General features: G+C 32.3%; 40 protein-coding genes, 1 tRNA gene and 1 pseudogene. 19 read left to right on the forward strand and 23 right to left on the reverse strand.

Translation table 11 applies throughout. From position 1 onward, the window contains the following. Positions 1-346: 346 nt before the first annotated feature. A complete protein-coding gene (locus CQA57_RS05865) occupies positions 347-694 on the reverse strand; it encodes a c-type cytochrome (RefSeq protein ID WP_115579303.1) in 348 nt (115 codons plus the stop codon). A 67-nt stretch (positions 695-761) separates the two neighbouring features. Here CQA57_RS05865 and folD point away from each other — a divergent pair, with 67 nt between their 5' ends. From folD to ychF, 9 genes are read left to right on the forward strand one after another with little or no spacing between them, the layout of a single operon-like run. Continuing rightward, entirely contained in the window at positions 762-1,604 is an 843-nt protein-coding gene (folD, locus tag CQA57_RS05870) for a bifunctional methylenetetrahydrofolate dehydrogenase/methenyltetrahydrofolate cyclohydrolase FolD (RefSeq protein ID WP_115579304.1), read from the forward strand. A 6-nt stretch (positions 1,605-1,610) separates the two neighbouring features. Then, on the forward strand, positions 1,611-2,489 hold the full coding sequence (gene lepB / locus CQA57_RS05875; protein ID WP_115579305.1) for a signal peptidase I: 879 nt from the start codon (positions 1,611-1,613) through the stop codon (positions 2,487-2,489). Then, positions 2,489-3,148 (forward strand): site-2 protease family protein, encoded by a 660-nt coding sequence (locus CQA57_RS05880; RefSeq protein ID WP_115579306.1) that lies wholly within the window; start codon positions 2,489-2,491, stop codon positions 3,146-3,148. Before lepB ends, CQA57_RS05880 begins: the two co-directional genes overlap by 1 nt. Positions 3,149-3,156: 8 nt before the next feature. Next, positions 3,157-3,591, forward strand: a complete 435-nt coding sequence (rpiB, locus tag CQA57_RS05885; RefSeq protein WP_115579307.1) for a ribose 5-phosphate isomerase B — start codon at positions 3,157-3,159, stop codon at positions 3,589-3,591. Beyond that, a complete protein-coding gene (locus tag CQA57_RS05890) occupies positions 3,591-3,935 on the forward strand; it encodes a hypothetical protein (RefSeq protein ID WP_407918737.1) in 345 nt (114 codons plus the stop codon). Before rpiB ends, CQA57_RS05890 begins: the two co-directional genes overlap by 1 nt. Further along, positions 3,932-4,483, forward strand: coding sequence for an adenine phosphoribosyltransferase (gene apt, locus CQA57_RS05895; protein ID WP_115579308.1), 552 nt, complete (start codon positions 3,932-3,934; stop codon positions 4,481-4,483). The genes CQA57_RS05890 and apt overlap by 4 nt, the downstream gene beginning before the upstream one ends. Beyond that, entirely contained in the window at positions 4,484-5,200 is a 717-nt protein-coding gene (locus tag CQA57_RS05900) for a DedA family protein (RefSeq protein WP_115579309.1), read from the forward strand. It begins immediately after the preceding gene. Positions 5,201-5,205: 5 nt separating this feature from the next. Beyond that, complete coding sequence (locus tag CQA57_RS05905; RefSeq protein ID WP_407918738.1) at positions 5,206-6,639, forward strand: leucyl aminopeptidase; 1,434 nt, start codon at positions 5,206-5,208, stop codon at positions 6,637-6,639. Position 6,640: 1 nt separating this feature from the next. Continuing rightward, entirely contained in the window at positions 6,641-7,741 is a 1,101-nt protein-coding gene (gene ychF, locus CQA57_RS05910) for a redox-regulated ATPase YchF (protein ID WP_115579311.1), read from the forward strand. A gap of 32 nt (positions 7,742-7,773) precedes the next feature. On the opposite strand, the gene hisS is transcribed toward ychF, so the two are convergent. Beyond that, on the reverse strand, positions 7,774-9,096 hold the full coding sequence (gene hisS / locus CQA57_RS05915; protein ID WP_115579312.1) for a histidine--tRNA ligase: 1,323 nt from the start codon (positions 9,094-9,096) through the stop codon (positions 7,774-7,776). An 81-nt stretch (positions 9,097-9,177) separates the two neighbouring features. Between hisS and waaF the strand changes: the two genes are divergently transcribed. Beyond that, the gene (gene waaF / locus CQA57_RS05920) at positions 9,178-10,179 is read left to right on the forward strand and encodes a lipopolysaccharide heptosyltransferase II (protein WP_115579313.1); all 1,002 of its coding nucleotides are present in this window, start codon (positions 9,178-9,180) and stop codon (positions 10,177-10,179) included. Next, a complete protein-coding gene (locus CQA57_RS05925; protein ID WP_115579314.1) occupies positions 10,169-10,756 on the forward strand; it encodes a flavin reductase in 588 nt (195 codons plus the stop codon). The genes waaF and CQA57_RS05925 overlap by 11 nt, the downstream gene beginning before the upstream one ends. Here the strand turns inward: CQA57_RS05925 and CQA57_RS05930 are convergent. Further along, the gene (locus CQA57_RS05930) at positions 10,753-11,196 is read right to left on the reverse strand and encodes a hypothetical protein (RefSeq protein WP_115579315.1); all 444 of its coding nucleotides are present in this window, start codon (positions 11,194-11,196) and stop codon (positions 10,753-10,755) included. The two genes, CQA57_RS05925 and CQA57_RS05930, sit on opposite strands and share 4 nt — an antisense overlap. Positions 11,197-11,381: 185 nt before the next feature. After that, positions 11,382-12,068 (reverse strand): F0F1 ATP synthase subunit A, encoded by a 687-nt coding sequence (locus tag CQA57_RS05935; RefSeq protein WP_115579341.1) that lies wholly within the window; start codon positions 12,066-12,068, stop codon positions 11,382-11,384. 171 nt (positions 12,069-12,239) lie between these two features. Here CQA57_RS05935 and CQA57_RS05940 point away from each other — a divergent pair, with 171 nt between their 5' ends. Together CQA57_RS05940 and CQA57_RS05945 are read left to right on the forward strand one after the other, a co-directional pair. Then, positions 12,240-12,740 carry a DUF3015 family protein gene (locus CQA57_RS05940; protein ID WP_115579316.1) on the forward strand — a complete coding sequence of 167 codons (501 nt, stop codon included), beginning with the start codon at positions 12,240-12,242 and terminating at the stop codon, positions 12,738-12,740. Between the two features lie 39 nt (positions 12,741-12,779). Then, positions 12,780-14,657: an Lnb N-terminal periplasmic domain-containing protein gene (locus tag CQA57_RS05945; RefSeq protein WP_115579317.1), complete on the forward strand. Its 1,878-nt coding sequence runs from the start codon at positions 12,780-12,782 to the stop codon at positions 14,655-14,657. On the opposite strand, the gene CQA57_RS05950 is transcribed toward CQA57_RS05945, so the two are convergent. From CQA57_RS05950 to secG, 4 genes and pseudogenes are all read right to left on the reverse strand, one after another. Next, positions 14,648-15,061 carry an RDD family protein gene (locus CQA57_RS05950; RefSeq protein ID WP_245941865.1) on the reverse strand — a complete coding sequence of 138 codons (414 nt, stop codon included), beginning with the start codon at positions 15,059-15,061 and terminating at the stop codon, positions 14,648-14,650. The genes CQA57_RS05945 and CQA57_RS05950 overlap by 10 nt on opposite strands. Positions 15,062-15,063: 2 nt before the next feature. Further along, a complete protein-coding gene (gene pyrE, locus CQA57_RS05955; protein WP_115579318.1) occupies positions 15,064-15,681 on the reverse strand; it encodes an orotate phosphoribosyltransferase in 618 nt (205 codons plus the stop codon). Between the two features lie 3 nt (positions 15,682-15,684). Further along, positions 15,685-16,242, reverse strand: a complete 558-nt coding sequence (gene frr, locus CQA57_RS05960; protein ID WP_115579319.1) for a ribosome recycling factor — start codon at positions 16,240-16,242, stop codon at positions 15,685-15,687. 101 nt (positions 16,243-16,343) lie between these two features. Beyond that, positions 16,344-16,589 (reverse strand): annotated as a pseudogene (gene secG / locus CQA57_RS05965) (preprotein translocase subunit SecG); the annotation flags it as partial. A 122-nt stretch (positions 16,590-16,711) separates the two neighbouring features. Between secG and trpS the strand changes: the two are divergent. Beyond that, complete coding sequence (gene trpS / locus CQA57_RS05970; RefSeq protein WP_115579321.1) at positions 16,712-17,692, forward strand: tryptophan--tRNA ligase; 981 nt, start codon at positions 16,712-16,714, stop codon at positions 17,690-17,692. Between the two features lie 10 nt (positions 17,693-17,702). Here the strand turns inward: trpS and CQA57_RS05975 are convergent. The 7 genes from CQA57_RS05975 to CQA57_RS06005 all read right to left on the reverse strand — a co-directional run bounded on the left by CQA57_RS05975 (position 17,703) and on the right by CQA57_RS06005 (position 22,583). Next, positions 17,703-17,778: transfer RNA gene (locus CQA57_RS05975), tRNA-Ala, on the reverse strand. 26 nt (positions 17,779-17,804) lie between these two features. Continuing rightward, positions 17,805-18,497, reverse strand: coding sequence for a 1-acylglycerol-3-phosphate O-acyltransferase (locus CQA57_RS05980; RefSeq protein ID WP_115579322.1), 693 nt, complete (start codon positions 18,495-18,497; stop codon positions 17,805-17,807). Beyond that, positions 18,494-19,597 carry a hypothetical protein gene (locus tag CQA57_RS05985; RefSeq protein WP_115579323.1) on the reverse strand — a complete coding sequence of 368 codons (1,104 nt, stop codon included), beginning with the start codon at positions 19,595-19,597 and terminating at the stop codon, positions 18,494-18,496. Before CQA57_RS05985 ends, CQA57_RS05980 begins: the two co-directional genes overlap by 4 nt. 8 nt (positions 19,598-19,605) lie before the next feature. After that, a complete protein-coding gene (gene purQ / locus CQA57_RS05990; protein WP_115579324.1) occupies positions 19,606-20,259 on the reverse strand; it encodes a phosphoribosylformylglycinamidine synthase subunit PurQ in 654 nt (217 codons plus the stop codon). A gap of 4 nt (positions 20,260-20,263) precedes the next feature. Further along, positions 20,264-20,506: a phosphoribosylformylglycinamidine synthase subunit PurS gene (gene purS / locus CQA57_RS05995; protein ID WP_115579325.1), complete on the reverse strand. Its 243-nt coding sequence runs from the start codon at positions 20,504-20,506 to the stop codon at positions 20,264-20,266. A gap of 2 nt (positions 20,507-20,508) precedes the next feature. Then, on the reverse strand, positions 20,509-21,228 hold the full coding sequence (gene purC / locus CQA57_RS06000; RefSeq protein WP_115579326.1) for a phosphoribosylaminoimidazolesuccinocarboxamide synthase: 720 nt from the start codon (positions 21,226-21,228) through the stop codon (positions 20,509-20,511). Next, positions 21,228-22,583 (reverse strand): S41 family peptidase, encoded by a 1,356-nt coding sequence (locus tag CQA57_RS06005; RefSeq protein WP_115579327.1) that lies wholly within the window; start codon positions 22,581-22,583, stop codon positions 21,228-21,230. Before CQA57_RS06005 ends, purC begins: the two co-directional genes overlap by 1 nt. Before the next feature lie 221 nt (positions 22,584-22,804). Between CQA57_RS06005 and CQA57_RS06010 the strand changes: the two genes are divergently transcribed. Continuing rightward, on the forward strand, positions 22,805-25,372 hold the full coding sequence (locus tag CQA57_RS06010) for an ATP-dependent Clp protease ATP-binding subunit (protein WP_115579328.1): 2,568 nt from the start codon (positions 22,805-22,807) through the stop codon (positions 25,370-25,372). A 31-nt stretch (positions 25,373-25,403) separates the two neighbouring features. Here the strand turns inward: CQA57_RS06010 and CQA57_RS06015 are convergent, their stop codons facing one another. The 8 genes from CQA57_RS06015 to CQA57_RS06050 are packed head-to-tail and all read right to left on the reverse strand — an operon-like array spanning position 25,404 to position 33,706. Then, entirely contained in the window at positions 25,404-26,606 is a 1,203-nt protein-coding gene (locus CQA57_RS06015; protein ID WP_115579329.1) for a DNA recombination protein RmuC, read from the reverse strand. A 3-nt stretch (positions 26,607-26,609) separates the two neighbouring features. Then, complete coding sequence (gene traF / locus CQA57_RS06020; RefSeq protein WP_245941866.1) at positions 26,610-27,914, reverse strand: conjugal transfer protein TraF; 1,305 nt, start codon at positions 27,912-27,914, stop codon at positions 26,610-26,612. 19 nt (positions 27,915-27,933) lie between these two features. Further along, a complete protein-coding gene (locus CQA57_RS06025) occupies positions 27,934-28,350 on the reverse strand; it encodes a universal stress protein (protein WP_115579330.1) in 417 nt (138 codons plus the stop codon). Positions 28,351-28,409: 59 nt separating this feature from the next. Then, a complete protein-coding gene (locus tag CQA57_RS06030; RefSeq protein ID WP_115579331.1) occupies positions 28,410-29,606 on the reverse strand; it encodes a molybdopterin molybdotransferase MoeA in 1,197 nt (398 codons plus the stop codon). A 9-nt stretch (positions 29,607-29,615) separates the two neighbouring features. Continuing rightward, a complete protein-coding gene (gene fliR / locus CQA57_RS06035; protein ID WP_115579332.1) occupies positions 29,616-30,380 on the reverse strand; it encodes a flagellar biosynthetic protein FliR in 765 nt (254 codons plus the stop codon). After that, entirely contained in the window at positions 30,380-31,594 is a 1,215-nt protein-coding gene (locus CQA57_RS06040) for an HD domain-containing protein (protein WP_115579333.1), read from the reverse strand. Before CQA57_RS06040 ends, fliR begins: the two co-directional genes overlap by 1 nt. After that, a complete protein-coding gene (rny, locus tag CQA57_RS06045) occupies positions 31,591-33,159 on the reverse strand; it encodes a ribonuclease Y (RefSeq protein WP_115579334.1) in 1,569 nt (522 codons plus the stop codon). The genes CQA57_RS06040 and rny overlap by 4 nt, the downstream gene beginning before the upstream one ends. Next, a complete protein-coding gene (locus CQA57_RS06050; protein ID WP_115579335.1) occupies positions 33,041-33,706 on the reverse strand; it encodes a 5-formyltetrahydrofolate cyclo-ligase in 666 nt (221 codons plus the stop codon). Before CQA57_RS06050 ends, rny begins: the two co-directional genes overlap by 119 nt. Before the next feature lie 59 nt (positions 33,707-33,765). Between CQA57_RS06050 and CQA57_RS06055 the strand changes: the two genes are divergently transcribed. The 4 genes from CQA57_RS06055 to CQA57_RS06070 form a co-directional block, all read left to right on the forward strand. Next, positions 33,766-34,296, forward strand: coding sequence for a TlpA family protein disulfide reductase (locus tag CQA57_RS06055; protein WP_115579336.1), 531 nt, complete (start codon positions 33,766-33,768; stop codon positions 34,294-34,296). Between the two features lie 9 nt (positions 34,297-34,305). Continuing rightward, complete coding sequence (gene ftsY, locus CQA57_RS06060) at positions 34,306-35,175, forward strand: signal recognition particle-docking protein FtsY (RefSeq protein WP_115579337.1); 870 nt, start codon at positions 34,306-34,308, stop codon at positions 35,173-35,175. Continuing rightward, complete coding sequence (gene radA, locus CQA57_RS06065; RefSeq protein WP_115579338.1) at positions 35,175-36,515, forward strand: DNA repair protein RadA; 1,341 nt, start codon at positions 35,175-35,177, stop codon at positions 36,513-36,515. The genes ftsY and radA overlap by 1 nt, the downstream gene beginning before the upstream one ends. Before the next feature lie 262 nt (positions 36,516-36,777). Continuing rightward, positions 36,778-41,247, forward strand: a 4,470-nt coding sequence (locus CQA57_RS06070) for a beta strand repeat-containing protein (protein WP_115579339.1), incomplete at its 3' end; no start/stop codon positions are given.

The following is a 41,247-nucleotide window of genomic DNA, read 5'->3' on the forward strand; positions in this document are numbered from 1 at the left end:
AGAAGTATGAAGAATAATAATTAAAAAAGAAATTAAAAGTATTAATTAAAAGTATTAAAAAGTATTTTTAATTAAAACTAAGCAGAAGAAGAAAACAAACAAAGATTTTTCCTTCTCCTGCCACCACTTAAACATTTTTATATTTTTTATTTTATTTTTTACTTTTCACTTTATAATTTTTTTGTTTTAAACAAACTAAAACAAAAAGAAATAAAACAATACTTTAAGCTTAAAAGATAAAAGAGAAATAACAAAACTCTTTAATCTTAAAATCAAATCTTAAAGTTTTATAACAAAACTCCTTAGTTTAAGTGGTGGTTGGAGAGGGAAAGAGAATGAAATGTATTTATGGGGTTTTATTGAGGGATTGTTTTTTTAAAAAAAGATAAATAGCTTGTATTTCCTCATCAGTGAGATAGTATTTTGGCATTACGCCTTTATCTTGCAGGGTTTTTGTTTTAAATGTTTTAAAATCAAGCTTTGTAATATCTGGTCCGCGCAGAATTTTTTGTTTATCTTTTTCTTTATAAGTAGCAATAACTTTTCCTTTTCCATTGATTCCATGACATTGTATGCAACCTATACCTCTTGGATTTTTATAAAGTTCTTGCCCATATTCTTCTGTGGTAATGAAACTATCTTCTTTTGCATAAGATAAAATTATCAAGAAGAACAATATACAGCCTCTTTTCATTATCTCCCTTTATATGCTTTTAATTTTGTTTGTATTATAATAGAAAAAACATTTTTTGGGGTTATTGATGGTGCTTTTAGATGGTAAGGCTTTAGCAAGAGCGCAAGAAGAGATAATGAAACAAGAAGTAGAGGTATTGCATCAAGAGGAGATTGTGCCTACTCTTGCGGTAATATTAGTGGGAGATGATGCTGCAAGTGCATCTTATGTGAGTATGAAAACAAAAGCTTCGCACCGTGTTGGTATTGATTCTATAACTTATGCTTATCATAAAAATATTTCTCAAGAGCAATTGCTAGATGTCATAAAAACACTAAATGAGGATCAAAGAATAGATGGCATTTTGGTGCAACTTCCCCTGCCTTCTCATATCAATACGCAAGAGATTTTAGAGGCTATTGATTTCAAAAAAGATGTTGATGGTTTTCATCCTTATAATATGGGTCGAATGCATGCAGGTATAGAAACTTTTTTGCCTGCTACGCCTATGGGAGTGATGCAGTTATTAAAGCATTATAAGATTGATGTACTTGGAAAAAATGTCGCTATTGTTGGAGCTAGTAATATTGTAGGAAAACCTCTTGCTGCCTTGATGTTGCAAGCTGGTGCTACGGTTAGTATATGCCATATTCACACAAAAGATGTAAGTTTATTTACAAAACAAGCTGATATTGTTTGTGTAGGCGTTGGAAAACCAAATTTGATTACTAGCGATATGGTCAAAGATGGGGTGATTATTGTAGATATTGGAATCAATCGCCTAGAAGATGGGAGATTGGTAGGTGATGTAAGCTCAGATGTATCTTTAAGAAGTAGTTTTTTTACTCCTGTTCCTGGTGGTGTAGGCCCTATGACAATATCTGCACTTTTGCAAAATACAATTCAAGCATCAAAAAATAGAAAGAGGTAGAGAAAAATGAATTTTTTAAAATTTTTGTATCGTTTTTCATCAACTTGGACAGGAACGATTATTATAGTTTTGTTGTTTATTTTTTTTGTTGCTCAAGCTTTTGTGATTCCATCAAGATCTATGGTAGGGACATTATATGAAGGTGATATGCTTTTAGTAAAGAAATTTTCCTATGGAATATCTTTGCCAAGAATTCCTTGGATTGATATTCCCATTATGCCAGATATTCATAATAATGGACATTTGATTGCAGGAAAACAACCTAGTCGCGGAGATATAGTTGTTTTTATTCCACCACATCAACAAAAAGTGTATTTTGTAAAAAGGAATTTCGCAGTAGGGGGAGATGAAGTTTTATTTACCCAAAAAGGCTTGTATTTGCATTGTTATGAGGGCAATGAATTTATGAAGCAGAAGTTTCCTGATCTAGAGATGATAGAATTTGCAGGAAAAATATTTGTGCTAAATCCTTATATGAAAGAACATAAAGGTATTGTATATGCAAAAAATAACGCAACCTTTAATATTATGAAAAGTTTAGTGAGTGGTTATAACTATAATTTTGGGTTTGATGGTGAGAATCCAAGTGTAAATAAAATTGCAATGCAACCCATCAATCTTAATGGTTATGAGGCTTTTTATAAGCAGATTCCTCAAGGTGAATTTTTTATGATTGGTGATAATCGTGATAATAGTGATGATTCTAGATTTTGGGGAAGTGTGCCTTATGCAAATGTTATAGGGACTCCTTGGTTTATTTATTTGAGTTTAAATCTAGAAAATAGTCAAGAAGTAAATGCCTCAGAAAATCCAAAAATGAGATATACAATCCGATGGGATAGAATGTTTAAAAGTATCAAAACATTAGAAGCACAAATACAATAATGAGTTTTTCTAGCATAGATGTTATTAAGCTTTCTTGTAGTGTTTTAGCTTTTTTGATTGCAATTATTGGACATGAAATAATGCATGGATATGTTGCAAAGTATTATGGAGATGATACGGCAAGTTTAGAGGGGAGATTGAGTTTAAATCCTATAAAGCATATTGATATCATTGGCTCTATTATTTTGCCTTTGATGCTTTTTGTCGCACAAGCTCCATTCTTATTTGGTTGGGCAAAGCCTGTGCCTGTTGCTATGGATAGAATCTTGAGAAATCATGGCTATATGCCTGCTGTTTATGTGAGTTTAGCAGGTATTTTTTATAATCTTGCTTTAGCGCTAGTGGCAAGTGTGATTTTAAGAGAGTGTGGAAGTCTGGATATTGATGATTTTTTTAGCTCCTTGTGTATATTTTTTCTTTATCAATTGGTGATTTATAATGTTGTATTAGGTATTTTTAATTTGTGGCCGATTCCACCTTTAGATGGTTCGCAAGCTCTATTATTTTTATCACTCAAGTTTGGTTTTGAGAATATTGTAAATTTTTTAGCAAAGATACAAAATATTGGAATCTTGCTCATCTTTTTAATCTTGGCAACCCCATTGTCTAAAATATTTTTTTATCCTATAAATTTTTTGCTAAAATTTTTGCTATTTTAGGAGAGAGAATGAAAGTTTATTTAGCAACAGATCACGCAGGGATAAGGCTCGCTGATATGGTAAAAGATTTTTTACTCAAAAGAGGGATTGAGGTTGAGAGTTTTTTACCACAAGAAGCAAAAGTGGATTATCCAGATTATGCACAAAAAATATGTAAATGTGTTTTAAATGACGAGGGAAGTAGAGGGATATTGATTTGTGGCACGGGCATTGGTATGAGTATCAGTGCAAATCGTTTTAAGGGAATCCGTGCTGCTTTATGCACAGATGCATATATGGCAAAGATGACAAGAATGCATAATGATGCAAATGTGCTTTGTTTGGGTGAGAGATTGAGTGGATTTGGAGTTGTAGAATCTATATTAGAGGCTTTTTTGGATACAGAATTTGAGGGAGAAAGACATTTGTCAAGAATCCAAAAAATTGAATTAGGTGGTTGTTGATGTTTGATAGTAATTTAATGAAATGGTTTTTAATTACTGTATTTATTTTATTTGTGCTATACATGGCGATTAAGACATTGTATTTTAAATCTGTGGCTGAAAAAGAAGAAAGAACATCAGCTTCTATGAAATTAACATTACAAGAAGCAGAGATATTGATACAAAAGCATCAATTGCAATTGCAAAGGGCATTGGGGAATATTGACTTGCTTACTCAAGAATTAAATAATCTTAAAAATGAGCTTAAAACGCTAAAACAAAGAAATACGCAATATCGCGTAGAAACAGATAAATATAAAAGTCGTATTAGAGATTTGGAGCAAAAGATAGAGGCCTTACTATGAGTAAAAATTTATTATATTGTGAGGATTTTAAACAAAAGCTTTTAGATTCCATAAGGCAAATACAAGATTATCCTAAAAAAGGGATTTTATTTCGTGATATAACTACCTTATTAAATGATAAGGAATTATTTTCTCTTTTGATAGACAATTTGGCTTTAAGATATAAGGAATATCATCTTGATTTTATTGCTGGCATAGAATCAAGAGGATTTATTTTTGGTAGTGCATTGGCTTTTGCTTTGGGAGTGGGCTTTGTGCCAATTAGAAAAAAAGGTAAGCTCCCTGCTAAAGTATTGCAAAAAAGCTATGCTTTAGAGTATGGAGAAGATGTAATAGAAATACATCAAGATGCCTTTAGGGATAAACCTAATGCAAAAGTTTTGCTTATTGATGATTTAATTGCTACTGGAGGGACGGCTCAAGCAAGCGTTGAGCTTATAACAGAGGCTGGTGGAAATTGCGTGGAATCTTGCTTTTTAATTCATTTGACTGCACTTGATGGTTTAAAAAAGATGCAAACAAAAGTATTTAGCGTATTAGAGGTGTAGATGAAAAAAAAAATTAAATGGGTTGTATTTTTTTGTATTTTTTTGGCATTTGTAATCTCAGCATTTTTATATGTAAAGCATATTGATTTTTCATTAGAAGAGTTTATTATTGAAGCTTGGAATAAATATGTAGCAAGTTGGGGATATGCTATTTTATTTTTTTGGAGCGTTTTAGAAGGGGAATTGGGCTTAATTTTTGCAGGGATTGCCGCTCATACTGGACATTTAAATGTTTGGATTGCAATTTTTATTGCCGGTTTGGGTGGTTTTGTGGGAGATCAGATTTATTTTTATATTGGACGCTTAAATAAGGGATATATTCAAAGGCATTTTGCCTCACAAAGAAGAAAATTAGCTCTTGCACATTTATTGCTTCAGAAATATGGCTGGCCTATTATTTTTATTCAGCGTTATATGTATGGTATGAGAACTATTATCCCAATTAGTATAGGCTTGACAAGATATAGTGCTTTGAAATTTGCTATTATAAATCTTATCAGTGCGTGGATTTGGGCGGCTATTACTATACTTCTTGCTTGGATTTTGGGAGATCAAATACTAGAAATTTTAAAATTCTTTAAAAAATATCCTTATATTCTTGCAGCACTAATTATTATTTTTATCAGTGGGATATTGTGGTATTTTAATACGAATACAAAAAAGATTGATAAAAAGATTCAAAAAATACAAACACAACTTATGAAGGATAAAAAATGAAAAATATTTTAAGCATTGTGGCAAAGCAAACAAAAAATAACCAAACAAATGCACAAGCAAGTGTAGTTTTTGTGGTGGATAAGAATCTAAAGCACCATTTTGTCAATGAGAAACAATTAAAAGAGTTTGATTATAAGGGAGAGGGTGTTTTTTTTGTTCAAGAAACAAAAACGCTTTATATTGGGATTGAAAGAATAGATTCTGATTGCTTGCGTGAAGCGGGATGTGCTGCTGTGCGTTATTTTAAGAATCTACATTATGAAAATTTTAAAATAGGGGTTTATGGAGATGATAAATGTATGTATGCCCTTATTTTGGGAATGTATTTAGGGGTATATCAGTTTGATAAATACAAGAGTAATAAGAAAGAAGGTGTATTAAAGCAGATTTTTATTGTAAATGAAGGATATGACAAAAAATTCAAGTTACCTGAAGAAGATTTAATGATAAGAGCACAGATTGTTGCTCAAGCAATGAGTGATGTAAGAGATGTGGTAAATATGATTCCTTATGAAGCAACCCCAGAATTTTTAGCAAAGTGGTCAAAGCAGATAGCAAAGACACATAAGCTAGAATGCAATATTTTGGGGAAAAAAGAGTTAAAAAAGGAAAAAATGAACGCATTTTTAGCTGTAAATCGTGCTTCTGTTAATGATCCGTATTTGATACATTTAAGTTATAAACCCAAAAAAGCAAAAACAAAAATTGTGCTTGTTGGCAAGGGATTGACTTATGATTGTGGTGGTTTGAGTTTAAAACCATCGGATTTTATGGTTACGATGAAAGCAGATAAGAGTGGGGGATGTGCTGTTATTGGAATCTTGCAAGCTGTTGCATCATTGAAATTGCCTATAGAGGTTCATGGGATTGTTGGTGCTACAGAAAATATGATTGGTGGAGATGCATATAAGCCAGATGATGTGTTGTTTTCAAGAGAAGGAAAGAGTATTGAAGTAAGAAACACAGATGCGGAAGGAAGATTGGTTTTAGCAGATTGCTTGAGTTATGCACAGGATTTAAAACCTGATTATCTGGTTGATTTTGCAACGCTTACAGGTGCTTGTGTCGTTGGGCTTGGTGAATATACAAGTGGTATTATGGGATACAATAAAGACTTAAAAGATCGCTTTGAAACATTGGCTTTGCAAAGTGGTGAGCTAGTAGCTCAATTACCTTTTAATAAGCATTTAGAAAAACTTGTAGAATCAAAAATTGCAGATATTTGTAATGTGGCAGGTTCTAGATATGGTGGTGCAATTACAGCAGGTATCTTCTTGGGTGCTTTTATTCGTAAGGAATTTAGAGAAAAGTGGTTACATATTGATATAGCTGGACCTGCTTTTGTAGAGAAAGATTGGGATGTAAATACCTATGGTGCTAGTGCTGCTGGTGTTCGTGCTGGTATAGAATTTATCAATGATATTGCTTTAAGGGGGTAAAATGGGATTATCAATTGGTATTGTAGGGCTTCCAAATGTGGGTAAATCTAGCACTTTTAATGCACTAACAAAGGCACAGAACGCACAATCAGCAAATTATCCTTTTTGTACCATCGAGCCAAATCGTGCTGTTGTTGAGGTGCCTGATGTAAGGTTGGCTGAATTATCTAAGATTGTAAAACCAGAGAGAGTTTTGCACTCGATGGTAGAATTTGTAGATATTGCTGGGCTTGTTAAAGGAGCAAGTAAAGGAGAGGGATTAGGGAATCAATTTTTGGGAAATATAAAAGAAGTGGATGTGATTTTGCATTTGGTGCGTTGTTTTGATGATGAAAATGTTACTCATGTAGAAGGAAGTGTAAATCCATTAAGAGATATCGAGATTATAGATTTAGAGCTTTTATTGGCAGATTTGGCTACTTTAGAAAAGAGAATAGAAAAACTTACAAGGCAAGCAAAAGCGGATAAAGAGGCAAAAGCTATGCTTGATATTGCATTGGAATTACAAAAGCATCTTGAGGAGACAAAACCTGTAAGAACTTTTGCAAAAAAAGAAGATGAGGGCTTTAAGATTTTAAATAAAGAATTAAGATTTTTAAGCAACAAAGAAGTGATATTTGGTGCAAATGTTTCAGAAGAATATCTAGCGCAAGATAATGCTTATGTAGATTCTTTGAAAAAATATGCAAATGAAAATAATTGCGAAGTGATTAAGTTGTGTGCAAAACTTGAAGAAGATATGGTTGGTATGGAAGAAGAGGAGAGAAAAGAATTTTTGGAGAGTTTGGGTTGTAAAGAAGGGGGATTGGAGCAAATTATCCGCACAGGATTTTATAAATTAGGCTTAATTAGCTACTTTACTGCTGGTGTTAAAGAGGTGAGATCTTGGACTATTAAAAAGGGAGATAGTGCGCCCGTGGCAGCTGGAGTGATACATAAAGATTTTGAAAAAGGTTTTATTCGAGCAGAGACAATTAGTTATGAAGATTTTATTAAATATGGTGGAGAAGCAAAGGCAAAAGAGGCTGGTGCTCTAAGGGTTGAAGGGAAGGATTATATCGTTCAAGATGGGGATATAATGCACTTTAGATTTAATGTTTAAAGATAATTTCTAGGATATTAAATATCCTAGAGTTAAGATTTTATAATTTCTAGAGCCTTTAGGAAACTTAGGCATTCAAGCTGCATTCCTGTTGTCATATTTTTAAGAGTAATGGTCTTGCTTTGAAATTCCCTCTCTCCAATAATGATTGTAAATTCATGACCTTTTTGATCTGCATAGGAGAGTTGTTTTTTTAGTTTAGTAACTTCTGGAAAAACTTCTGTATTGATGAGACTGCGACGGAAAGATTCCGCAAGTTTATATGCAAATGGTAAAAAATCTTGATGTGTACATACGATAAGATTCCTTGCAGTAGTTGCTTTAGAATCTAATAATCCTAGATCTTGTAATCCCGCAAGCAATCTATCTAATCCTATTGAAGCGCCAACACCACTTAGACTTTCTTTTGAAAAAGTTTTTGTTAGATTGTCGTATCTACCACCAGAGCAAACACTACCTAAGGACTTAAGGCGATTTAGTGTTGTTTCATAAACAATGCCTGTGTAATATCCAAGTCCTCTTGCAATAGAAAAATTAACACGATAGCAGTCTTTATCCATCTCTAGATCTTGTAGAAGAGCATACATATTTTCAAGCTCCTCAATACCATTTTTTAATTCCTCATTCCATTCTTTCATATGAGCAATTTCTCTAAAGAATTCTTCTTGGTGTTGTGTTTGTTTAATGCTTGTTGTTTGCAATAATCCTTCAGCTTTTTTCTCAGAGAGTTGAAGAGTTTTTTGCAATTCCTCTTTTACTCCTTGTGCTCCAATTTTTTCTAACTTATCAATAATTCTCAATGTATCTTGTATAGCTTTTTCTTCTGTGATACCAAAATATTTACAAATACCATTGAGTATATTGCGATGATTTAACCAAATAATAAAATCATTGATACCAAGAGTAATGAGTGAAGCATAAATAACTTGAATAATCTCTGCATCACAGGCAATGCTCTTGCTACCAATAAAATCAAAATCGCATTGTGTAAATTCTCTATATCTCCCTTTTTGTGCTCTTTCACCCCTAAAAACATTGCCAATTACATAGCGTTTGAAAGGTAATCCAACCTCGTTTTTATACTGTGAAATAAACCTAGCCAGTGGAACGGTTTGATCAAATCTTAAGGCAACATCTCTTTTTCCATGATCTTGAAATTTATAAAGTTCTTTTTGAATCTCATCGCTACCTTGTTTTACTAAAATTTCTGCATATTCCAAATGAGGTGTTTCTATAGGAACAAATCCAAAACTTTCAAATACTAGTGTTAATTTTTTTAATAATCTTTCTTTAGCTATAGCTTCATCAGGTAGTCTATCTCTAAAGCCACTAAGAGTTCTTGGCGTAACTAACATAATTGCACTCCAATTGTAAGTAATTTGGTAATTTTACCCAACTTTTGTGTAAAATTCTTATAAAAAACTTAGAGAGAAAAAATGAGAATTTTGATTAGAACGCCAAATTGGTTGGGTGATGGTGTAATGCTCTCTCCAATTTTTGAAGTTTTAAAGAAAAAATATCAAGATGCTGATTTTGTTTTTGTGGGACCAAAGGTAGTATGTGATTTATATGCTCGTGATTGTAGGGTTAAAGAAATTTTTATTGATACAACAAAACAAAGCAAAAATCGTTTTTTAGCAACTTATCATCTTGCAAAGCAGATTGGAAGATGTGATATTGCATTGACATTTGCAAATCACTTTTATTCTGCTTTATTGCTATTTTTTACACGCTCAAGGGTAAGAATTGGCTATAGTGGTTTTTTGAGATTTTTTTTGTTAAATAAAATTGTTAAAAAAGTTTCTCTTAAGCATCAGGTATTATCTTATGCTAAATTATTAGAATCTTTGCAAATAGAGTTTAAACTAGATGGTCTAAAATTGATTTGCAATCCCAAAAAAAAGGATTTGAAAAAAAGTATAGGTATTAGCACGGGTGCTGCATTTGGTGCTTCTAAAATCTGGTATCCAGAATACTTTGCTCAAGTAATTATCTATTTGCTTAACAATGATTATAGGGTTATATTATTTGGAAGTGGTATAGAGGCTTATAATAATCAGAAAATTGTAGAAAATGTTCAAAAAGAAGTTTCAGAAAAGAAGTTGGAGAATTTATTGGATTTGAGCAATAAGACAAGCATACAAGAGCTTGTTGATTGGATTGGAAGTGTAGATTTATTTTTGAGTAATGATAGTGGTCCTATGCATATAGCAGCAGCCCTTAAGATTCCACTTGTTGCATTATTTGGGGCAACGCACCCTACCTATTGTCTGCCTTGGCAATATGATAATAAGATTATTATTAACAAAAACTTATCATGTTCTCCATGCCAAAAAAAAGAATGTCCATTAGGGCATCATTTATGCATGAAAGAAATTAAACCACAGGAAGTGATTGAGGCAATAAATCAACTTTTAGGGGAAAAAAATGCAAATTAATTTTTCACAAATATCGCCACTAATTAAATATAAAATTTTAAGCAATTCCATAACACCTAGGCCAATTGCTTGGATTGTTACTGTAAGTGCAAATGGGGTGATCAATCTTGCACCTTTTGCATTTTTTGCACCTATTAGCTCAGATCCAGTGGTTTTTTCTATCTGCTTTTCTCTTAAGAGCAATGGAGAATCTAAGGATACTTTTAAGAATATTATGCAAGAGAAAAAAGCAACAATTTGTATGTGTGATGTAAAAAATTTAAAATCTTTGCATTTAAGTTCTCAAGAGTTAGATTCTCAAACCAGTGAGGCACTTGCATTTAATATAGAATTAGAAATAAAAAATCCTCTTTATCCCCCAGTTCCAAAATTCACGCAAGCTGCTTTTATGTGTGATTTTTTTGATATATTAGAAATTGGCAAGAGTTCCAAAACTCTTTTGCTTGAAGCCAAGGAATTTTTTATTCAAGATGATTTGTATAATCCCAGCTTTGATTTTAAGCTAAAAAATATTGGTAGAGTGGGCAAGGAGTATCAAGTATCTGAGAAATATATTCATTCAAGGGAATTGCTTTAAGCTAAAATATTTCCATTAAGATAATTGATCATTTGGAGCTTTTGTATAAGATTTCTTATGGTTTGTTGCATTTCTAAATTGATATTTTGTGTTTTGCTAATTGCTTCAAAATCTTCAAAACTAAGCGAAGGGCTTTTTTTTGCTAAAAAATCTGCGGCAATTTTTTCTTGTTGAGAGATAAGATCTTCTTTTTGAAGTTTGTCAGCCAAAGCTAAAAAAGAAGGAGTATCTTTCAAAGCATCTTTAATGTATGCTTTTGCTTGTTTTATTTTCTTATAATCTTGCGATAGAGAAAAGCTATCTTCAATTTTATGATGAGAGTAAGGAGCTTTTGATGTCTCCTCTAGTGGTTCTGCTGTTTTGTTGAGGTAGATTTGATTTTCCTGGTAGCGTTTGCTTAGGACTTGAGAAAGAGAATCTTGATTGTTGTTGATAAGCATTTTGTAATCTCCTTAATAACTTAGAGATTCTAAAGCAAATGCTATTCCTTATATTTTTTTGAGTTGAGGCGATGAGAATCTAAAGACTATACAAGATAAAAAATAAATTTGGCTATAAAACACTAGAAATATTACTAAAATCTATAATATTTCTAGTAGATGAAGGTAAAGCGTGGAATTTGTTGTTAATGGTGATCTTCTTCTTGAACTAGAATTGCACCAGCAAGATAAACATATGTGAGTATCATAAATACAAAAGCTTGCAAAATACCCATAAATACCAATACAATAAAAGGTGCAACAGGCACAAACCAAGGAACAAGCATTAGCATAACTAGCAAGAACATATCATCACCTTTGATATTTCCAAATAAACGGAAAGTCAGAGAGATAATTCTTGAGATATGAGAAATAATTTCAATAGGAAACATCAATGGAGCTAGAATTTTCATTGGACCCATGAAATGTGCAAAATAGTGTATAAAACCTTGTGCTTTGATGCCTTCAAAATGATAAAAGAAAAAGACAATCAACGCAAGTACCAAAGTAAAATTCCAGTTAGCTGTAGGAGCTTCAAAACCAGGAATAATACCAATCATATTGCAAAAGAAAATAAAAATAGCAATCGTCCCTGCTAGCGGAAAATATTTACGAGCATTTTGCTCACCAATCACATCTTTTGCAATACCTAGTATCCCTTCAATTACAACCTCATAAACATTTTGCAAGCCACTAGGAACAATTTGCAGTTTTCTTGTTGCAAGTTTGCTTACAAAAATGGTGACAAGGGCACATAAAATAGTATAAAAACCAATGATAAAATCATGGTCGTGGCTAATCAAGCTAGCAAAAGTAAAAAACCTATTTTCCAACTCCATAATTTATATTCCTTTTTAAGTGTTTGTATTGAACCAAATGATAGCTAAAATAAAATAAAAGAAATATAAAATTCAGGAAGAAAGCAAGATGCTTCTTTGATATATTTTGCTATAATTTTACGCTTTATTGAATAAAAATTAACAAAAATACAAAAAGGTGTTATGATGTTAAAAAGAGTTTTATTTTTATCATTGATTTTAACAGGTTTATTGATTGCAGAGGAAGATGCTTCTAAGGAGATTAAAGAAGATGTAAAGAAAGTTGAGAAGAAAGTATCATCTTCTAGTGGCAATACTCAGACAGGTTGTGGTTTGGGTAATGCTGTGTTTAGTGCGCCAAATTCCGCAGTAATTTATGCTTTACAGGCAACAACTAATAATACTTTTGGATTACAAACTTTTGGAATTAGTTCTGGTACTTTAGGCTGCCAAAAAACAAGATTTGTTATGGATACTAGAACTCAAGAATTTGTAGCTTCAAATATGGATTCTTTATCAAAGGATATTTCTAGGGGTAGTGGAGAAAGTTTAGATACATTATTAGAGCTTTTGGCTATCCAAAATACAGAAGAATTTAAAGCAAAATTACAAGAAAATTATTTAAAGATTTACACCTCACAAAAAGTTCAAATGAATGAAGTGTTAGATAATATTTCAACACTCTAATTTGAATACTAAACCAAGAATTTTCTTGGTTTTATTTTTATGCGTTTTTTACTTATTCTTGCATTTTTTTCAGTTATTTGTAGTGCTAATGTTATTCAAAATTATATAGATGAAGCTTCAAAATTAAAGCTTAGTGAAAAAAAACAATGGCATATCCTTTTGCATATGCTTGATGATAAAAGTGAAATTAGAGATAAAAATTTTTTTTATGCTAAAGATGGTTTTAAGAATCCACAGGAAGAATTAGAAGCTACAATTAGGGCTTTTTATCAATCTATTGAATCAGTAGAGATTCCTAAGGATTTTTTAGAAGCAGATGAGGAAGTAAAGGTTATTGCCAAATCTAGACAAAAAGAAGATTATCATGCTTTATGTAGGTTTAAAGCAAGATTTCGATTTTTGAATGATTTTTTGGATTTTAAAGATTTACCATTTGTGAAATGTAAGGAATATGAAGAAAATCTTAAATATATCAATCCAAAGAGTGCTACTATTATTTTTCCTACCGCTTTTATGGGTTCTCCAGCATCCATGTTTGGACATACTATGTTGCTTTTAAATTCTGATTTTAAATCCCGTTTATTATCCTTTGCAGTTAATTTTTCTGCGCAAGTAGATTCTTCAAAAGAAAATCCCTTAAAATTTGCTTTTAAGGGTATATTTGGTGGCTATTCTGGTCAATATTCTATATTGCCATATTATGAAAAATTAAAAGAATATCAGGATATGGAGAGCAGGGATATTTGGGAAATAGATCTTAATTTTTCTCAATTAGAGGTATTGAAAATATTTGAGCATATTTGGGAATTAAGAGATATTAAAATTTCTTATTTTTATCTTAATAAAAACTGCTCTTATAATCTTTTTTGGCTACTTGAGATAGCAAGACCAAGTATAAATCTACATCAATATTTCTTTTATCAAGTAAATCCTCCAGAAACTTTATTTGCAATGCAAAAAGAGAAAATTGTTCTTGATGTTAGATATAGACCCAGTAAGCAAAATAAAATTTTATTTTATGAAAAGAAGTTGGACTTTAAATCTTTGATGTTGGCAAAAAAAATTGCAATGGGAGAGATTGTTTCCTTGTCTTCGCAGAAAGACATTGTAGATATATTAGATTTAAGTGCAGAATTAAGTGAGTTTTATTTTATTAAACAGAGGTTGAAATATGAGCAATATATTACTATTGCACATCATATAGCATCATTAAGATCAAAACTTGGGAAACCAAGCAATTTTAAATTAAAATCCCCAATTAGCATATTGGATGCTAATCAGGGTGCGAGATTTGAAACTTTTTTAATTAGTAAAAATAATTTAAGTGGCATGGGGATTTCTTTTAGATTGGCTTATCATAGTATTGATGATAATGATGTTGGTTATTTAAGAGGTTCACAAATAGAATTTTTAAAAGGAAGTGTTTTTTTAGATGCTTCAAAGCAAGGTTTTGAGCAAGTGCAAATCAATGAAGCCAAAATTTTTTCTTTAAGCTCTTTTGGAATGATTGGTGCACTTTTTCAACCTATTTCTTTTAGAATCCAAACAGGTTTTGATAGAAGTTTTATGAAAGATGCTTTGGCTTATTATATGAGTGGGGGAGTTGGTATGGCATATGCTCTTAACGATTTTTTATATTCTTATTATTTATTAGAACCTATTTTTTATATTTCAGAAGCCCCAAGGATGACCTTGGGCAATTCTCTAGGGATTGTTTTTCAAAGCCCAAGAGATATAAAAATGGTATTTGAGTATCAAAATCGTCTTTATAAAAAAGACAATGGAAGTATTTTTTCTCTATCATTTTCTTATCGCATTGTAAGAAATTTAGATTTATTTTATCAGTTACAAGCTTATTTTTTTATCAAAGAAAAAGAGCGTGTTGATCAGTTGGCTGGCGTGAGAATTTATTTTTGAAAACTAATTTTTGTTTTACAGATATAATCATGTAGGCATTCATTTTTTTTATTAAAAAATGGAAAGAAAAATCCTATAAGAAATGTCATAGATAAGGACCAGATGATAAATCTTAAAAAAGCGTGAATAAAACCTATTTTTTTTCCTTGATGATTTGTGAGTCTGATTTGTGCATATTTAAAACCAGGGGTTTGCATTTTTGCACTTAAAAAGCTTGCTGTGATAACACCATAAAGGATAAAGCATAAAAAGATTGCACCTTGATTGCTTTGAAAGGATTTTGCTCCATCTAATATGAAATAAGTCATAATGTATAGGATTGGAGTATATATCATGAAAATATCTGTTATAAATGCCTTGATTCTTTGGATAATAAAGGCACTTGCTAGGACTTGCTTTAGCAAAATTAGTTGCCTCTACTCCCAGGTTTTATTGCATGAGAACCACTTTTGCACAAAGGACAATCATTAGGTTCATACATATTAAAAATAAAGTCTTCTAAGGCAAATAAAGGGATATCATCCGGTAATTTACACTCCGGCTTTTTTGTAGTATTGCCATTTACACGCTTGCAAAAGCCTCTATTTGCTAATCCTGCATATGCTACTATGATTCCACCTTTTTCTTGAATGCATTGTGCAGATTCTAGGGCAGATCCACCTGTTGTAATAATATCTTCACAAATAAGAACTTTTTCATTTTTTGCTACTTCAAAGCCTCTTCTTAGATTCATTTTTCCTTCTACTCTCTCGGTAAAAATAAATCTTACGCCAAGCGCTCTAGCAAGTTCATATCCAGCTAAAATACCACCCAAAGCAGGAGCGCAAATGCAATCAACTTGGATTTTAGATTCTTTAATTTGGTTTGCAAGTGCTTGTGCTAGTATTTCTGCATTTTTTGGATTTTCAAGAACCTTTGCAGATTGTAAATAAGTATCAGAATGATTCCCGCTACTAAGTAAAAAATGCCCCTTTAATAGAGCATGGGCATTTTTGTAGTATTCTTCTACATTTATTGCTTCCATATTTTAAACCTTCATTACTTCATCTTCTTTGTTTTTTGCCATGTCTTCTATTTTTTTTACATACTCATCAGTATATTTTTGAATCATATCCTGTGCTTTTTTACTTTCATCTTCTGTGATGCTTTTATCTTTTTCAAGTTTTTTGATTTGATTGTTAGAATCTTGTCTAATATTGCGTATCGCAACTTTTGCTTTTTCTCCCATAGCTTTTGCATCTTTTGCAATTTCTTTTCTTTGTTCTTGTGTCATTGGAGGAAAAAAGAGTTTAATGGTATCACCATCTGAATTTGGATTTACTCCAATATTTGCTTCTTGAATAGCTCTTTCTATTTCCTTTAGTAAGCTTTTTTCCCATGGGGTAATGACTATGGTTGTAGCATCTTGAGCAATTACTGATCCAACTTGATTTAATGGTGTTGGTGTAGAGTAGTAATCTACCTTGATGTTATCTAAAATATTTACGGATACTTTTCCGCTTCTTAGGGTTAAGAAATCTCTTTTTAGTGCTTCAATACTTTTGTCCATATGGTTTTTTGTATTTGTGAAAATGTTTTCTAGCATTATTGATCCTTGTTCTGTAATAATGGATTTGTCGGTGCGCTTGGAATTTCTATTTTATTTTCCAAAGGACTTTGGGGTATGAGAGTTTTTTTATCTACACTATCTATGATACTTTTTTTGAAATCTTTGTTATAAAAATATCCCAAGGAAATGGTATTTGCTAAAAATAAAATAGCCAAGGTAAAGGTGAGTTTTGACATAAAGCTTGCTGGACCTTTTGCTCCAAAAAGAGATTCGTTGCTTCCGCTATAAACACCAAGCCCTATACTTGAGCTTTTTTGCATTAAAACTACAATGACAATGAGTATTGAGAGGACAATTTGTAGAATAAAAAGAGTATTTACCATAATTTATAACTCCAAAAACTAAAAAATAATCTGCTATTTTATCAAAAAAAACTTGATGATATGATTAAAACTCCTTATAATATATCGTTTGTTGTAATTTACACTTAGGGAGTAGATATTGTATGAAAAGAGTATTTTCTGGAATCCAGCCTACGGGAAAAATTCATCTAGGAAATTATTTAGGTGCGGTAAAAAATTGGGTAGATTCTCAAGATAAATTTGAGAATATTTTTTGTATTGTTAATTCTCATGCTATAACAGTAACCCAAGATCCAAAAACTTTAAGAGAAAAAACCTATGAGCTTGCAATGATGCTACTTGCATGTGGAATTGATCCGCAAAAATCACATCTTTTTATTCAAAGTGAAATTGATGAACATGGTGCTCTTGCGTGGATACTTGATTGTAATATAGCAATGGGTGAAATGAGTCGTATGACACAATTTAAAGACAAATCTCAAAAAAATCCAAAGAATATCAATATTGGATTATTTAATTATCCTGCACTAATGGCGGCAGATATTTTGTTATATCATGCAGATTTAGTTCCTGTTGGAGAGGATCAAAAGCAGCATTTAGAATTAACTAGAAATGTAGCTCAAAAGTTTAATCGTGATTTTGGAGAGTGCTTTAAAATCCCAGAACCATTGATTCCAAAAGTGGGTGCTAGAGTGATGGGGTTGGATGATCCTTTGGTAAAAATGAGCAAATCTGCCAATGGTGCAAATCATGCAATTTTTTTAACAGATACTCCAGATGATATTATGAGGAAATTTAAAAAAGCAACAACAGATTCTCAAGCTAGCATAAAGTTTGATGAGAATCGTGCAGGTGTCTATAATCTTTTGAATATTTATGAGATTTTTACCAAAAAATCAAGACAAGAAATAGAAGAGAATTTTGAGGCAAGGGGATATGGGGATTTAAAAAAAGAAGTTGCAGAAGTGGTAATTGAGGCTTTAAAACCAATGCAAAAAAGATACCAAGAACTTCAGCAAGATAAACAATATATCATTGGTGTTTTAAATGAAGGAAGAGATAGGGCTAAATCTATTGCTTCTAAGACTTATCAACACGCAAAAGAATTGGTAGGATTAGTGTAAGAGTAGTGAATGGTGGAGCATAGCGGGTTCGAACCGCTGACCCCAACGCTGCCAGCGTTGTGCTCTCCCAACTGAGCTAATGCCCCAAGCAAAATTTTATTATAGCATTATTCTATGGATTTAACTCTTTATAATGTTTTAAATAAACTTCATGCATAGACTTTTGTATCTCCTCATACCAATTGCTTCCAGCTTCTGGTGTAAAGGCATCCATAATAATCATTCTTGCATTACTACTTTGACTTTCAAAAGGAGAGGTATGATACATCTTTTTGGTATTTACCAACACAATTGGTTGAACCTTAAGATTAAACCTTTCTGCAAGTATTTTTGCACCTACTTTGAATGGTAAAAAATCTTCCAATCCTTTGCTTCTAGTGCCTTCTGGAAAAATTACAATAGGACGCTTTTGCTTGATTTTTTCTTCAGCAGTCTTTAATAAAAAGCTTAAACCTCTTTTATCTTCTCTATCAAGTAGAATCATTTCAGGACCCCTAAGAGCATATCCATAAAAAGGTATTTCTCCTAATTGTTTTTTGGCAACCCAACATATATTTTGTGGATGATATGCCTCAAGACATAAAATATCAGTAAGGCTTTGATGATTCATGATAATTAGTGTAGCACTTGTGTCAAAATCTCCTATTTTTTCTAGCTTGTATCCCCCTAAAAAAAACCAAGTTACACACCCTTTTCTAGCATTTCTGGCATTATTTTTATTTTTTGTAAGAAAAATAAAAAACATGATGATTGCAAGTCCAATTGCAATAAGTATGGTTGCATAAATTCCTCTAATTCTGCTCATTTTTTTCCTTTTTCAATCCATCCGATTTTACCATCTGATGTAATGATTTTATAAAAATTTCCGTGGGAGCCAATGATTTCTGCAAAAATTGGCTTTTCTACAATAAGGAGAGTTGTCGAATTATGTGTAGGTAGTATTTTGATTACTTGCTCTTTTTTTAAAATAATATCATTGCGATAAAAGATATGCCAAAGTAGATAAATAAATAATATTGCAATAAGTAATAGAACTATCTTTTTTCTATATAGAAAAATATAAATACCAATGCACCCAATGATTCCAATAATTAAAAAAAGAGTTGAATATAATAAAAAGATATTTTTAGGTCTTAAATCATCTTGACCTGCAGTATTGTCTTGAGAGATGACAATGGGAATTGTGATATTTTCAAATTGATTTTTTGGTAATGAAAAAAAATCAAAACTAAAATTAGTGTATTTTTTTGGAAAAATACAATAATAAATTCCCTTATTATCCTCTATGGTTTGAAATTCTTGTTTGGCAATGTCTGGATAGGGGAGAGTAAAATCTTCCAAATTTGCATTTTCTGCTTCTAACTCAAAAATCAAAATATTGTGATATTCATCATATTTTTTTGTTTTTGCTCTTAGAATCTTTAAAGAATCTCCAAGCACTCCGGAATATTTAGGATTAGATTTTAGATTATAGATATCTAGAGAAATTTTTGGAGAGATTGCAATATCTTGATATTTTTCATTTTGAGATATGGCAATGGCTTTTATTTGGGGCAATGAGGTATTTTTTGAGAGGATTTTATAGATATATTTTGCTTGATAGGTTCCATCTGGCTGTAGTTTCCAAGCTAATTCATCTTCGTTAAGAAGTTTAATTTTGTTTTGTTTGATAGGGCTTTCAAAATTAACACTAAGGAGTTTTGCATCAGAAAGCAATAAAAGGTTATAAGTGACCTCTATTTTTTGCCCTATATAGAAAGTTTTATTTAAGAAATCTTGAGAGGTTATATTTTTGATATAAATAATTTTAGATGGAGAAAAAGGAAGTCTGAGTTCCTCTTGCTTTTGATCATCTTGAGAAAAAAGAGTAGAAAAAATAAGTAGAAGCAATAAAAGTTTTTTCATAAATCTTACTACTCACTTAGGGATTTTAGCATTTCTAGACCTACATCATTTCCAAGGATTTTTTCAATAGCTCGTTCTGGGTGAGGCATTAGTCCAAAAATATTTTTATCTTTGTTGCATATACCTGCAATATTTTTTATAGAACCATTGGGATTATCTTTATAAGTAAGTAGAATTTGGTGATTTTCCTCAAGTGTTTCTAGTGTCTGAGAATCTGCAAAATAGTTCCCATCCGCATGTGCTATAGGCAATGTGATAGTTTGATTTTTTTTATAATTTTTTAAAAATTTATTGTCGTTATTTTGCACTATCAATTCTTGGTGTTTTGAAATAAAAGATAGATGATTGTTTCTTTTTAGAACACCTGGTAAAAGTTTAGATTCGGTGAGAATTTGAAATCCATTGCAAATACCAAGCACAAATCCTCCATTATCAGCATATTTTTTAACTGCTTTCATAATTGGAGCAAATCTAGCAATAGCACCACTTCTAAGATAATCACCATAGCTAAAACCACCAGGTATAACTACTAATTTTGTATTTTGTGGCAAGCTTTCTTGCCTGTGCCATATAATTGCTGTTTCTTGTTGGAGTTTTTCTTGATATACGTATCGCATGTCCCTTTCGCAATTTGTTCCTAAAAATTGGAGAATAGCAACCATGTTTTTACTCTTCTATCTCAATATTATAGTCTTCAATTACAGTATTTGCTAGTAATTCTTGAACCATCTTTTCACATTCTTTTATGGCTTTTTGTCTATCATTATGCGCAAGGGTAATTGTGATTTTTTTACTCATTTTTACAGATTGAACAGAAGCAAAATCTAGACTTTTTAGCGCATTTTCTATCGCTTTTGCTTCTGGATTTAAAACCCCATCTTTAAGATATACCAAAATATGTGCTTTCATTTTTATGCTCCTTGAGAGAGTATGCGTTTTAAAACTTCTTCATACGCAACTTTAACATTTCCTAAATTTTGTCTAAAGACATCTTTATCAAGCTTCTCATTTGTGTCTTTATCCCAAAATCTGCAACTATCAGGACTAATCTCATCAGCAAGGACAATTTGATTTTCTTTATTGATACCAAATTCTAATTTGAAATCAATCAATCTTAGATTGACTTTGATAAAAAAATCTTTAAGAATAGTATTGATTTTTCTTGCTTGCGACTTTAAAAAATCCAAATCTTCTTGTTTTTGTGTAATATTTAGGATTTTACAATGCTCATCATTGATGATTGGATCGCCAAGTACATCATCCTTATAATAAAATTCGACTAATACAAATGGTAGCTCTAAACCATCTTTAATGCCCAATCTTTTGCTAAGCGAGCCAGTTGCAACATTCCTTACTACAACTTCTATAGGCAGAATCCTTACTTTATCACATAATAAATGTGTAGAATCTAGAGTTTTTTTGTAATGTGTTTTGATACCATTTTTTTCTAAAAGCTCAAAAAGTAAGCTTGAAATTTTGCAGTTTAGTGCCCCTTTACCAGTCTCATTACCTTTTTTTTGAGCGTTAAAAGCAGTTAGGTCGTCTTTAAACTCTGCAATGATAAGATTAGCATCTTCAGTTGCAAAAATTTTCTTTCCCTTGCCTTCATAAATCAATTCTTTTTGTTGCATTATTTTTCTGCTCCTTTATTGGATTTTTCTATAGGTTTTATAATATTCCAGCTTTTTAATAAATCTATAGCTGTTTTGAGTTGAATATCGTTATTGATATCATTGAGACTAAGCATATCTTTTTTATCCCCAGTAGTTTTTTCTTCTTTTTTGTTATCTTTTTTAGAATCTTCACTAATTTTATCAAGTTCGTTTTGGAGATGATTTTTTAAATCAGCTTCTTTGAGTGAAAAGCCACCATCACTTTGTGGCACTGCTCCAGGATGCACTATAATATCAGGAGTTACTCCTATGGCTTGTATGGTTCTGCCACTTGGGAGGTAATATTTTGCGGTTGTGAGTTTAATTGCAGAGGTTGAATCTAGGGGTAAAACTACTTGCACACTTCCTTTGCCAAAAGAATTTTCTCCAATAATCAAAGCACGCTTATAGTCTTGTAATGCCCCAGAGACAATCTCGCTTGCACTTGCGGTTCCACCATTGATTAGAACTACAATAGGTAAATTTTCATAAGGTGCTTTGCCATTGGCTTTATATTCAATATTTTCATTTTTAACCTTGCCTTTTTGAGAGACAATTACTCCATTTTTAATGAAAAGTTCTGATAATCCAACAGCTTGATTGAGTAAGCCACCAGGATTATTGCGTAAATCTAAGATAATACCATCAAGTTTTCCTGCTTTATCTAGTGCATTTTTTACAGAACTTGTGACATTTTTATCAAAAGAATTAACACGCACATATAAGAAATTTTCATTTTCAATTTTTCTAGTATGCACAGATTTAACTTGTATGATATCTCTAGTGATTTTAAAGTCTAGGGGTTTTGGAGCATTTTTTCTATAGATTGTAAGCTCAACAGAGGTTTTGGGTTTTCCCCTCATGAGATTTACTGCATCATCAATGCTCATATTCAGTGTGCTCTCATTGTTTATTTTTAGGATAATATCTCCGCTTTTTAATCCAGCTTTTTGTGCAGGAGTATCATCAAGTGGAGCAATAATAGTAAGAGCTCCATCTTTCATGCCAATGGTAATGCCAAGACCTCCAAATTCTCCTTCAGTTTGTGCTTGTAAATCTTTGAATTTCTTTTCTGTTAGGTAATCAGAGTGTGCATCAAGATTGGTCAGAAGACCTCCTATGGCCTTATCTATGATTTCTTTAATATCAATTTCATCTACATAATAGTTTTCAACAGTATTGATAATTTTTGTAAGTTTGTCATAAGCTTCAATTCTTTCTTTTTGAGAACTTTTTTTTGTAGCAGAAGTATCTGTTTGTGCATAAAGCACACCTAGCAGAAAGGTGATGGCAATTCCTGAGGCCAAAAAACCAGAGAGAAAAATTTTTTTCATTTTGATAAACCTAAACTAAATGTGATTTTACAGAGTTTTTAATTTGTAATTAAAAATATAGAAAATTGGATTTTATCAAAAGATGGTCAAGTTTTGTTGAATTCGCTAAAAAACATCAAGAAAATGTAATTTTAGTTTAAAAATATAAAATAACTTGACATTATTAGACTAAACTTATATAATGCCTTTCATATAAAACTTAATAATTTAAGGAGTATTTAATGAATATTTTTGAAAAAATGACAAATCAATTAAAAGAAACTTTAGATTCTGCATTGGCTCTTGCATTGCATCAAAAAAATCAAGAGGTGGATTTTGTGCATATGATTTGGGCAATGCTTAGTAATTCTCAATCTTCTTTGTATCAAGTGCTTGATCAAATGAATTTGGATTGTGCGAGCTTAAATCTTGAAGCCCAAAGTGCTGCTGAGAGATTGCCTAAAGCTTCAAGCATATCTAAAGAAAATATGACATTATCACAAGGGTTGCAACAAGCATTGTTGCAAGCTGAGGGTATGGCGGTAAAAAATGGGGATAAATTTATTGCAATTGATACATTTATCTTGGCAAATTTAGAGAATCTTAAGCAAATCTTTAGCACTAATATAGATTATTTAGAGCTTAAAAAAACTTTTGAATCTTTGCGTGCTGGGAGAAAAATACAAGATGCAAGTGGTGATGATGCCTTAGAATCATTGCAAAAGTTTGGTATTGATTTGACACAAAAGGCTATGGAAAATTTACTTGATCCTGTGATTGGAAGAGATGAAGAAATTACAAGAGTGATGCAAATACTTATCAGAAAAACAAAAAATAATCCTATTTTATTAGGAGAGCCTGGAGTTGGTAAAACAGCTATTGTGGAGGGTTTAGCACAACAAATTGCCAAAAAAGAAGTTCCACTATCTTTACAAAATAAAAGAGTGATTGCACTGGATATGAGTGCATTAGTAGCAGGTGCAAAGTATAGGGGGGAATTTGAGGAAAGATTAAAAAATGTTATTGATGAGGTTAAAAAAGCAGGAAATATTATTCTTTTCATTGATGAAATACATACCATTGTAGGTGCTGGGGCAGGTGAAGGGAGTATGGATGCTGCAAATATTCTTAAACCTGCACTAGCTAGAGGAGAATTGCATACAATAGGAGCCACAACTCTAAAAGAGTATAGAAAATATTTTGAAAAAGATGCTGCACTTACAAGACGATTTCAGCCAGTAAATTTAAATGAACCTAGTGTGTCTGAAGCATTGCAAATCTTAAGAGGCTTAAAGGAAAAATTAGAAACACATCATAATGTAAGTATTACAGATTCTGCTCTTGTGAGTGCTGTTAAACTTTCACATCGCTATATTACAGATAGATTTTTGCCAGATAAGGCAATCGATTTGATTGATGAGGGTGCTGCGGAGTTAAAAATGCAAATAGAATCTGAACCTAGTGCTTTGAGGCTTATTAAAAGAAATATTCAAAGGCTTGAGGTTGAAAAACAAGCTTTGAATATGGAGGATAAACCAAGCAATCAAGCAAGATTAGATGAGATACAAAAAGAATTAGAAGATGCAATAGAAAAAAAGAATACCTTGCAATTACAGTTTGATAATGAAAAGACTGTATTTAAGGAAATCGCACAAAATAAGAATGATATTGAAGCATTAAAAAGAGAATCAGAAATTGCTAAACGCAATGGAGATTATAATAAGGCAGCAGAGATTGACTATAGCAAAATACCTCAAAAAGAGCAAAGACAAAAAGATTTGCAAGATAAATGGGAAGCTATGCAATCGCAAGGCACATTATTGAAAAATGCTCTTACTCAAGAAAGTATTGCAGAAATTGTATCAAGATGGACACAGATACCTGTCAAAAAAATGCTTCAAGAAGAAAAGGATAAGATTTTAAATATACAACAAGAATTAAAAAAGAGTGTTGTTGGTCAAGATGAGGCGTTAAATGCCATTGCAAGAGCGATTAAGAGAAATAAAGCAGGTTTAAGCGAGAGTTCAAGACCCATAGGGAGTTTTTTATTTTTGGGACCAACGGGCGTTGGAAAAACACAAAGTGCAAAAACTCTTGCGCAATTTTTGTTTGATAGCCAAAAAAATCTCATTCGTATCGATATGAGTGAATATATGGAAAAACACGCAGCAAGCAGACTTGTAGGTGCTCCTCCTGGATATGTGGGTTATGAAGAGGGTGGTCAATTGACAGAGGCTGTGAGACGCAAACCTTATAGTGTAGTGTTGTTTGATGAAATTGAAAAAGCACATCCAGATGTTTTTAATATCTTGCTTCAAGTTTTAGATGATGGTAGGCTGACTGATAATAAAGGGGTAGTTGTAGATTTTAGAAATACTATTATTATTCTTACAAGCAATATTGGGAGCGATAAGATTTTAGAAATTTCTGACAAACAAGAGAGAGAAAAAGCTATACAAGATTCTCTTAAGGCATACTTTAAGCCAGAATTTTTAAATCGTCTTGATGATATTGTAATTTTTAATCCTTTGAATTTGGAGGGAATTGTAGAGATTGTAGATATTATGTTTGAAGATATTAGAAAGAAAGTTGCTGAGAGGGGAGTGCAAATTGAGCTTAGCAAAGAGGCCAAAGAATTTATTGCACAAGCTGGTTTTGATCCTATATATGGTGCAAGACCTCTAAAAAGAGCATTATATGAAGAAGTAGAAGATAGATTGGCAGAAATGATTCTAGAGGATAAGATAAAAGAAGGTGATACTGTAAAATTTGATTGCAAAGATGGCGAGATACAAGTAAAGGTTTGTTAGTTTTTTTTGATAAAAAAAAGGGGGGGGGGGATTAGCAATTGAGAGATTTTTTTGTTTTTACTCCAAGTTCTTCAATTTTTTGGAATCTAGATGTGAGATTTCCTTGTCCTGTTTGTAGTTTATTTTCCATATCATCTTTTGCCTTTTGTAGTCTTTGTAGATGCATTTTGATATCTTCAAAGCTTTTGAGCACCCCCACAAATTTCTCATGAAACTTTCCTATTTCATCGAATGCTTGTGTGATATTTTCATTGCGTTTGATATTAAGCCAAGTAATGCTAATAGTTTTAAGTGCCATAAAGAGTGTGTGCGGTGTTGTGAGATAAACTTTTTTATTATAGGCATATTGATAAATATCGCTATTGGCCTCTATTGCAAGATCTAAGATATTTTGATAAGGAATAAATAATAATACAAAATCATAAGTATCACTTTGGATTACATTATAGGGTTTTTGTGCAAGTTCATCTATTCTTTTTTTAAGATTTTGGTAAATTTCAAAGCAAACTTGAGAATCTATTTCTTGAAAATCAAAGCTATTAGGCAAACTAAACTTCGCATCAACTACAATGCTCTTATTTTTTTCAAGGTAGATGATTGCATCAGGTATATAGCTAGAGCCTTCAATCTTGAAATGTTGCTGTAATTTATATTGCTCACCTTCTATAAGTCCGCTATTTTTTAAAATGCTTTTGAGTTGCAATTCTCCAAAGTTTCCTCTTGTCTTTTTATCTCCTTTTAGTATTTGTGCAAGCTTATTTGCCTTATCCCCGATGTTTTGTGTAAAGTCAAACATACTTTTTATTTGTGTTTCAATCTTGACTTCATTTTTTACTAGCCGCTCAGAATAATCCTTAATTTGCTCTTTTAGGGGTGCAAAGATGGAATCAAGGATTTTTTTAGAATCCTCATTTATCATATTTTTATTTTGTGCTAATAAAAGATTATTTTGTGTCTGATAGTTTTCTTGGAGTTTTTTCTCAAGTATTTCAAGGTTTTGTTGATAATTTTTTTCAAGCAAGAGATTTTGTTCTTGATATTCTTGTCTTAAGCGTTGTTTTTCATTCTCAAAGTGCTGAATTTGATTTTTTAATGTTTGAGTGATGACTTTATATTCTGTAATTTGATTTTGCAAAATATCTTTTGTTTTGTTGTTTTTTATAAGCAAAAAAGAAAGTAGAAGTGTAGTGCAAAAGCATAAAATACCAATCAAAAATACGAAATCAAATGCCATTGATTAAAAAGAAAAACTACCGCCAATTTGCAATGCCATATAGCGAGGAATATAGTTGTTATATCCAGCTTTTGTTCCAATTTGGAAAGCAATGTCAAACAAACCAAGAATATTAAATCCACTAGTTAAAATCAATCCATTGTCTTGACGTAAATCTTTCATTGCTCCAATACGCATATCAATAGTTTTAAGATCAAATTTTAATCCACCGCCAATCATTTGACTATATTGTTTTTCATGACTATAGCTAAAAATTTCATTTGGCAGGATATCTGCATCAAAAGCTAGGGTTACATAAGGTTGATTATAAGCCATACCGACGCGATATTGAGGCTTTATCTGTATTTTTGTACTATCAAAATCAAATGTCGGGGTATTGATATTTTTAGCGACAAATCCAAAGGTAAGATAGCGAAATTTTGGAAGATCTAATCCATAGGTTACTCCTAAATCTACACCAAAACCATGGCGAGATTTTAGATTGGATTGAGTCTTAAAGCTAGAGATGATGCTATTGATATTAGTGTTTTTCCCAATAGTTACATCTTTTTCAAATAAGATTGCATTGAGGTATTTAAGATTGATTCCAAGATTGAGATTGGAGTTTTTAAAGAAAAAAGTCCTTGCATAGCTTAGTGGAACTTCAGAGAGAAGAAAGTTTCTTGTTGTGATACTTCCAATCTTGTCATTTTGGATTGCATAGATTAGAGAATTGTTTTCATAAGAGGTTTTATTGCTACCTGAAGTTGTGCCATCAGCATTGACCTCATAATATTGATTATTGTTTTCTATGATAAATTTCATATCTGAAATATTGCTATTTGCAGAAATATTGGAATAAAGAGAAGCGAAATATGCAATCCCCAAAGATCCAAAACTACCGCGCATAGCAGCAGGAGATAGTTGCAAGGAGATTCCATTTTGTGATGTAAAACTTAAATGATTTTGATTGAAAATATCATTTAGCGTTGTGATATCTTCATATAAGGTAGCCACCTTGTCTTTATCTAGATTATTTTGCCCTGTCCCATTTGGTTGCAATGCAGCGGCATTATCAAGCATATTTTGAAAGTTAAATTTTGTCAATCTATCAATATTTTTTTGTTGGTATCTCCCGCCAAATGTATAACCAAAACGCACTTTATTATCAATACTAATAAGTGCTGGATTGTAGTATGCACCAAAAGCAGAGCTTTCTAGTGCTACTCCTGCACCACCCATGCTAATAGAAGTATTACCCATATCTCCAAAATCAAGACCAAAGCTTAAGCTTGAGAGTATCAAAACATTAAGAACTTTCTTTTTCATCAAAAACCTCTTGTAGTTTTTATTTGGCTACCAAAACAGGAATAGGAGAAGAATTTACAAAGCTATTTTGATGTGAGTTAAATATGCGATGCAATAAAGAAGATTCGCTAGCACCAATAATAAGTAAATCATAATTATCTGCAATTTCTAAAACCACATCAATAGGATTTCCTGTCTTGAGTATTTTTTCACAAGTAATGCCCTTTTGTTCAAAGTCTTTTGCAAAAGATTCTAAAAGAATGTGTGATTGTTGCATTTCATCATCTTGGATAGCTCCGTAATCTACCATTCCACTTTCTGCATAAACTAAAGAATCTGGTAAAACATGCAAAAGAGTAAGTTGTATATCTTCTTGATTCCCAAAAAGATGAATAATAGTATTGATTGCCTGCTTGCATTCTTGTGTATCGCTTACTCCAAATAATAGCTTTTTCATTGCAATCCTTTTTAGAAGTATTGTAATTGTATCAGAAAATCAAGAAGTTGATTATAAAGTTATTTTGTAGTAAAACTCATCATATAAAGGAGAATATCAATCTCTTGGTTTTTGTGAATTTGTGTAAATTTTTCATCAAAGATTGCAAAGCTATTGCATTCTTGAAAAACACTAATGGCACTTGGGCTATATTTCCCGTTTTTATGAGGTGTAAAAATACCCCGATGATAGTTACCTAGAATGATATTAGAGCGATTGTTTTTAAAGTTGAGTTCTTCTTGGCATTTTGCTTTAAGCATTAAAGGATAAAATGCATTTGCATTACAGAGCCTTTGTAGGGTAGGGATGACTAGAGCCAAGAGATTGAGTATGGCGCTTAGAGGATTTCCAGGCAGGCAAAAGAAATAGCATTGATTAAGCTTTGCCACCATAATGGGTTTTCCAGGTTTGAGATTGATTTTATGATAATAAATATTTGCTTGATGTTTTAATAGGATTTTTTCTAGTAAATCTGCATCACCAACACTTGCACCACCACTTGTGATAAGAATCTGATACTTTTTTGAAGCAGTTAAAATTTTTTCTTCTAAGCTTTCATTGTCTTTTAAAATACCTAGATATTGATAATGGTGATTATATTGCTTGAGAATTGCGCAAATACTTGGCGCATTGATATTATAAATTTGATGAGATAGTGCATCTTCACCCACTTCTTTTATTTCATCACCACTTGAAAATACGCCAATCAGTGGTTTTTGATAAACACAAATTTTGTTATAACCTTGGGAGGCTAAAAGTCCTATATCTCTAAAATCTAAAACTTGCCCTTTTTTTGCAAGTAGCATTCCTTCTTGTTTTTCTTCACCTTTTTTGCGAATATTTGCCCCTTGGTGCAATTCTTTCTGAATGCTTAAAATCCCATCTTGTAGGCTTGTAATTTCAAAAGGTGCTATGGCATTTGCATTTTTTGGAAGCATTGCTCCAGTCATTATGCGTATAGCCTCATTATCTTGTAGGGTAATATTTGAGGCATCTTGACCTGCTAGGATTGTGCGTGTTACTTTTGGATTTTTGTAAGCAAGATTTATTGCATATCCATCCATTGCGGAATTATCAAACATTGGCAATGCTCTTTTGATATAAATATCTTGTGCTAAAATATATCCTTGTGCTTCAAAAATATCTATTTCTTGTGTATCTAAAGTAAGTTTTGGTAGATTAAAATTGATATCCAAAGCTTCCTGCAAACTAATCATACAAGCCTCCTAAAATATTTTTTCCAAAAGTTCAAATCCTAAATTTAAATGATACTTGAAATTATGCATAATTGATGGAATAATGACAATAATTACAGCAATAGCAAGAGCTATTTTTACAGGAAAACCGATTGCAAGCAAGTTGAATTGAGGATGGGTTTTCATAATCATTCCAAAAATAATATCTGTAAGCAGTATCATTCCAAGAATGGGGAATGCCATTGCAAAACCGATACTAAAAAGATTGGCAAAATTATAAACAATCACTTCAAATAAATTATGATTTGCTCCAAAATGCCCTAGTGGTATTTCAGAGAGACTTTGTGCTACAAAAGAAAAAATAAGATGATGAAAGTTGGTTTGCAGAGCAATGAGTAGGGCTAACATCATCAACACTTGTCCTACTATAGGTTTTTGCGATCCTGTAGCTGGATCATATGCACTAGCCATTGTAAGCCCCATAGAAAAGCTTATGCTATCTCCTGCAAAAGCAATGGTAGAAAAAATAATCTGCAATACCAAAGAAGCCAAAAAGCCAAATAATAGCTCCATAGCACCAGCAAGTAGAAAATCTACAATTCCTAGTTCAAGAGAAGTTGGTGGCAAGGTATAAAAAAATAAAACACTCATAAAAAAAGCAAGAGCACCACGCAAGGAAACAGGAATAAGACCAGAATCAAAAAATGGAAAAAATGCAAAAATTCCTGCAAATCTCAATAAAAGCAAAAAAAAAGCCTGTGTTTTGCTCTCTGTAAGTAGGGCAAGAAATTCCATTATATAAAATCCCTAAAAATCGCACCAATATCAACATTTCTAATTTGGATATTCTTGCATTTTTCATAAATGTTATCTGCACCATCGATAAGCTCATTTGAAGAGATTCCATGAGCGATAGAAATTTTTGCTTCCAAAAATGCACTTAACAAATCACAAACCTTCAAGAATTCTCCATAAATAGGGGAGTATTCATCACTATCATAATGTTCTAGAAGTTCTTTTGCATTTGCGCTTTTTGTAAAACATTCAATCTTATAGCGATTGCTAAATTCATTTTGTGTGAAATATTTGATATCTTCTGCGATATTATCAGGCACAATCTTTAAGATCTTTTGTGTTACCGCTTCTTCTTCTATGAGTTTGATTTGTTCATCAAGACCTCTTACGCTTCTTTTGATAGGCGAGATAATATCCCTTGTAAGTATTTCTGGTAAGTCGTGAAATAATCCACATAAAAAGTGGTTGATACGCATTTGTTTGCAAGTATGGATATCATAACTTAAAAGATAGCCACAAATTGCAACAATAAGAGTATGCCCTAAAACACTTGTTGGGGGAACTCTTGGAGTTTGGCTCCAGCGTTTTTGGAATCGCAATTGACCAAACATCGTAATAAGCTCTTTATAGTCATTAAAGAGGATAATCTTTTGGATACCGCTTAGATGGTAATGGCTTTCTACTTCTTTATCAATGATATTTTTAATATTTTGCACATCATACATAAAAGGTGCAAAATGATAAATGATGTCAAATTCCCATTTAGAAGCATAAAAATGCGCAGCCTTTAGGATTTGATTCTCAATGCAATTTGGTGGATTTTTTAGATATTGTTTCATATCTTCAAAAAAAGGATATGCCTTTAAGTCTTCTTGCATATCATTGATGACAAAATCAGCAAGCTGATTGCGATAAGTTTTTTGTAGGGTATAAAATACTGGTGGTTTGATATCTGTCAAAACTACTCGTGCAAAAAACTCAAAACAAAAATATTCAATGAGTTTTTCCCAATCAATTTGTATATTTCTTTCTTTCTCTTCGATTTTTGCAAGAATATATGCAATAACAATCTTATGTGCTTGTTTATCTAGCTCTACAAATTCTACTGGAGTGGCTTGATCATTCCATCTTCTAATAGAAGCTGCAATAAAAATTTTTCTTAAAAGTGAAGTATTGAGATTGGGTTTTTTTAACACTTTATATCCTCCTTTTATTTTGCAAACTCAACAGCTCGTGTTTCTCTAATGACATTAACTTTAATTTCACTTGGATAATGCAAGTTTTGTTCAATTTCACTTGCAATTTCTTTTGCAAGGACAATTGCCCCTTCATCATCTATTATATCTGCTCTTACAATGACACGCACTTCTCTCCCTGCACTAATTGCATAAGCTTGCTTTACGCCAAGCTTTTCAGAAGCAATTTTTTCAATATCCTGCATACGATTTAAGAAGTTTTCTAATACCTCTCTCCTTGCTCCAGGTCTCCCCGCACTAATTGCATCAGCAGCACACACTACACACGCCTCAATACTTACTGCCTCTTCATCTCCATGATGAGACATAATTGCATTGATAACAGCAGGAGGCTCATTGTAGCGTCTGCAAAGATCTGCACCTAAAGTAACATGATTGCCACCTTCTTGAGATAATACCTTGCCTATATCATGCAATAAGCCAGCACGACAAGCTAATTGCCCATTGCCACCAAGCTCTAGAGCCATAAACCTTGCAAGCTTGGCCACTTCAAGAGAATGTCCAAGTGCATTTTGTCCAAAACTTGCACGATATTTCAGCTTTCCAATCAAGCGTTGTAATTCTGGATGGATATCAGGCAAGCCCAATTCTAAGACAATTTTCTGCCCATCTTCAAATACTTGATTTTCCATTTCTTGCACAACTTTATGATAAGTTTCTTCAATAGTAGCAGGTTGGATTCTGCCATCTTCTATGAGTTTTTCTAGTGTTTTTAATGCAATAGCTCTGCGATAGAGATTAAAATTACTTAGCACAATTATCCCAGGTGTATCATCAATAATCACATCTACACCTGTAATCATTTCAAAAGTTTTAATATTTCTACCCTCTTTGCCAATAATTTTTCCTTTAACTTCATCATTTGGTAAATGCACGACATTGATAAGTCTCTCTGAAGCAAATTCTCCTGCGTATTTTGATGTTGCTTGCGCGATGATATAATTTGCTTTCTTTTTTGCTTGTTCTAGTGCCTCGTGTTCATAACGCTTTATCATTCGTGCTTTTTGCAAACAAAGTTGCTCATCAATTTTTTTAAGCAAAATATCTTCAGCTTCTTTTTTTGTAAGTTGGGTATAGGAGCTAAGCGTTTCTATGAGTTCTTGAGAGTGTTTTTTGTATTCTTTAATGAGTTTTTCTTTTTCATTCTCTTGATGCAACATCTTATTTTTTAAATCTTTGATTTTTTCTTTTTCAGATTCTATCCATAGTTTTTCTTGCTGATGTTTTTGGATAAGTTGATGTTCTTTTTCTTTAATAGCACATAATTTTTCTTGATATTCTTGTGTAATGAGTGAAGTGCTTTCTTCATATTGTTGTTTAAGCTCTATTTCTTGCTCCTTGAGCTTAATGCTTTGGTTTTGCAAAAGGCTAGAGGCTTCAAATTCAATAGCCTTAGCTTTGGCTTTAGCTTGTTCTATAATGATTTGAGCATTGGAATAAAAAATTTTTTTGCTGATAAGATAGACGATTCCTCCTACCAGAGAGCCACTTATTAGTGAGCTTACTGCAATATAAGTTATCATTTTTGTTCCTTTTGATACCAATCTTTCCGCAAAAAAGAAAATCCCCTTTAATGTCATAATTTTGCGTGAGAATTTCTTGGGAAAAATACAGATTTTTTGTTATAAAAATTATTTTTGGTTTTGCCTTAAGACTAGCAAAGAATCTATCATACATTCCTTTGCCAAAGCCAATGCGTCTAAAAGTCCTATCAATTCCTAAAATAGGCACCAACATCGCATCAATTTTTGGAATCTTAAGAGCATTATTGCATTCTAAAATTCCATATTTATTCTTTATTAAAGGCAATGAGAATTCTACTACATCAAAACTAATTCCTGTAATTTTTGGGACAAAAATCTTATAGCCTTTGGCTTTAAGCTTGAAAATTAGTGGAAAAATATTTACCTCTAAATCCAATGGGCAATAAAGCAAAATATTCTTACATTTTAAATCCTTAAATAAGTCAAATAAGGCATTGTTGATCACTTGTTTTTCTATATGATAATTTTTGGATTGCTTAAGTAGCGAGGTCTTGCAAAATTTTCTAAAATTACTTTTAGTATCCATTGTTATTTTTTTGTTTTTGTATAATTTTAAGATTTTTTAGGCAAAAAAGGAATAAGTTTTTGAGATTTTTTAGTCTGTTGCTTTTATTTGTAGCTTTGATTTTTACAGGATGTGATCAAAAAAAACAAGAGGGAATCAAAAGATATGGATTTGTCAATCAAAATAATCAATATTTTGAAATTAGAAGCAATTTTTCCTCACTACAACTTTTTTTTGATAAAAAACCTATCAAAAAAAACATCTTACTCTTTTTTTTGGATATAGAAAATCCCTTATGTCTTGAATATTTTCAAGCATTAAAAAATTTACAAGAGATGTATGCAGATTTGCAGATTCTTGCTATTAGTATAAAAAAATTTACAAGAGAGCAGATGAGTAGTTTTATTTCTCAATATCAGATAAATTTTTTGCTGCTAAACCCTCTAGATTCTAAAAATATTTTGCTAGATTTTTCAAAAAAAATAAATCCTGATGCTAGCCCTATTGCCCTACCTTTTTTGATTCTTTATCATCAAAATCAAAAAATGTATCAGTATTATCAAGGGGCAGTGCCTCAAGAAATGTTTATGTTTGATTTAAATAATTTATAAAGGACAAAAATGTTTGATTTTTTCAAAAAAACAAAACAAAATTTAAGCAATTTTCTAGGCACCAAAAAGCCAGAGATACAAAAAGATTTACTTGAGGAAGCATTGATAGAAGCAGATGTGGATTATGAAATCATTGAAATGCTTTTAGAGCACCTACCTCAAAAAATCTCTCGCAATCATCTTGAAGTAGGCTTGCAAAGATTTTTTAGAGGAGAGAGTTATTATGACAAAGTAGCACTTAAGCCCATTGATACAAAGCCCCTTGTAGAGCTTATCATAGGAGTGAATGGTGCGGGGAAAACTACGACAATTGCAAAGCTTGCAAATCGCTATAAAAATCAAAACAAAAAAGTGCTTTTGGGAGCAGGAGATACTTTTAGAGCAGCAGCAATCGATCAGTTAAAAATTTGGAGTGAAAAGATTGGTGTGAGTATTGTTTCTACGCAATATGGAAGCGATCCTAGTGCATTGGCATTTGATGCAATCAGTGCTGGAATTGCAAGGAAAATGGATAATGTTATCATTGATACCGCAGGTAGATTGCACAATCAAACCAATCTAAAAAATGAGCTTTTAAAAATCACCAAAGTTTGCTCCAAAGCACTGCAAGATCAGCCCTTTAGAAAGATTCTTATCCTTGATGGCACTCAAGGAAGCTCAAGTATCAATCAAGCAAAGATTTTTCACGAGATGTTACAAGTTGATGGGGTGATTATCACAAAGCTAGATGGCACAAGTAAGGGAGGTGCTATTTTGAGTATCATTTATGCACTTAAACTCCCAATTATCGCTATTGGAGTGGGTGAAGGTGCGCAAGATTTGATAGATTTTGATGAAGATGGTTTTATCAAAGATTTCTTGGATTCTATTTTTGAATAATGGCAAAGAAAACTTCACTTTTTGAATGCCAGCATTGTGGATACCAAAGCTCCAAATGGCTAGGAAAATGTAATAATTGTGGTTCTTGGGAAAGCTTTATTGAGCTTAAGGCAAGTCAGATACAAGACCTAAAAATTATTAGCGATACTTCTCATAACCCTCCTTTACCTATTACACAAGTAGCCTATGAAAATATAAAGCGTTTTAGCTCTACGCAAGAGGAGTTTGATATTGTGCTTGGAGGAGGGATTGTAAAGGGGGGATTATATCTTATAGGCGGAAGTCCAGGAGTGGGAAAATCTACGCTTTTATTAAAAGTTTCTGGAGGCTTAGCAAAAGAGGGGCATAATGTCTTGTATGTGAGTGGAGAGGAGAGTGCAGGGCAGATAAAAATGCGTGCAGATAGATTGCAGTGTGTGCATGAAAGATTGTTTCTATTAAATGAGATTGAATTAAACATCATCAAAACACATTTAGTAAGCAAGACATATAGTATTTGTATCATTGATTCTATACAAACGATTTATAGCTCTCAGATACTCTCAGCAGCAGGTTCTGTATCTCAGGTGCGTGAAGTAACTTTTGAGCTAATGCGTATCGCAAAAGCTTATGGCATTGCTATTTTTATCATCGGACATATTACAAAAGAAGGAAGTATAGCAGGACCTAGGGTATTGGAGCATATGGTAGATTGTGTGCTATATTTTGAGGGAGATCCTAGTAAAGAGCTTAGAATCCTAAGAGGATTTAAAAATCGTTTTGGCACTACAAGTGATGTAGGAATTTTTGAGATGAAAAGTGATGGGCTTGTGAGTGCCAAAAATGCCTCCAAGCTCTTTTTTTCTAGCAAGACAAAGACATCAGGAAGTGCAATCACTGTGCTTTTAGAAGGAAGCAGAGCCTTGATACTTGAGATTCAAGCACTGGTGAGTGAAAGTAGTTTTGCAGCTCCTAAACGCTCAGCCACTGGTTTTGATACCAACCGCTTAAATATGCTTTTGGCACTTTTGGAAAAAAAGCTTGAGATTCCACTCAATCGTTATGATGTTTTCATCAATGTAACAGGAGGGATTAAAATCACAGAAACAAGTGCAGATCTTGCAGTTATTGCCAGTATCCTTTCAAGTTTTAAGAATCGTCCATTAAATAGTGATGTGGCTTTTATTGGTGAGGTGAGTTTGATAGGAGATATCAGAGAAGTAAGTCAAATAGATATGCGTCTTAAAGAAATGGAAAACTATGGATTTAAAAATGCCATCTTATCTAAAAGACCAAAATCACAAACAAAAATCAAATGTTTTGAAGTCCCAGAAGTCTCTAAATTACTTGATTGGATGTGATAGTACCCCCCCCCCCTCATTATTTGTCAATAACTATCAAAAAAAGCAATTTTTTAATATATAATTTTTGTCTTACTTTAAAAATAAAGGGCTTAAATACTTTTTAAAGTAATTAAAAATAAAATCTTAAAAAAGGAGTTCTTGTTATGGAACAAAAATTTGATGTAATGAGGGGGGGGGGTATAGTAATTCTTTAAATGCTTCTTTCTCTTCAAAAGATTCAAAAAAATTTTTCAAACCTTTAGTTGCTAGTTCTCTAGCTTTGTTTTTAACTGCTGGCGTTGCAAGTGCTGATTGCATTGGAACTGGTAGTGGTCCTAATATTTGTTATACCTACAATGGTATGGCTAGTTCTGTTAGCACTACCGGTTTTTCTTGGAATGCAGGATCTGGGCAAGCTTTAAACGAGTTTTATCAACCCATTATAAGTTCAAGCCCCTTGGCAGAAACATTGAAGTTTAGATTTGATAATTCAAGCAGTTTGAGCAACCCCACTTCTACAGTAAGTGGAAATGCTATAACGATTGCTGCTTATGGTTATGTTAATGGTTCAAATAACACTACTTTGACCTTGGATATAGCTGATAAGGGGTTGGCTATTAATAATGGAAAGGGGACTTTGGAGTTTGATTTTGCCCCCTCATCAACAAATGGTAGTTGGAATTCAGATTTTTTAAAATACAGAAGTATGGTTTTAAATCTCACTGGAACTTCAATGTATAATGATAAGGCCACCTCCCTTGTTGGAAATTTAGTAATTAAAGGCGGTAGAGCTCAAAAATACTATGGTGAAAATCTATTTGAAGCGAATTTTACCGGAGATGTAGTGGGGAATATTGATATACAGCAAGGCTCAGGTGATGTTAGAACTAAATTCACTTTTAAGGGTGATTTGATAGGTAATATTACAGCTGATAACTATTATTCAAGCACTAATGGAGCACCTAGTGGTATTTATGGCGGAGAAAACACCTTCACTTTTAATGGTGATAAAGATCAAAAACTAGAGGGTAATATAAGTGTTACTCGTGCAGTTAATAATATTGTCTTTTCTGGATCTCATAATAACAGCATCATAGGAAATGGTGATGGATATACAATCAAAGCAGCAGGAAATGCAGCATTCCAAAATGCAACGAATAATATTACTTTTGAGGATACTGCTACTGGAACCAATACCATCACAGGAAGAATTGGTGCTGATGGTTATGGTAAAAGCTATGGAACTAACACTATTACTTTTAAAGCTGGAACAAACTCAATTACAAAAATCGCAGATGACTATGTTATTACCACTACTGGTGGAAAAAATACTATAACAATGAATGGTACAAGTGCAACAATTACAGGGAATATCCAAGCCAAAGCAGTAAATAGCACTTCAACAGAGTCGCTAAATACTATCAATATGGGAGCAGATACTAATAAAATTATGGGAAATATCTCTGCCACTCCTTTTAATGGTACGCAGGCTAATAATATCATTACCTTTACAAAAGGAGCTAGCACTATCACAGGTGATATCAATGCGATATATCAAGGAAGTGGTGCAACTAATACCATAAAAGCAAATGGAAGTTCTACTTCTCTTGCCATCAATGGCAAGATTACAGCAAATGTTGGCGGTAAAAATACTATTACAACAGAAGGTGCGACATCACTTACTGAAAATATTTTAAATAATAACACCAATGATGTGCTTTATGCATTGGGTGGAACCAATATGGTTACCCTAGCAGGAACTAATACAACCATCACAGGTAATATCAATGCAAGCACAACAGAATCAGTAGTAGTAGGAAATAATGAAGTTGTTATAAACTCTACTGGAACCAATGCTATCAAAGGTGATATAGTTGCAAAACAATATAATAAAGGAAGTACCAATACTATTAACTTTAACGCAGGAAATACTAACACCATCACCGGTAATATTACATCCTCTGGAATAAATACTATTACTTTCTCTAGTGCTTCTAGTGCTAATACAATTTCTGGAAATATCTCAGCAAGTAGTGGAACCAATACCATTTCATTTGCTGGAACATCTAATACAGTCAGTAGTAGTCTTTCAGCAAATGCTGGAACTAATACCATTACAGCAAAAAATACAGCAACAAGTGGAACTGGAAACAATAATATAACTCTTACTGTAGGAAGTGAGAATTATGATGCAGATTCAACAACTCAAACCATTACTGCAACAGGTGGAGGCACTGCAAAAAATATTATCTCAGCTGATAATCTCACACTTAATGTAAAAACTATGAGTGCTACAACAAATAGTATTAAAACTACCAATAATCAAAATATTATTGGTAACTATACTGCTGCTGCAAATGGAACTCCAGAAAGCATCACAGGACTTACAACAGGAAATATCCATATTGGAAGTGTTGAGACATCTAATACAGCAGAAGGAAAATCAAAAACTGGAGTAGCAAAAAACACTATTTCTCTCCTTGCTGGAACACTTACAATTGATAGTTTAACTGCAAATTATGGTGATAATGAAATTACCTCAAATGCAACATCTACATTTGGAACTATCAATGCAACAAATAATGGTATAAATACAGTCACTCTTAATGGAAACACCAATACTATTACAGGTAATATTTCTGTAAATGCAGGTGGAACTAACAACATCACACTAGGAAATAATACATCTAATAATAAAGTAAGCATCACAGGAGATATTAGTGCTTCTGGTGGAACAAATAATATTAAACTCTCTCAAGCTGCCCCTACATTTTTCAATATTCCTTTAGATAGTAGTAATACAGGTAGCAATGTTTCTGATTTAGCAAACTTAAAGGGTAAGATTACAACTACTAGTGGAACGAACAATATTGTCTTTGAAAACACTCTTTGGGCACCAGCTGCATTGATGTCTAATGGTAGTCTTATTATTGATTCTAATGGAGCTTCATCAGGTTTAGTAGAAACTACTAATGGAACTACAAATATTGTAGTAAGACAAGAAAAATCTGTTGTTCCAAATGGAGTAGTAGCAATCTATGGAGTAAAAACTACTGGTGGAACTACAAATATTGTAATGCAAGGTGATGTAAATGTAGGTGCAAATGTTAATTATGCTTCTAGTGGAACCACAAACTTTATCTTTGCAAGTAGTAATGATGGTGGAACAACTCCTACAGATGGAAATAAAACAAGCGGAACTGTAAATGATGATTTTTTAAGTTCTAGTAACACTGATGTAACTAAAAATAAAATCCTAGGAGTAACCTATAAAGATGGTGTAAAACTTTCTTTATTTGATTATAAGATTGATGTTTTAGATGAAAAAAATGTAAGTCTTATTGATAGATATGGTGATAGATTTACAACTCTTACTACAGATGGTTCTTTAACAAGCATTACAACAGATAGAACTAGCACTAAAGATACAATCACAGTAACAGGTCTTGTTTCTGGTTCTATTAGTGCATTAGAATCTTCTAGCACTAAAAATACTACAAAAGCTTATGATGTAGATTTAAGTAATAATTCTGCTTTTGTAGGAACTCTAGGATTGGATCCTTCTAAATCTAGCATTACTCTTAGTATGGGTGAGGGTTCTAAATTGATTTTAGCAGGTGATAAAAATAGTGCACATTCTCAATTAGTAACACTTAATCTAGGAACTCCTAGCTTTGATTCTACCCAAACTATTTCTGCAATCTTTGATCAAAGCAATACTATTGTTAATCTTGCTACAGGAGTAAATGATGTTACTAATGCTCCTAATAGAAGTGATTTTAGATTGCTTGAAATTGGATCAACATCTCCAACTACAAATACTGGTTTAGTATCTAATGCAAGTGGAGTAAATCAAGGGGTATTATTCTTGGTTTATGTGAATGATAAGGCAAGTAATGCTACTTTAGGTGGAAAAGATGCTTATGATAATTCTCATAATACAGATTATGGCTATGCATATTCTGATAGAATTCTTATCCATAATGCAGGAGATAACTCTACACAATCCACTCAAAACCTTCAAATTGTTTATGATGCAAATACTCAAGTAAGAGATATTGTCTATAGAGGTGGTGGAAGTGAAACAGAAGGTAATGTTGCAATAGCTACAGTAAAGAATCTAAATAATGCAACTAGTGGAACTAGCGGAGCAGAAAGCAATAGCGGAGTTGTAACTTTTAATCTTCAAGATACACTTCAAGGATTTGATCAAATTAGCTCTACTATTAAAGGTATTTATACAGATTCCAAAGGTATAGTAGATACTAGCAATGGTAATCATAATGACTACACTACTTACTTTGTGAATGCAGTTTCTACTGGTGCCTCTCTTGCTAACCAACAAGCTTCAGCAGCAGCTCTTGGTTCTAACTATGATCTTTATTTAGCTAATATGAATAGCTTAAATAAAAGAATGGGTGAATTAAGAGAGAATGCTAATTCTCAAGGTGCATGGGCTAGAATCTTTAATGGTATGCAAACCTCTAACTTTGCTTTAGAAACTAAAGCACTCTATACTACATTCCAAGCAGGTTATGATTATGCCTTTGGATTTAGTGGAGCAAATAATTATTTAGGATTTGCACTCTCTTATGCAAATTCTCTTACAAGCTCTAATAGTTCTATAGATATTGATGGTTCTTCTAAAGGAATTAAAGATGTAACTTCTAATGCTATAGAGTTTGCAATCTATAATGCTTATGTTCAAGATGGAGCAAGCAAAGCAACTGGATGGAAAAATGGTTTATAT

It is taken from the genome of Helicobacter anseris (genome assembly GCF_003364335.1).
GTDB lineage: Bacteria > Campylobacterota > Campylobacteria > Campylobacterales > Helicobacteraceae > Helicobacter_H > Helicobacter_H anseris.

Coding starts and splice junctions, on each gene's coding strand:
- CQA57_RS05865 (WP_115579303.1), bottom strand. CDS start 694: ATGAAAAGAGGCTGTATATTGTTCTTCTTGATAATTTTATCTTATGCA.
- folD (WP_115579304.1), top strand. CDS start 762: ATGGTGCTTTTAGATGGTAAGGCTTTAGCAAGAGCGCAAGAAGAGATA.
- lepB (WP_115579305.1), top strand. CDS start 1,611: ATGAATTTTTTAAAATTTTTGTATCGTTTTTCATCAACTTGGACAGGA.
- CQA57_RS05880 (WP_115579306.1), top strand. CDS start 2,489: ATGAGTTTTTCTAGCATAGATGTTATTAAGCTTTCTTGTAGTGTTTTA.
- rpiB (WP_115579307.1), top strand. CDS start 3,157: ATGAAAGTTTATTTAGCAACAGATCACGCAGGGATAAGGCTCGCTGAT.
- CQA57_RS05890 (WP_407918737.1), top strand. CDS start 3,591: ATGTTTGATAGTAATTTAATGAAATGGTTTTTAATTACTGTATTTATT.
- apt (WP_115579308.1), top strand. CDS start 3,932: ATGAGTAAAAATTTATTATATTGTGAGGATTTTAAACAAAAGCTTTTA.
- CQA57_RS05900 (WP_115579309.1), top strand. CDS start 4,484: ATGAAAAAAAAAATTAAATGGGTTGTATTTTTTTGTATTTTTTTGGCA.
- ychF (WP_115579311.1), top strand. CDS start 6,641: ATGGGATTATCAATTGGTATTGTAGGGCTTCCAAATGTGGGTAAATCT.
- hisS (WP_115579312.1), bottom strand. CDS start 9,096: ATGTTAGTTACGCCAAGAACTCTTAGTGGCTTTAGAGATAGACTACCT.
- waaF (WP_115579313.1), top strand. CDS start 9,178: ATGAGAATTTTGATTAGAACGCCAAATTGGTTGGGTGATGGTGTAATG.
- CQA57_RS05925 (WP_115579314.1), top strand. CDS start 10,169: ATGCAAATTAATTTTTCACAAATATCGCCACTAATTAAATATAAAATT.
- CQA57_RS05930 (WP_115579315.1), bottom strand. CDS start 11,196: ATGCTTATCAACAACAATCAAGATTCTCTTTCTCAAGTCCTAAGCAAA.
- CQA57_RS05940 (WP_115579316.1), top strand. CDS start 12,240: ATGTTAAAAAGAGTTTTATTTTTATCATTGATTTTAACAGGTTTATTG.
- CQA57_RS05945 (WP_115579317.1), top strand. CDS start 12,780: ATGCGTTTTTTACTTATTCTTGCATTTTTTTCAGTTATTTGTAGTGCT.
- pyrE (WP_115579318.1), bottom strand. CDS start 15,681: ATGGAAGCAATAAATGTAGAAGAATACTACAAAAATGCCCATGCTCTA.
- frr (WP_115579319.1), bottom strand. CDS start 16,242: ATGCTAGAAAACATTTTCACAAATACAAAAAACCATATGGACAAAAGT.
- trpS (WP_115579321.1), top strand. CDS start 16,712: ATGAAAAGAGTATTTTCTGGAATCCAGCCTACGGGAAAAATTCATCTA.
- CQA57_RS05980 (WP_115579322.1), bottom strand. CDS start 18,497: ATGAGCAGAATTAGAGGAATTTATGCAACCATACTTATTGCAATTGGA.
- CQA57_RS05985 (WP_115579323.1), bottom strand. CDS start 19,597: ATGAAAAAACTTTTATTGCTTCTACTTATTTTTTCTACTCTTTTTTCT.
- purQ (WP_115579324.1), bottom strand. CDS start 20,259: ATGGTTGCTATTCTCCAATTTTTAGGAACAAATTGCGAAAGGGACATG.
- purS (WP_115579325.1), bottom strand. CDS start 20,506: ATGAAAGCACATATTTTGGTATATCTTAAAGATGGGGTTTTAAATCCA.
- purC (WP_115579326.1), bottom strand. CDS start 21,228: ATGCAACAAAAAGAATTGATTTATGAAGGCAAGGGAAAGAAAATTTTT.
- CQA57_RS06005 (WP_115579327.1), bottom strand. CDS start 22,583: ATGAAAAAAATTTTTCTCTCTGGTTTTTTGGCCTCAGGAATTGCCATC.
- CQA57_RS06010 (WP_115579328.1), top strand. CDS start 22,805: ATGAATATTTTTGAAAAAATGACAAATCAATTAAAAGAAACTTTAGAT.
- CQA57_RS06015 (WP_115579329.1), bottom strand. CDS start 26,606: ATGGCATTTGATTTCGTATTTTTGATTGGTATTTTATGCTTTTGCACT.
- traF (WP_245941866.1), bottom strand. CDS start 27,914: ATGAAAAAGAAAGTTCTTAATGTTTTGATACTCTCAAGCTTAAGCTTT.
- CQA57_RS06025 (WP_115579330.1), bottom strand. CDS start 28,350: ATGAAAAAGCTATTATTTGGAGTAAGCGATACACAAGAATGCAAGCAG.
- CQA57_RS06030 (WP_115579331.1), bottom strand. CDS start 29,606: ATGATTAGTTTGCAGGAAGCTTTGGATATCAATTTTAATCTACCAAAA.
- fliR (WP_115579332.1), bottom strand. CDS start 30,380: ATGGAATTTCTTGCCCTACTTACAGAGAGCAAAACACAGGCTTTTTTT.
- rny (WP_115579334.1), bottom strand. CDS start 33,159: ATGATAACTTATATTGCAGTAAGCTCACTAATAAGTGGCTCTCTGGTA.
- CQA57_RS06050 (WP_115579335.1), bottom strand. CDS start 33,706: ATGGATACTAAAAGTAATTTTAGAAAATTTTGCAAGACCTCGCTACTT.
- ftsY (WP_115579337.1), top strand. CDS start 34,306: ATGTTTGATTTTTTCAAAAAAACAAAACAAAATTTAAGCAATTTTCTA.
- radA (WP_115579338.1), top strand. CDS start 35,175: ATGGCAAAGAAAACTTCACTTTTTGAATGCCAGCATTGTGGATACCAA.